Raw genomic sequence first — 57,671 nt, forward strand, 5'->3', positions numbered from 1 at the left:
CGCAGCCCCCAACAGCATCTCGCGCATCACCGTGGGGTAGATCACGCAGGTGTCGAGAACGGCTTTCATAAGCGATAGAACACTGCTTTGAGGTAACCGCTTTCCGCCAGTTGCGGCAGTTGCGGGTGATCTGGACCCGCAAATCCGGTGTGTATCAATTGCGCCTGCCGTCCGGCCCGACCAATCCCGCGGGATGAGGCATCGCGGAACCGCCCCAGATCCGCAGCGTGCGAACATGAGCACAGCCCCAGATAACCGCCGGGTTTGACCAGAGGTGCGGCCAGTCGAGCGATCCGTTCATAGGCGCGAAGACCGGCATCAAGTGCTTGTTTCGACGGTGCAAAAGCGGGTGGGTCGCAGATCACGACGTCGAACTGCGCGCCTTCTTCCCCCAATTGGGTCAACACGTCGAACGCGTCGCCTTGCCGGGTTTTGAACTTGTCAGCAAGGCCTGATGCCTCAGCGCCCTTTGCCGCCAACTCCAGTGCGGCGGCAGAGCCATCAACAGACAGCGCCAACCCTGCACCGCCTGCCAGCATGGCGAGACCAAAGCCGCCCACATGGCTGAAGACGTCCAACACGTGCGCTCCCGAATGTACCAGCCGCGCGGCAAAGGCATGATTGGGACGCTGGTCATAGAACAGGCCGGTTTTCTGCCCGCCGGTCAGATCGGCCATGTAGGTCGCACCATTCATCGGCACCGGCAGCGGTGCATCGGGTGTGGTGCCGCGCAGGGTTTGGTTGACGTCGTCCAGCCCCTCCAGCCCACGTGTGCGGCCTGAGGCGTTTTTCAGCACCGTGATCACGCCAGTCACCTTGACCAAAGCATCGGTCAGCAGGTCGAGATTCGCCTCGGCCCAGGCCGCGTTCGGCTGGATGACGCAGGCGTCACCAAAGCGGTCGATGATCACGCCGGGAAAGCCATCCGCCTCGGCATGGAGCAGGCGGTAGTACGGGGCGTCAAACAGGCGTTCGCGCATCTCGAGGGCGCGCCGCAGGCGGGTTTCGAACCAAGCGGCATCAAGCTGCGCGTCAATATCACGGTCCAGCACCCGGCACATGATCTTGGACTCGGGGTTGACCGCCACCAGCGCGACGGGCGCGCGTTTTTCATCCTCAAGCACGGCCAGTGCACCGGCAGGGATTTTACGGGTACGGCGGTCGGTTACGATGTCGTTGGCATAGACCCAGGGGAAGCCATGACGCAGGCCGCGCGCATTGGCTTTGGGTTTCAGACGGATACGGGGGCGGTCGGCAGATTGGGTCATGGCGCCCTCATAGTCATGAACGCTCCGATGGAAAAGCCCTAGCGGTTACGAGACCGCCATCCGCCTCGGCGCTTGGGGGTCTTTGCCGCCTGAAGACCCTCGCTCAGGACCTGTGTCATGGGATGATCGGGGTTTTGGCCCATGTAGCCTGCGTGCAATTCCGCCAGCGCTGTATTCTGATCGCGATCGGCAGGCAGGCTGAGCGCCCAGTCCAGAAAGATGCTGCGACATTCGGGCAAGGTAATGCCCTCAATGCGGTAAGCTTCGCGGATCAGACCCTTGTGGTCGTTGGGATCAGTGCTGCGCGCCATCTTCGCCCTCGTTGATCACGCCTCCGATCAGATCGGCTGCGGTCGTGTAACTTTCCTGCAATGCTGCCTGTAGGGCCTCGACATGTTCGAACCCGGTCGCGCGGCACAAAAACGCCGCGCCGCCCTCGCCGATTTTGTCGGCCTCGATGACCTTGCCCGACAGCAGTCGGGCGGCACATTGCACGGACCAGCATAAATCATAGCAGTCTTTCAGCGATTGCGCCTGCGCGACATTCAGCAATCCGGCTGCGACGGCCCCATCCAGACCCGATGATACATCGCGCTGCGCCGAGCCTGCCAGCAAAGCGCCGGTTTCGGCCATCAGTTCGATGTCCATCAGACGCCCCGGTCCGTTCTTGGCATCCCAGATGCCCGCAGGTGCCTTGGCGGCAGCAAGGCGCGCGCGCATTTCGGCGACTTCGCGAAGCACATTACTCTGTTCCCTTGGCCGCGACAGGAATTCGGCCCGGAAGGATTCAATATCTTCGGCAAGCCCAGCGTCACCCGCGACGACATGCGCGCGGGTCAGGGCCAAATGCTCCCAAACCCAGGCTTCGTTTTGCTGATAGTTGGTAAAGCTGGCCCAGCTTGTTGCCACCGGCCCCTGGTTACCTGAAGGGCGCAACCGCATATCGACCTCATACAAGCGCCCTTGTGACATGGGTGCCGAAAGTGCAGTGATCAGCGCCTGAGTAAAGCGCGCGTAATAGGTGCGCGTGGCCAATGGGCGCGGACCGTCTGACATCTCTTCGTCCTGCGGATCATAGATCACGATCATGTCCAGATCGGACTGCGAATTAATACGCCCCGCGCCAAGCGAACCCATACCCAAAATGGCGGCTCCACGACCGGGCGCGGGACCATGTTTGCGGGCAAAGTTCTCGGTGACATAGGGAAGTACGGCTGCAATCACCGACTGAGCAAGCTCTGCATATTGCTGACCGGCCTGCGCCCCGTGAATAAGGCCGCGCAGATGATGCACCCCAATGCGAAAATGCCATTCCTTGCACCAGCGCCGCGCCAGATCGAGTTGGGTTTCATAATCCGTTTCTTCCGAAAGGGCTTGTGCCAGTTCGCCCTGCAGCGCCTCTTGCCCCGGCCAATCGGTAAAGAAACTGCCGCCGATCACCGCGTCAAACACAGACGCATTACGTGACAGGTGCGAAGCAAGCGCATGAGATGTGCCAACAATATCGACCAAAAGATCGATCAGGTGCGGGTTTGCTTCGAACAAGGAAAACAACTGCACCCCGGCGGGAAGACCGGCCAGAAACCCGTCTAAAGCCATAAGCGCCTCGTCCGGTTTGGCTGTCTTGGCGAGGCGCGAAAGCAATTCGGGCCGCAGGCGTTCGAAAATCCGCGCGCCCCGCTGGCTTCGCAGCGCCGGGTATGTCGTCCAGCGCGCCAGTATATTCTTGTCAAACTCGACGTTCTGCACCGGCGTAGAGGCCGGTGATTGACCCGGCGCAAAGAACCCCTCGGTCAGCTCATGCACTTCGGTCAGGCGGCGCATGAGGTCTTGTGTCAACTCTGCATTGCTGATCCCCATAAGACAGGCAACGCGTTCGATCCCATCGGGTGAATTTGGCACCTTGTGGGTCTGCGCGTCGTGGATCATCTGAATACGATGCTCGACCTCGCGATGCGCCCGGTAGTGATCGGTCAGTTTCTCAGCCACGTCCTCTGGCACCCAGCCTTTTGACGCCAGCGCCGACAGCCCCGGAACAGTCCCTCGCACGCGCAGGTCCGCATCACGCCCACCAGCGATCAGTTGGCGGGTTTGCGTAAAAAACTCAATCTCTCGGATGCCGCCCTGACCCAGCTTCATGTCGTGGCCGGGGATGGACAAAGACCCACCAGTTCCTTTGTTTTCGCGGATACGCAGACGCATATCATGGGCGTCCTGAATGGCCGCAAAGTCCAGATGGCGGCGCCAGACAAAGGGGCGCAGGCTGTCCAGGAACCTTTGACCCGCCCCCAAATCCCCGGAACAGGGCCGCGCCTTGATATAGGCGGCCCGTTCCCAGGTACGACCAAGGCTTTCATAATATCGTTCAGCCGCCTCCATCGCCATGCAAACCGGGGTCACGGCGGGATCTGGGCGCAGCCTCAGATCGGTCCGAAACACATACCCGTCTGCTGTCTTGTCACTGAGCGTCGCGCAGAAATTCCGCGTTGCCCGGACCATGCCCTGACGGGCCTCGTAGAAATCGTCGGGGTCAAAACGCGTCTCGTCAAACAGAACAATCAGATCAACGTCCGAGCTGTAATTCAGCTCATGCGCGCCCATCTTGCCCATCGCAAGAATGACCAGCCCAGCTGCGTTTTCGACATCATCTTCAGTCATTCCGGGCAGTTTCTTGCGCCGGATCAACGCAGCGATCTCGGCCTTGGCCGCAACATCCGCGGCCAGTGCTCCGAAATCCGTCAGGGCCGCCGTGACCTTTTCCAGCGGCCACGCACCTGCAATATCAGCCAAGGCGGTAAGCAGCGCCAAACGTCGCTTGGCCTGACGCAAGCCGGGTTTCAACTGATCGGGCGGCAGATCACGCGCTGCAGTCATAACGTTCGCTAGGGCCTGATCCGGCTGCTCCAATGCCTCAGGCAACCAGCCTTTCTCACGCTCGATCAGACCTTTCAGATAAGGGCTGGACCCGGCAGTGCCCGCCACGAGCTCACCCATTTCCTGCGGCAAATCTGGCATCAGGGCCCGCGCTTCATCCCCCAGAGACGGATCAAAAGCACGCGGAAGCCGGGTAATGGAAAGAGCGTCAGTCATGCGCGCACCCTGCGCATCGTCATGCGCCATCGTCAATGGGGTATTCTGATCAGATATCCTGAACGGGTGTATCCTGACTGAAACTGTTGACCCAAGCGTCGTTGCGCCTTTCCCAGAGCGAGGAAATCAGCATTGCGTCGCCTCCGGTTGCACTCGGTCTCTGGTAATCGGCCCGACAGGACAACAATACAATGTCAGGTGTCAGCACACGCAACCGCGCATCACTGAGATCAAACTCTGCCATCGTCGGCGCATCCGCAAACTGACCGACGTGATCGGCTCGGTTGGCAAACCCGGTTGGGTAAACTCCCAGAAAATCCGCACTCAGCAAAGCGCGGTCTGCGCTTGCATTTCCTTCAACCAGCGCGGTCCAGACCTGCTTTTCCAGGTCAAGAATGTCATTCAGCGAAGGAGCCGTTTTGTTTTCAGTCATATTCATGGCCGCACCCTGCCGTCAGAGACATTCACCATCAACTGTATAGTGGAATGTAAATCTTTTTCACATTACCCCTTGTATCACCCGAAGGCGCCCCCATCTAGACAATGTGAAAACAGTTTACATCAACCCTGGAGAGCTTTCATGACTGCACTGTCCGACCCCGCCGTCCCCGCCAATCCGGGATGGCTTTACCGAATTGAGGCCTGGCTGGATGACAAAGGCAAAGGGGCCTGGATCGCCGCCATGGTCCTTGGTTTCATCTTCTTCTGGCCTGTTGGCCTTGCCCTTCTGGCCTACATGATCTGGAGCAAACGCATGTTCAGCAAGTCCTGCAGCCGCCGCAAATCCTGGCACAGCCACATGAGCGCAATGAAGCCTTCGGGTAACAGCGCTTTTGACGCCTACAAGGCTGACACTCTGGCCCGCCTGGAGCGCGAACAGCAGGATTTTGAAGCTTTCCTGCGCCGTCTTCGCGAAGCCAAAGACAAGGCTGAATTCGACCAGTTCATGGACGAACGCGCCCGCGAAAACCACGAAGAAAACGGCACAGGCGCACCTGCCTGATAGCCCTTGCCCTGCCCCGGTTATTCGGGTCAGGGTGCACCAACCCTATCTTTCGGACGTGACGAATGAACCACCTGCCCAACCCGGATACTCAACCAGAATTCTACAGCTCGGTTGCGACCAAGCGCTTTGTCGCGTGGCTGTTCGATATCGCCTTCATCTCGCTGCTGTGCATCGTGCCCGTCTTCCTGACCTTCGGTGCGGGGCTGTTTTTCCTTCCGCTGATTTACGCTGTGATCAGCTTTGCGTATCGGGTCATCACCATCTCGAACGGCTCAGCCACGCTGGGTATGCGCTTCATGGGCATCGAACTGCGTGACGCATTCGGCGAGCGGATGGATATGGGCAAAGCCATCGCCCATACTGCCGGTTATTTCGTCAGCATGGCGTTTTTCGTGATCCAAATCATTTCGGTCATCATGATGCTGACCAGCGCCCGCGGTCAGGGCCTGACCGACAGTTTCCTGGGGACTGTGATGATCAATCAAAGGGCGTGAAAACCAGTTGCGTGAATCACTTGGCGGTCTCGGGAACGGTTGTTATCATCTGTCCCGAGGCTAGATGGGAACTTCATGCGACACACGCTGCCAATTGCGCCACAATTCTATGTGACCGCTCCACAACCCTGCCCTTATCTCGACGGCAGGATGGAGCGTAAACTGTTCACAGCCCTTCAAGGTGAAGGCGCGGAACAGTTGAACAATTCCCTGTCTCAACAGGGGTTTCGTCGGTCGCAGAATGTGCTCTATCGCCCGTCGTGCACCGATTGCGCGGCCTGTCTGTCCGCTCGGATCGATGTGTCGGCCTTTCGCGCCACCAAAAGCCAGAAACGCGCAGCCAAGCGCAACGGCTATCTGGAACGCCGCGCAACATCACCCTGGGCCACGGACGAACAATACGAGTTGTTCCGCCGTTATCTTGACACACGGCACGCCGACGGGGGCATGGCCGACATGGATGTGTTCGAGTTTGCCGCAATGATTGAAGAAACCCCGATCCGCAGCCGCGTTGTGGAGTATGCCGACCCGGAAACCGGCAACCTCATCGCCGTTAGCCTGACCGATGTGCTCGATGACGGGCTGAGTATGGTCTATTCCTTCTACGATCCCAACCAACCTCAGAACTCTCTGGGCACCTACATGATCCTGGATCATATCGAAATCGCGCGAGAAGCCGGGCTTCCCTTTATCTATTTGGGCTACTGGGTCCCCGGCAGTCCCAAAATGGGCTACAAGGCCAAGTTCACAGGGCTTGAAGCCTATATTCAGGGGCAATGGCGAAAGATCAAAGACCCAGGCGCCTATTCCGATGCATCGCATCACCCGTTGTCATCTGCGCCCATAGCCGAACAAGTGGCGAATATTCAGCTGCCTGACCGCCACCCGACCAAAAGCTGACCAAATAATGAAGCAGTCCCTGCATGCGGTTGCCCTTGTGGTGCCCGACTATGATACCGCGATCTCATTCTACACCAAAACGCTCAAGTTCCAGCTCCTGCAAGACCTCGCGCTCGGCGACGGCAAACGCTGGGTACTGGTCGCCCCGCCCGGATCGACAGGCAGCGCCCTTCTTCTGGCAAAAGCCGACGGCCCCGACCAAAAAGCCGCTATTGGCAACCAAACCGGCGGTCGTGTGGGTTTCTTCCTGCAAACCGATGATTTCGACCGCAATCATGCTGACATGCTGGCACAAGGTGTCACATTCGAAGAGGCCCCACGTTCCGAACCCTATGGCCAGGTTGCCGTCTGGCGCGATCCCTTCGGCAATCGGTGGGACCTGATCCAGTTCAGCTGATTCGCAGCTTCATCTGGCCAAAAATACCTCGGGGATGAATTGGCCGCAGGCCAAGAAGGGGCTGGCCCCTTCTCCGGTACAAACAAGAAAAGGGGGCCATTAGGCCCCCTTTGCATTTTGCTAACCGGGATCAATTCGGGATCAGGTCCGGGACGATCGTGACGATCGAGGGGAAGAACCACAAGATCGCAATGCCGACCACCTGGATCAACACAAACGGTATGATCCCGCGATAGATATGACCCGTCGTGACCTCTTTTGGGGCAACCCCTCTCAGGTAGAACAAGGCGAACCCGAAGGGCGGCGTCAGGAACGAGGTCTGCAAGTTCACAGCCACCATGATCGTCACCCATTTCGGATCGAAAGATCCACCATAAATCACCGGCCCCACGATGGGGATCACGATGTATATGATTTCAAGGAAGTCCAGCACAAAGCCCAGAATGAACAGCACCAGCATCACGATCAGGAAGACCGTGAACTCGTTGTCAAAGCTCTTCAGGAACTGTTGAATATAGTGCTCACCTCCAAACGAGATCACCACAAGGTTCAGCAACTGTGACCCGATCAGAATGGTAAAGACCATCGAGGTCACTTTGGCTGTCTCGCGAACAACAGGCGTCAGAACACCGCTCGAGAACAGCACCCAACAGCCGTAAATCAAGCCGAACAGGGCAAAAAGGTAAGCGCCGTAAGCGACGATAAACGCAACCCAAGTTTCAAATGAAACACTACCCTGCGAAATGCGCAGATCAAAGTTAACCCCCATCAACAAGGCAATGATCACGGCAAAGGTTGCCCAGATGATCACCTTGCCCGACCGGCCCTGATCTTGAAGTTTGCGATACGCCGCCAGCATGATAGCACCGCCCGCGCCCAGCGCAGCTGCCGGTGTCGGGTTGGTCACGCCCCCCAAGATCGACCCCAGCACCGCGATGATCAGAACCAACGGAGGAAACACAACGCGGATCAGATCGTTGGTGGCGCATCGTGCGGCAGCTTCCTTGCAGCCGTAGATGGCGAGTGCAAATGGCAAAGCCAGCAGAAGGAAAGTGGCCCCCGAAGAGGTTGTCGGCGAAATCAAAAGGATATCGACCAAAGCCATAAGCAACAGGCCAATTGCCCCCAGGATCAGCGGCTGCGGTGAACGCGAAGGCGCGATCCCGCGGCCCAGAACCAGTGTCAGCCCCAAAAGAACAATGGTCACTGCCACGCCCGTTCCAATCGGGGCTGCCGCGGCAATCTTCTCTTGCTGTGCGACCGCCAGTTCCTCTTCACTCAGGCGTTGAGCATTCGCAACACCTCCTGCGGCATCGATTGCTTCCTGCTCGACAACAGCCTGATCCCAGGCTGACTGACCGTGCAGCTCGATCATCGAGGCTTTGCATTCTTCTGACACGTTCGTGCGCAGCGAGGCACTCTGTCCAACGTCCGAGAAGGCTGAGACCGCAATGTTCTGACTTCCAATCACGCCGACATTGCCCAGAAGAACTGCCCCGACAATCAGAGCAACCGGAGCGCCCAGCAGCCAGGTCAGTCCCTCGGACCGGGTGATTGTCTCGCCTGACCCGCCTGAAATTTCCACTGCCGGTGCTTTGTGCGGGTTCAGTAACGCATAGCCAAAGGCATAAAGCGCATAGAGCAAGGCCAGCATGATCCCCGGCAACAAGGCCGCTTGGAAGAGCGTCCCAACCGAAACAACAGCGGGCTCGCCCAGGAAGGTCAAAGCATCGGTACAACCTGCCTCAATGGCGCGCGTTTCCTGTGCTGTCGAATACAGATCCCCAGCCAGAGTGCCCAGCAGAACGATCACAATCGACGGCGGGATGATCTGCCCCAAGGTACCCGATGCAGCGATGACACCGGTTGCCAGTTCGGGAGCATAGTTGTTTCGCAGCATGGTCGGCAGTGCCAACAGGCCCATGGTCACAACCGTCGCGCCCACAATCCCGGTCGACGCGGCAAGGAAAGCACCCACAACCACGATCGATACGGCCAGACCGCCCGGCAGCGGGCCAAAGACACGCGCCATCGTGGTCAACAGGTCGTTGGCAATCTTTGAGCGTTCCAGCGTAATACCCATTAGAACGAACATTAGCACGGCCAACAGCGTCTCGATGGACTGACCCGCCAGAACGCGTTCGTTCATTCGGTTCACGATGAAGGAGACGTTGCGATCCAGCGCCGTTTCCCAGCCTTGCACAAAGACCGGTTCGGCGATCCTTGGCAAATCGGGGTATCGGAACACGGATATCGTGTCGGGTTTCACCCCCGAGTTCACGATATCCCGATAGGCTTGCGAGCCCGTGTCTATCGCCTGGTGGATCAACAGACCCGCACTGTCGAGCGCAGCGATGATCCCGAAAGAAATGACCCCGGCCCCACCGATGGCAAAAGCCACCGGAAACCCGGAAAGAATGCCTCCGAAGAGGCAGAAGAATACGATAATGAGGCCTATCTCGACGCCATCAAGTCCGAATAGCATTGTCTGGTTCTCCGTCCTTAATGCGCGCCTTCATAGGCTTCTTCACCCTCACCAAGGCTGTCCTTGTCGAGGTATTTTCCGGTGCTTTCCGGCCCTTCCACATACTCAAGATACGACCGGTACAGGAATGCGATGGCATGCAGGAACACCATGGCCGCAAAGGCAACCAGAAGGATCTTGAACAGGAAGTATGCGTTAAAGCCATTGGGGCTGAACCCGATGGTCTCCACATTCCAGCGCAGCGCGCGGGACTTGGCCACCAGACGATCCAGTGTGTCACTGGCCGAAGGTTTCGGCACGATCAGGTGCCGCCACATGAAGTACCAACCATACATCCAGGTCAGCACAGCCATGGGCATCATGAACAACACCGCGCCTAACATATCAACCACGCGCTTGGCGCGGTGGCTGATGCCGGCGTAGATCAGGTCAACGCGCACATGCCCGCCCTGCACAAATGTGTAGGTACAGCACAGACAAACCACCATGGCGTTGTAAAGTTTCAGTTCTTCCGCAAACCAGCTGATGTCCATCTGGAACGGGATCCCCAAGCCGAACGACATATCAGGGCGCGTAAACACCCGCTGCATGAAGACAATCACGATCTGCTGGATCACCATCAGCAGACCTGCCCACGCAAAGAAACGGCCGGTGGTGTTTGCAAACCCCTCCAGCCCGCGCACGATGGCCCACATAAAGTTCCGGTAGTAGAGCCCGATCGCGGTCAGAACCAGAAAGAAGGTGAAAACCACGAAGAAGAACTCGACCGAGCCTCCGTAGTAGACAAAGCGCATGATCGCCTCTTTGTCGGACCAGTTCAGCCAGAGCTGCGGATGCGTGATAGCGTATCCGAAATTATAGAAGGCTTCGGCAATGTTCTGAATGAACCAGATCAGTCCATTCCACAGGGCGCCGAAAAACGAAATACCGTTGTCGTCCTGCATGTTGTCCCCGGGTCTCGTCAGTTGCATTGCTGATTATAGCGGCGTGATGGGTCCGCGCATATGCAACAGGAAAGGCTTCCCCGCTGATGCGGGGAAACCGTTTGCTCATTTGGCTCGAATTTAGCCGCGAACGCGGTCGCGCTGAGCGGTGTAGGCACCCGACGACAGGTTGATCCAAGCAGACGAAGCCGCCATAGACGCCATTGCGCTGTCGTGGATTTTCTTAAACAGCTCGTCGCCCATGTTCTCGTCCAGAACCTCTTGCGACGCCTGGCCAAATGCATCCCAAACGCTGTCCGGGAACTCCATGACCTTCACGCCGCCCGACTGCAGACGCTGCAGGGCTGCACCGTTATTGGCCAGGAACTGCGCCAGATTCCACTGGTGCGCTTCGGCCGCTGCGATCTCGATGATCTTCTGCTGTGCAGGTGTCAGTTCGTCAAAGACGTCACGGTTTGTGGCCAGCGACAGACCCGCGCCTGGCTCATGGAAGCCCGCAGTATAGTAGGTCTTGGTGATTTCCTGGAAGCCTGCTTTTTCGTCAGCCCAGGGACCGATCCACTCGGTTCCGTCAATCGCACCCGAAGACAGCGCCTGATACACTTCCGAACCCGGAATGTTCTGAACCGACGCGCCCAGCTTACCCAGCGCCTGGCCACCCAGGCCCGGCATACGGAACTTCAGGCCCTGGAAATCTTCGGGGCTGTTGATCTCTTTCGAGTACCAGCCACCCGCCTGCGCGCCGGTGTTCCCGGCCAGGAAAGACTTGAGGCCAAAGATCGAACCCAGCTCGTCATGCAGCTCCATGCCGCCATCGTGGTAATACCAGTTCACCAGTTCCTGCGCGGTCATGCCGAACGGAACAGCAGTGAAGAAGGCATAGCCCGGGTGCTGACCCACAAAGTAATAGTCCGCCGCGTGGTACATATCGGCCTGACCGGACGACACCGCGTCAAAAACCTCAAACGCGCCAACCAGCTCACCAGCGGCCTTGATCTCAACATTCAGGCTTCCGTCCGACATCGCGTTGATGCTGTCGGCACAGCGCTGCGCGCTGTCAAACACGCCCGCCAGACCGCGACCCCACGAGGTCACCATGGTCAGGGTACGCTGGCCCTGAGCGTAGGCCGGTGCCGCCAGTGCGGTTGCTGCAGCTGCCGATCCGCCCAGCGCGGATTTTTTCAGAAATGAACGACGATCCATATGAGTGTTCCTCCCCTTCATAGTCATCATCCGGCACAGCCGGACCTGTCGCATTCAGTGCGCGTCAGACTAATGACAGAGTTTTGAATGGGAATACCTACTACTGCGTAGAAAGCCGGGTTTCTGACCATTTTTGGCGGGAAAACCTTGGATGAGTTCAAGTTCATCCGGGCTTTTGACGTCCTTTGGGTACGGAAATGTTCAATCTTTTTGCATTTTTGCTGCCACTTGCGTATCGATTCGACCATGCACAGACTTAGAAACCTGGTTTCGCTGACTTATGCGCAGAAATTGTCGTTGGTTGCGGCCATACCATTGGTCGTCGCTGTTGCGGCAATTGCCGTGTTGGTCGCCTATCAAGCGCGCGCCACCGCCGAGCGCGAGATCGAGGCCCTGGAACGCCGTCTGATCGAGGCCAAGAAGGAAGAGCTGCGCAACTACGTAACGCAGGCGCGCAACGGTTTTGCCTATATCTATGGTCGGGCTGAACCAAATGATGAAGTGGCCAAAAACCTCGTCACGCAGATCCTGTCGGCGATGATCTATGGTCAGGACGGATTCTTCTTTGTGTATGACTATGACGGCAACAACCTTGTCAGCCCCCGCCAGACGCAATTCATCAACCAGAACTGGGAAGGCCTGACGGATAGCGAAGGCACGCCAATCGTCGACGAGTTCATTCGCCTCGCTCGCCAAGGGGCAGGATGGCACAGTTTCATGTGGCAGAAGCCCTCAACCGGGCAAGAAGCGCAGATGATCGCCTATGTTGTTGGCCTTCAGGACTGGCGCTGGGTCGTCGGGACCGGGGTGTTCATCGATGACATCGTGGCCACCGTTGCCAACGCACGGGCCGAAGTCGAAGCCCGTGTGCAGAGCACATTCATGTATATCGGCGCGATTGTACTGGCCGCTGTCCTCATCGTTTTTGCGTCGGGCATGTTGCTGAACATTCGCGAGCGCAGGTTGGCCGATGCTAAGCTGAAGGAACTGACCCAGCGTGTGTTTGACGCACAGGAAGAAGAACGGGGCCGGGTCGCACGTGAATTACATGACGGGATCAGCCAAATTCTTGTCGGCGTTCGATATGCTTTGGACAACGCGCGGCGGCGTCTGACTCGGGGTGATGACGAAGGTGCGCTCGCTCCGCTGGAAAAAGGGATCGACAACCTGGGGGCCGCCATTACCGAGGTGCGGCGCATCAGCCGTGACCTGCGTCCGGGCGTGTTGGACGATCTGGGCCTTGGTCCCGCGTTGAAGGCCCTGACCGACGATTTCCGAGACCGTACCGGGATCGAGACCGAATTCTCCACCGTGGTCTTCCGAAACCGGCTGGATCAGGACAGCAAGATCGCCCTTTATAGAATTGCGCAAGAAGCGTTGACCAATATCGAACGCCATTCGGGGGCCACTCATGTTACCATAGACCTGCGCGGACATAAGAAAGGTGCAACTATGCGGATCACCGACAATGGCCGTGGGTTGCGCACTGAGCCCGGAACAGCAACCACAGGCATCGGGCTGCGTAACATGCAGGAACGTATCGAACAGCTTGACGGGTCCTTGCGGATTCTGTCATCACGCGGACCGCGTGGCGGGACGGTGATCGAAGCCAGCTTGCCGCTGAGCCACCTTCTGCCACCGCAGGAAGACGCAACTCCGAACCGAAAGGCTGGTACATGAGCTCTGACAGAACCCGGGTTCTTATCGTTGACGACCACCCGATGGTGGCCGAGGGCATCCAGTCGATTCTGGAAAGCTATGAAGATATCCAGGTCGTCGGCACGCTGGGCAGCGGTCAGGCGGCCGTGGATCTGGCCGTTGATCTGGCCCCTGATGTGATCCTGATGGATCTGAACATGCCTGGCCTGGGCGGTCTCAGCGCGACGGAAATCATCCTCGAACGTCTGCCCGAAACGCGCATCCTGATCCTGTCGATGCATGACAGTCCTGAATACATCACAACCGCGCTCAGCCACGGTGCCAAAGGCTATGTGCTCAAGGATGTACCTACGGAAGAGATCAGGCAGGCCATCGACGCTGTCATGCAGGGCAAGCAATATCTGTGCACCGGTGCCAGCGGATCCCTGAAACCCAAAGAGGATAGTGCGCGCGAGGCGCTCACCGGGCGCGAACAGACGATCCTATTGGAACTTGCCCAGGGCAAGTCCAACAAAGAGGTTGCCCAAAAGCTGGAGATTTCAGTGCGAACGGTCGAGACCCACCGGAAGAACATCAAGCGCAAGCTTGGCATTTCCTCGACAGCCGGTCTGACCCGCTATGCATTGGAACACGGCGTTCTGCAAGGCACTGGCGTCGGCTTTTGATCTGCATACTCCCGCAGCGCGGCACGCGCTGCCCTGCCCAACCAGAGAAGACGCGCCGCTGGCGTGTCGACGATGGGCGGGAGTGTTCACGCTCGGGGCCTAATGTCCTGACCAAAGAACACCAGTGTCCCGTCTTCATCCAGAACGTGAAACTCACGCTGCAAATAAGGCTGGTCAAACGGCGGTCGTACACGCCCCTTGGGCAAATCGGCTAACCCGGCGCGCCGGCTCTCATACAGGCCATCCACATCGTCCACATCAATGTAAAACGACTGGTCGTCGCCCAACGGCCTGCCATCCGGGCGCGGCGGGCATTCCAATAAGCGTATGGCCACCGGTCCCAGCGACAGAAAAGCATAGTTGTCTTGCCTGAACCCACATGTGAACCCCAATCGCTTGCAATAGAAATCGATCTGGTTCTGCAAGGACGAACACAGCACAAACGGGGTAAGCTGCAAAATCTCAGGCATCTGAATCTCCGAAAAGGAAGCACCTTCAGTTTACCGGTGGTGGTGTCTCAATCCAGTAATTGATCTTTGCGCAACCCAGCGCGTTCGTAATGGTGTGGCAGAACCCGTCCATACAGTTGCTCAGTCCGTTCGATACCGCCGCACATGCCTTCGGCTTCGACAAATGAAAAGATACCGACATACCGGCGGCGCGACCCCGTCACCGGCGCCACCCGATGAAGCGAATACCGCCCCTTGAAAATCTGTAAATCACCGGGCTGAAGCTCTAACTGATGGACGCACGTCATATCCCCGTTCAAAACTGCGGCGACCTCAGCAAAGTTTTCGTCTTCCGTTGTGCGAAGATTTGGCGCGTACTCGAACACGCCCCCTTCCTCACCGTTCTGAATGGCCACTGTCACCGTGTAATTGTTCGTATCGAAATGCCATGGAAAGCCCTGCCCTTCCTCGACCACGTTAATGATCACATCGGCCAGCGGGTCATCATAACGGAAAAAACGCTCTGCAGGCTCATTCAGGGCATCACGAACGAACGGCAGAAAGGGTTCAAACTCATATATACTCCGCAAAGGCCCCGATTGCGGAAAATTATCCGCTGGAACAAAGGCATTCGAACGATCATAGAACTGTCGGATAGGATGACCGATGCCAAACCGCGGGTCGTCCTTGGTAAAATACGGGTTCGTACGGCTGAAAGAGCGATGCGCATTGGGCGCAACGGCTTCGGCCTCTTCAGTCAAAAGAGCGATGCCCTTTTCATGGACAAAACCCGGCAGAACCGCGCATCCATCTTGATCTAGTTCCCGCCTCAAATCTTCGATCAATCGAACATACGCGGGCGAATCCGGGCGATCGATCGGATACCGTCCAAGGTCCAAAAGGTCTTGCAGCATTCTCCGCCTCCTTCATGCGCGGCCACAGGGTCAGCGTGACGCAGTCAAATAGGCAGATCATGCCAGTTTCAGACATCGACCTGACGCTTTTGGACCCTCACATGCGTCTAAAAAACCAGTGAAATGAACATCGTTTTCCCGGAAATTCCCAACATGCGGCAATCTGCGCAATAAAATGTCGCAAATAACCGCCGCCAAGATAGAAAATTGGTGCAATTGCCTGTTGACGCCCCTTCCCCCCGACCATAATGTCCCTGCACGCAAAGAAGGAGCCTCTGGCGATGAAAGCGCTAGTCGTAATCGTAGGAAAAACGCGCATGGGCCGGTAACGGAAAACCATAATCGAACCCATGCGCCTCCGAAAAATCGGGGGCTTTTTTTTGGCAAAACGCAAGACACATGTCGCGAACGGAGCAAAGCAGATGACACGTGAGATGACCGGCGCAAAGATGGTGGTTCAGGCCCTCAAGGATCAGGGCGTGGACACGGTATTCGGATACCCCGGTGGCGCCGTCCTACCGATCTATGATGAGATCTTTCTGCAAAACGACATTCGCCACATTCTGGTGCGTCACGAACAAGGTGCAATCCATGCCGCCGAAGGCTATGCCCGTTCGACCGGCAAACCCGGCGTTGCGCTTGTCACGTCCGGCCCCGGCGCAACCAACGCTGTCACCGGCCTGACCGACGCATTGTTGGATTCGATCCCGTTGGTTGTTCTGACGGGTCAGGTTCCGACCTTCATGATCGGTTCAGACGCGTTTCAAGAGGCTGACACTGTTGGCATCACCCGCCCCTGCACCAAGCATAACTGGTTGGTTAAAGACACGGATTCGCTGGCGGAAACGATGCACGAGGCGTTCCATGTCGCCACCTCGGGCCGTCCCGGTCCTGTGTTGATCGATATCCCCAAAGACGTGCAATTTGCCTCGGGCGACTACACCAGCCCCAAACCTTCGACGTCGCATTACCAACCGGTTTTGAAAGGCGACCTGGAAGAGATCACGGAACTGGTTGCCGCCATGGAAACCGCTAAGAAACCGGTCTTTTATACCGGTGGCGGTGTCATCAACTCTGGCCCTGCAGCCAGCCAGTTGCTGCGTGAACTGGTGGACGCGACTGGTTTCCCGATCACCTCGACCCTGATGGGTCTGGGCGCTTACCCAGCGTCGGGCGAGAACTGGCTTGGAATGTTGGGCATGCATGGTCTCTACGAGGCCAATTTGGCGATGCATGACTGCGATCTGATGATCAATATCGGCGCACGGTTCGACGACCGCATCACCGGCCGCATCGATGCGTTTTCGCCGAACTCGAAAAAGGCGCATATCGACATCGATCCGTCCTCGATCAACAAGGTAATCCGTGTGGACATACCCATTGTCGGTGACGTGGCGCATGTACTGGAAGACATTCTGAAGATCTGGAAGTCTCGCGGTCGCAAGACGGATGCTGCGAATGTGAAGCAGTGGCAAAACCAGATCGCGGAATGGCGCAAGATCAACTGCCTTGCATATTCCAACAGCGAAAAGACGATCAAACCGCAATACGCGCTGCAACGCCTTGAAGAGCTGACCAAAAAGCACGATCGCTACATCACCACCGAAGTGGGTCAGCACCAGATGTGGGCCGCCCAGTACCTTGGGTTCGAAGACCCCAACCGCTGGATGACCTCGGGTGGTCTGGGCACAATGGGTTATGGCTTCCCCGCCTCTATCGGCGTGCAGATGGCACACCCAGACGCATTGGTCATCAACGTGGCTGGTGAGGCGTCTTGGCTGATGAACATGCAGGAAATGGGCACCGCCGCGCAATACCGTCTGCCCGTGAAGCAGTTCATCCTGAACAATGAACGCCTTGGCATGGTCCGTCAGTGGCAGGAACTGCTGCATGGCGAACGCTATTCACACAGCTGGTCCGAAGCCCTGCCTGATTTCGTTAAACTCGCCGAAGCGTTCGGAGCAAAGGGCATCCTGTGTTCCGATCCTGCCGATCTGGACGACGCGATCATGGAGATGATCAACTATGACGGTCCGGTGATCTTCGACTGTCTGGTTGAAAAGCACGAAAACTGCTTCCCAATGATCCCATCGGGCAAGGCCCATAACGAGATGCTTCTGGGCGAAGCAGAAACGCAGGGCGTGATCGATTCCAAAGGTTCGGTTCTGGTTTAACAAAATTCGACGGATTTGGTCGGGCGCCTTGCCGCGCCCGATATATCAAGGATGATGAAAGGGACATAAATGTCTGCCCTACATATCAAAAAAGGTGCCACCCGCCATTCGGCCTATAACCTACGACCCACCTTTTCGGACGTGCAGGAACGTCACACGATAGCGGTGTTGGTCGAGAACGAACCTGGCGTTCTGGCACGTGTGATCGGATTGTTCTCGGGGCGCGGTTATAACATCGAGAGCCTGACCGTGGCCGAAGTTGATCACACAGGCCACCTCAGCCGCATCACCATCGTCACCACCGGGACCCCCCAGGTTATTGAGCAGATCAAGGCGCAGCTGGGCCGAATTGTAACCGTGCACGACGTGCATGACCTTACTGTCGAAGGCCCTTCGGTCGAGCGCGAACTGGCCATCATCAAGGTCGTGGGTGAGGGCGACAAGCGGGTCGAGGCCCTGCGGCTGGCCGATATTTTCCGCGCCAATGTGGTCGACAGTACTCTGAACTCGTTCATCTTCGAAATCACCGGTGCACCGGACAAGATCGATGCATTTGCGGACCTTATGCGTCCATTGGGTCTGGTCGAGATCGCCCGTACAGGTGTCGCAGCCTTGCTGCGCGGCGACTAAAATCTGTTCCCCGCCCGCTGACGTTTTAGCGTCTTTCCGGGCGGGGGCACACCTTTGGTTGGTCAGGCAGCACGCTCTCAACCTACACGAGCCTTTTGCGCCATAATTGCCATAGGGTTTGTTTTTCCAGATAAAGATCAGTCTTTTTCGTATAAAGCCTATTGCCATTGAGCTTTGCGGCGCTAGCGTCGAAGCTGCAACGCGGCGTGGGGATACGTTGCTTGGGGTTATTCTGTACGATTACTTTTTGTGCACCCGGTTTTTGCCTCGGTGTTCAATGGGTTTCATTCGAAGACACAGCAATACGTGGAAGGCCATGACTGACGATACCCGCAGCCCTGAAGTGTTACGTGCGATGTTCAGCGAGAACCTTCGGCGTTTGGCGCAGCAGCATCGCTCGGTCTCAGCCCTGTGCCGCAAGCTCGGGGTGAACCGCACGCAGTTTAACAGATATCTTTCTGGCGAAAGCGTTCCTCGCCCGGATGTTCTGGATCGGATTTGTCGCTTTTTCGACGTAGATGCCCGAATTCTTCTCCAGCCCTTGGACGAGATCGAGAAATCAGAAAACCACCCGGCCACCAAAACTCTGACTGAGTTTCTGGGTTCGGGTGCAGAGGCGATCGGGAAGTCCGCCTTTCCACTTGGGTTTTATGCCGTCATCGAAAGCCTTTCGGATACACACCGCATGACCTTGTTGCACGCACGACCGCTGGCCCAGTGCACTTTGATACGGGGCTATGTATCACGCACTGCCATGCCAGATGCCACACCGCAAGACCGTGAAATCCAAGGTATCGCCGCCTGTAGCGGCGATACCGTTTATATGCTGACATCCCAACGGGGCGGCCACAACAGCCGGGTCTACCTGATCTCACCCGATCAAAACGGAACTGCGGTTCATTGGCGCGGATCGGTGGTTAATTCCGCGGATACATCCAACCCGGAACCGGTCGTTCTCAAGTACCTGGGGTACGACTCTGCAGCTATTTTTGCCGCTGCGCGCCTGTCCACGAACAATCTTACACAGCAGTTCTAACCTGCCGCAGTTGTGGGTGTCTGCGCGGGATCGACCTGTGTAATCTGCCGATAAAGATGCCAGCTGGCGTGGCCAAGCACTGGCAAAACGATCAACAACCCCAAAAACCAGGGCACCATCGCGATGAATGTCAAAATCGCGACCAAGGCCCCCCAGCCAAGCATCACAAACAGATTTTCTTTCACGTAAGAAAAACTTGTGATCATGGCGGTCACGAAATCCAGCTCGCGATCCAGCAGCAATGGGATCGAAAGAACGGTGATCATGTACAAAATGGTGGCAAAGACCGCCCCGACGACCGTACCCACGGCCAGCATGGTCAGGCCGTTCAACGTCAGGAACACCTCGGTCGACGTCGATATGTTTGTCATCGTGGCCAGGCCCAGAAACAGAGCAAAGATCATGTGCCCGAGAAAGAACCAAAACAGGAAGACGACAACGATGATTGCACAGATCGAAGGCAACTGCCTGCGGCTTTGCTGCAGTACCACGCCAAAGATCGCACCAAAATCCAAGGACTCACCCTGCTCAAGCCGGTGCGAGACCTCATAAAGCCCGACCGCTGCGAAAGGTCCGATCAACGGAAACCCGATGGCCGCAAGAACCAGCCAAAAGGTTGTTCCGGTCTGCACAGTCACCCACGCCATGGCCCAGCCCGCCAGCACGTAAAAGCCAGCAAAGATCAGCCCGAATAGCGGTGCGCGGCGAAAATCAGTCCAAGCGCGCTGCAATGCCGTGCGCAGCATGGCGGTATCCACCGGTCTCATTTCCGGCACACCAAAAGGCTTATCCATGTTGTCTCCTCCTCCCGATCCGGCGTTATGGCCTCGCCGGTCTCTTGCTTGGCCAGTTGGTTTCGGCGTGATAGGCCGCCCCAACCGACAATAGTTTGTGATCCGCGCCCCGTGGACCGAACAGCTGAAACCCCATCGGCAGTCCGTTTGAACCGAAACCCGCAGGTGCGGCCAGACAAGGCAAACCGATCAGACTGACAGGCACCGTGACGTGCATCCATCGGTGATAGGTGTCCATTGTCCGGCCCGCGATACTGGTCGGGTACGGTATCTCGACCCCAAAGGGCCAGACCTGCGCGGATGGCAGAACCAATGCGTCAAACTGTTTGAACAGGTCTGCAGCGCGCCGGAACCAATCCGAGCGGATGACGCTGACGTGCTGCACCTCCATTGCACACATCGCCAGACCACGATCCAGTTCCCATTGAGCCGTATCTTTCAGATGATCCCTTTGCGAGGCCAAGGGCTCCAGCCCCGCCGCCACGCTGAACGACCGCAGCGTGATCCAACTGGTCCAAAGTTGTTCTGCATCGAAGGGCGGATCAACTTCTTGCACATCAGCGCCAAGGCTTTCAAACACGGTCAAAGCATCTTTGCACAGGTCGAGAATTCCAGGCTCGGTCGGGAACGCCCCGCCCCAATCCCCAAGCCAACCAATCCGCAGACCCTGCAAATCTGCAATTTCCACCGGTGACACCGGAACGCTATCAGAGGCCAAGGGCAGGCGCGGGTCTGGCCCCGAGATAACGTCAAGCAAGATGCCCAAATCCTCGGGGCTGCGGGCCATGGGGCCAAGTGTGGACAGTTGATGCAGAAAGCTGTCGCCGACAGGATCAGACGGCACCCTGCCCCAGCTTGGGCGAAAGCCGTAGACATTGTTCCAGGCCGCTGGGTTACGCAGACTGCCCATCATGTCGGACCCGTCTGCAAGCGCCACCATTCCCGTGGCCAGGGCCACCGCCGCCCCACCGGACGATCCTCCGCAGGTATGGTCGGCGTTATACGGATTGCGCGTCGCACCATAGACCGGGTTGAATGTGTGCGATCCCAATCCGAATTCCGGCGTGTTGGTTTTTCCGATAAGTATAGCCCCCGCATCCCGCATCCGGGCGGCAATCAAATCGTCGCTGTCCGGCACGACGTCCTTGAACAAAGGCGATCCATGAGACGAGACCACGCCTGCCACATTGACCAAATCCTTGACCGCAATTGGCAGACCGTGCAGCGGGCCAGTGATTGGACCGCTATCGCATCTCTGTGCCTCGGCCATCAACGCACTCTCTTCCCGTAACGCTACTATAGCGTTCACATCGCCATTCACCTTAGCGATGCGATCCAGGGTGGCACGCATTACATCGGTGGCTGAAACCTGTCGGGTTGCCAGTTGTTTCACAAGCTCTGCGGCCGATATCCGAGTCAGGTCCATTGCATGCCATTCTGTTGTTGGTCTTCAACAGCCTAGCGAGCGGTTCAGCTCATTTAAACCCACTGTCTAAATGTATCTTTTCTCGACCTCGCTACCGGTCAACAGGATTGAAACGGCATGGGCCAACTCATTCAGAAAAAGAATCAAAATCTTCAGCTGCCGCACAACAGTTGTGCTGCAAAGAAGAAAGACCAATCATGTAATCAGGATACGCCGCCAGTACCTTTTCAGCACGTTCAGAAAAGCGATCTGGCTATGCACCTTAGCTGTCGCCCTGCGCCTCGGACCGGCTTTTGCCTGCAACGTTCAGAGCCAGAGTCGCCGCCATGAACCCGTCCAGATCACCATCCAACACGCCCTTGGTATCCGAAGTTTCGTGGTTGGTGCGCAGATCCTTCACCATCTGGTACGGCTGCAAGACGTAGGACCGGATCTGGTTACCCCAGCCTGCATCGCCTTTGGCCTCATGCGCGGCGTTGATATCCGCGTTCCGACGGTCCAGTTCCTGTTGATACAAGCGCGATTTCAGGGCCTTCATGGCAATGTCACGGTTCTGGTGCTGCGACTTCTCGGATGAAGTCACCACAATCCCGGTTGGAATATGCGTGATCCGTACCGCCGAGTCCGTGGTGTTGACGTGCTGACCACCTGCGCCGGAGGACCGGTAGGTGTCGATGCGGATGTCGGCCGGGTTCACCTCGATCTCGATATTGTCGTCCACCACTGGATAGACCCAGACCGAGCTGAATGAGGTATGGCGCTTCGCCGCCGAGTCAAAAGGCGAAATCCGCACAAGCCGGTGTACACCGCTTTCCGATTTCAGCCAGCCATAGGCGTTGTGGCCCGAAATCTTGTAAGCGGCAGATTTAATGCCCGCCTCTTCGCCTGCGGTCTCGGATTGAAGCTCGACCGTATAGCCCTTTTTCTCGGCCCAGCGAACGTACATCCGCGCCAGCATCGAAGCCCAGTCACAACTTTCGGTTCCACCCGCGCCCGAGTTGATTTCAAGGAACGTGTCGTTGCTGTCGGCCTCACCGTCCAGCAGCGCTTCAAGCTCTTTCTTGGCGGCTTTGCCCTGTAGTGCTTTGATCGCAGCTTCGGCGTCCTGCACGACCTCTTCATCCTCTTCCATCTCACCCAATTCGATCAGCTCGATATTGTCGCTGAGATCGGTCTTGATGGTTTCATAGGTCTCGATGGCGTCGACCAGCATCTGCCGTTCGCGCATCAGCTTCTGCGCGTTCTCGGGGTTGTCCCACAGGTTCGGATCTTCGACACGCGCATTGAATTCCTCAAGGCGATGCGGTGCGGTTTCATAGTCCATACGCTGCGCCAGCAGCTCAAGCGACTTTTCGATTTCCGCCACGATGTTCTGGGTTTCGGCGCGCATGGTCTTGTCCCAACTTGCTCAATCAGGCTTGCGTGATAGCAAGAGGTGCGAGACACCACAAGACGGGCCGGCCGCGAATGCCAAGCACATGCGACGAGTTTCTGGACGAATGGAACCTGCAGCAGCCAGAGCTGGTTGCCGAGACCGGTCAGGTGCGGGTTTGGAAAGTGTTATCGAAACACGGACCCGCCGCATTGAAACTCTACCGCACACAGGATCGCGGCAACGAAGCACCCGGCAGCGCGCTGTTGAATGCGTGGCGAGACCGGGGTGCGGTTCGTATTTTCAACGAAGAGCGGAACGCTGTTCTGATGGAATGGCTGGATGGTCCGTCATTGGGTGACATTGCGCGTTCGGGACGCCCCGATGACGCCACTAGAATCCTTGCCGAAACTGCTGCGCATCTGCATGGAAAGCCCACCATCCGGGTTCAGGGTTTGAGACCCCTGGGCCAGGTTTTCACCCCGTTATTTAATTGCGCTTTTGCGCCAACATGCCCAGCCCTTCTGCGCAATGACATGCTGTCTGCCATGGACATGGGCCGGCATCTATTGAATAGCCAGCCAGCGTCCGTTCCCCTTCACGGGGATCTTCACCCTGACAACATCATCATGACCGATGCAGGCCCACGGGTTTTCGATGCCAAAGGGTATGTCGGAGACCCGGCGTTTGAGCTGGCAAATGCATTACGCCACCCAAAAGGAATGCCAGATTTGGTGCGTGATCCTCAGCAAATCGAAACCTGCCTGTCGCTCTACTCCAAGGCGCTGAGAGTACCAAAGGAACGGCTGGCCCAATGGGCCGCCGCCAAATGCGCCTTGTCCATTTACTGGCGATCGGACGGTGCAATCGATAACGATCCTGAATCAGACCTTTTGACTCTGCTTCTGCGTTTTTCTGGTCAGTAAAGCCCGCCAGTACTCAGGTCGCCCTGCGTGGCTTTGGGCCCGACAGTGACCGTCTGACCTGTCGAGGTCTGAACCTGCACGCCTGCGCGCTGCACTTCCTCGAACAAGGGCAGATCCGAACCGATCGCAAAGCCGCCGTCATAGACGCGGTCGATGAAGCCATCGACGCCATCACGGAAGAATTCAGCAACAACATAGTCACCGCTGGCATCGTCAGGCAGCCGTGCGCCGCTGAAACGGTCGATCTTGATGAAATGACCACCTTCCGGCACCTCGAACGGGCCGCCGCCGTATTTCTCGACAGCTTTTTCCATGAAGCTTTGGAACACAGGGCCACACATCGTGCCGCCGTAAGCCCCCCGCCCCATCGGACGCGGTCGGTCGTAGCCGATGTAACAGCCAGCAACGATGTTCGAGGTAAACCCAATAAACCACGCATCCTTGGATTCGTTGGTGGTGCCGGTTTTGCCCGCTGTCGGCACCGGCAAGTTTACATGGCGCGCGGCGGTACCGCGATCCACCACGCCTGTCATCATTGAGGTCAACTGATAGGCCGTGATCGCATCCATCACCTGTGCGCGGTCCGTCACAAGGGTCGGAGATTCGTCAGGGGCCATCCATGTGGAATCGCAATCCAGACACTGGCGGTCGTCGTGGCGATAGATGGTTTTGCCGAACCGGTCCTGAATACGGTCGACCAGAGTGGGTTCGACCCGCTGACCGCCATTGGCAAACATCGCATAGGCAGCCACCATCTTGTAAAGCGTCGTCTCTTCGGACCCCAGCGAGTTGGCAAGGAATGCCCCCATCCGGTCGTAGACGCCAAAGCGTTCCGCATAGCCTGCAACCACCGGCATCGTGACCTCTTGCGCCAGACGGATTGTCATCAGGTTCCGCGACTGCTCGATCCCGGTGCGCAGCGGCGTCGGTCCGTAGAACTTGTTCGACGAGTTCTTGGGACGCCACAGACCCTGTGGCGTGTTCACCTCAATCGGGGCGTCCACAACTATGGTTGCGGGGCTATAGCCACTGTCCAGTGCGGCGGCATAGACGAAAGGTTTGAAAGACGATCCGGGCTGACGCTGCGCCTGCGTGGCGCGGTTGAACACGGTGTCCTGATACGAGAACCCGCCCTGCATCGCCAAAACACGGCCCGAGTTCACATCCATCGCAACAAAGCCGCCCTGCACTTCGGGCACCTGGCGGGCAGACCATTGTCCCTCTTCCCCGGCCATCACAAGGATCACGTCGCCGCGTTTGAAGTTTGCTGCAAAATCGCCCTGCATCCATTTGATGTCCGAGCGTGGGATAATGCCATCGGCGGGTCCATTTTCGATCCCGACCGTGAGTTGCTGGTCAGAGACGCCCAAAACCACGGCAGGATACCACCGGGTCGGCAGCACCACATCGCGTGGAATTTCCATGATAGAAAGAGCTTCGCGCCACTGCGCCTCACCCGCCAGCGCTTCTTCCGGGATCACTTCGCCCGTACCGCGCCACCTGCCGCGCGATCGGTCGTATTTCTGCAGCGCCGTGCGCAGAGCTTTGGCAGCTTCGATCTGCATTTCTTCGTCCACAGACGCACGGACCGTAAAGCCGCCGGTAAAGAACTCGCCTTCGCCAAAATCCTCGCTCAACTGGCGGCGGATTTCGTCGGTGAAATAGTCCCGCGGCGGCAAAGCGGTGCGGAAGCTTTCAAAGTCACCGTTCTGCACCGAACGCAGCGGCATCTCGACTTCGGTCTCATAGGTCGCCTGATCGATGTAACCGTTCTGGTTCATCTCACGCAGCACATAGTTACGGCGGGCCAACAGCCGTTCTTTTTGACGAACCGGGTGGTAATCCGAAGGTGCCTTGGGCATCGCGGCCAGCATCGCGGCCTCATGCGGGGCCAACTCCTGCAAGGTCTTGTTGAAATAGGTCTGGGCAGCGGCAGTCACGCCATAGGAGTTCTGGCCAAGAAAGATCTCGTTCATGTAAAGTTCGAGGATCTGTTCCTTGTCCAAGGTATCCTCAAGCCTTGTGGCGAGGATGATTTCCTTGATCTTGCGTTCAGCTCGGCGGTCGCCTGACAGCAGAAAGTTCTTCATTACCTGCTGCGTGATCGTCGATGCCCCGCGCACGGTTTCGCCCTTGGTGCGCACTGCCTCAACACCGGCTGCAACAATACCGCGCGGATCGTACCCCTGATGGGTGTAAAAGTTTTTGTCTTCGGCCGAGATGAAAGCCTGTTTCACCAGATCGGGGATGTCCTCGGACGGGGTGAACAGGCGTCGTTCCTGCGCGAATTCATCAATCAGCTGCCCTTTGCCCGAATAAATCCGACTGATGGTGGGCGGCTTATACTGGGCCAGAGATTCATGGCTGGGCAGGTCGCGGCCATACATCCAGAACACCGCACCGATTACCAGTGCGACCATAAAGATACCCAAAGTGACGAGGCTGAAAATCGCCCCGAAAAACGAAAGAATGAACCGGATCACGTTACTGCCTTTTTCTCGCGGTGCCGTCTATATAGTGATGCACCGCCTGAGGGTCAAAACACCAAGCGCATTCTAGCCGGTTTGCGCCGCAAGGTCACTGGCCAATCAGGGATTTGCGGATCACATCCTGCTGTCGCCAATCCTCAAGCCCCTGATAAATCCCCAAAGCCATTTTCGACCGCCATTCCGGATCCTTGAGGTTTTTCAGATCTCTAGGACTGGAAAGAAACCCAAGCTCGACCAGAACCGAAGGAATATCTGCGGCTTTAAGCACCGAAAAAGACGCCGTGCGCAGGGGTTTACGGTTCATGGGACCGCCCTGCTGCGTCATACCGTTGGCAATCGATGTGGCGAGGGACAGCGTGCGCGGCTTGGTCTCCTGCCGTGCCAGGTCCAGCAAAACGTCAGCCACTTGATCATCCGAGCCACTGAGGTCGACGCCAGACAGCAGGTCGCCGCGATCATGCCGTTCCGCCAGTTTCGAACTCGCCACGTCCGAGGCATCATCAGACAAAGTATAGACCGCCGCACCATGGGCCTGCCCCTCGGACAGGGAATCGGCATGCAGTGAGATGAACAGGTCTGCACCCGCCCGGTGGGCCAAAGCAATCCGACGCTCAAGCGACACGAACTGATCCTCAACCCGCGTCAGGACCACTTCATATCCGCCTGAACGCAAAAGTACTTCACGCAGCTCGCGTGCGAAGGTCAGCATCAGGGTCTTCTCATCAACCCCACCAACCTCGGCCCCCGGATCTATGCCGCCATGGCCTGGGTCCAGCATGACGCGCAGGGGTCGATCAGAATTGCGGGGTGCTGTTTGCGGCAAGTTGGCAGGTTCTGGCAGATCCCAACCCGGATTGCGTGGCGCACCTGATGTAGCGTTGAATGTGTCGAAATCCGTGCCTTTAAGGTTCAGGGACAACAAAGCCGCGCCCGAGTCTTCTGCGATCGACAACTGCGCTGTCTCGACCGCCATCGGTGCACCCAGTTCCAGCACCAGACGCGACCAGCCCGGAACATAAGCCCCGAACTGAACACCGCTGATGCGATCAGATTGCAGGAAGTCCGAGGAATTCAACCCTGACCAGTCCACCTCGTTAAAATCCAAAACCATCCGATAAGGATCCTGCAAGGTGAAGATCCGGTACGGCACACCTTGGCTGAGGCCGATATCCACTCGCACGCCAGTGCGCCCGACATCTGTTATGCGGCTCTGGTCCGGCTGAATACGCGCCAGCGCGCTGAACTCCTGCGCAACTGCACCACTCGCCAGCGCCCAAATCAGGGCGATGCAAAAGAAGATCCTGCTCATAGCCTCAAGTTTTCCCGAGATCGTTTGAACTGCAGCCTATACCACTGGCTGCGTTTTGTGAACGGTTCAGGCCTGTTCCCTGATCGCGCCACGCGCGGCCATGAACAGGCGTAAACGCTCAAGACCATCTTCGATATCAGCCGTGGCCCTTGCGTAAGAGAAACGCAGGGTCGTGTGACCGCGCTGTGGATCGAAGTCGAGACCCGGAGTTACCGCAACGCCCGCCTTTTCAAGAACCTCGGCCGCGAAGGCACGGCTGTCATTGGTCAGGTCAGACACGTCGGCATACACGTAAAACGCGCCATCAGGCGGAGCGATGTTCGCGAACCCGGCCTTGGGCAGCCCGTCCAGCATCAGCGCCCGGTTTCGGCGATAGACGTCCAGATTGGCCTGCAACTCGTCTTCGCAATCCATCGCGGCCAGCGCTGCAACCTGGCTGGCATGGGGGGCGCAGATGAACATGTTCTGGGCAATCCGCTCAACCACACGCACCTGATCTTCTGGCACCACCATCCATCCGACGCGCCAGCCTGTCATCGAGAAATATTTGGAGAATGAGTTGATCACATAACACTCATCCGTCAGCTCCAGCGCGGTGACAGCTTTGGCTTCGTATTCCAGCCCGTGATAGATTTCGTCACTTATGAACGAAGCCCCCTGCCCCTGCGCCGCGTCTATCAGCGCGCCCATGGACGCATGATCCAACATAGTACCGGTTGGGTTCGCGGGCGAGGCCACCATCAGCCCCTTCAGGTCCATTCCCTGAATATCCTCGGCAACAGGCTGCAACCTGTTTTCAGGGGCAGTGGGCAGATCGACGGGCACCAGCCCCAACGCTTTAAGGATCTGTCGGTAGGACGGATAACCGGGCGCGCCGATACCAACCCGGTCCCCGCTGTCGAACAACGCCGTGAAGGTCAGCAGAAACCCGCCTGAGGATCCAGGGGTGATGACCACTCGATCCGGGTTCAAGTCAACATCATACCAATCGCCGTAAAGCCGCGCGATCCGCTGCCTGAGCGCGGGCAACCCCAAAGCCACCGTATAACCCAAAGGGCCTTGCTCCATTGCCTTTGCCAGCGCTTCGGTCGCGCCCTTGGGGGCCCCTGTCCCAGGCTGGCCGACTTCCATGTGGATGATATGGCGTCCGGCCTCTTCCGCTTTGCGCGCGGCCTCCATTACGTCCATCACAATAAACGGATCGACCCCGGACCGGGTTGAGTTTCTCATGCCCATCTCCCATGTTGCAGCCATGGCTTTTGAACGCGTATCCAGGCTGGCGTCAATCCCGGCTCTGATGCTTGCAGCTGTCGTCTGGCTTGCGGCAGTGGTTCAAGCCCATGCGCAAAGCCTGATCCGAGATCCCGACATCGAGCATGGGCTGCGTGAACTGGCATTTCCCATCCTGCGCGCGGCCGGTTTGAATACCAACCGCGTTCAAATCCTGGTCATCAACGACAACACGTTCAACGCCTTTGTCATCGACTACAACGCGATCTACGTGAACTACGGACTGATCCTGAGCGTCGAAAGCCCGGAAATGCTGCAGGCTGTAATCGCGCACGAAGCCGCCCATATCGCGAATGGCCATCTGGCACGGCGGGCCGAAAACCTGAAAGCAGCGCAGCGCAATGCCGGCTTTGGCACCGCTCTGGCCCTGCTGGCTGCTGCTGCGGGTGGTGGTGAAGCAGCCCTTGGTATTGCCGCCGGCACCCAGGGCGCCGCCCTTCGCAGCTTTCTGGGCCACACCCGCGCAGAAGAAGCCTCGGCTGACCGAAGCGCTACAAGTTATCTGCGATGGGCCCAGATTTCGCCCAGCGGCATGGTCGAACTGCATCGGAAATTCGCCGGTCAGGAGCTGCTGAGCGTTGCCAATCAGGACCCCTATATGCGCTCGCACCCGACAAGCCGCGACCGTCTGCGTGCCGCCGAGGCCTTTCTGGACGAGTTTGGTGACAAGGCGGTCCGAAACCCCAGCGCCGATTACTGGTTCGCCCGCGTCAAAGGTAAGCTTTCCGCCTTTCTGCGGTCTCCAAGCTGGACTTTGCGGCGCGCCAAAGAAGAGACCGACCGTGACATTCGCATGATGCGAGAGGCGTCGGCACATCATCAAAACCGCGATTTGTCCCGCGCTCGCGCCGCCATAGATGAGGCGCTGGCCATTCGCCCGAATGACCCTTACTATTACGAACTCAAGGGGCAAATTCTGTTGGAAAACAGGCAAATAAGCAAAGCAGTTCAAGCGTATCAGAGCGCGGTGGAAATGGCCCCGAACAATGCGCTGATCCTTGCAGGATATGGTCGTGCGCTGCTGGCGCAGGGTAACACCGATCAAGCCTTGACCGCGTTGGAAAAGGCCCGATCCCGCGATTTTCGCAATGCGCGCCTGATGCAGGATTTGGGCATTGCCTATGCCAAGGTTGGCAACAACGGAATGGCATCCACCGTGACGGCAGAGCGATATGCGCTGCAAGGACGGCTGGATGATGCCGGAATTCACGCAAAACGGGCTGTGGCCCGCTTGCCCGAAGGCTCGCCGGGTTGGCAAAGGGCACAAGACGTGCTGATTGCGTCAGAACGATTCAAGAAAAGCAAAAGGAAACGGAAATGATCCTCAGACATGCTGCACCTGCCCTTCTGGGGCTTTCCATGGCTGCGACTTCAGCGCAGGCGCTGGATTTGAACGCAATGAGCGATGCCGAAAAGGCCGAATTCGGCGCGCAGGTGCGAGAGTATCTGCTTGAAAACCCCGAAGTGATCATCGAAGCGATCAACATCCTTGAACAGCGAAATGCCGCAGCCGAAGCGCTGGCCGACAAGGAACTGATCGCCGCCAATGAAGAAGAACTGTTCAACGATGGCTACAGCTTTGTGGGCGGCAACCCGGACGGGGATATCACGCTGGTCGAATTCATGGATTACCGCTGTGGTTATTGCCGCCGTGCCGTACCCGAGGTGGCCAGCCTGTTGGCCGAAGACGGCAATATCCGCTTGGTGATCAAGGAGTTCCCCATTCTGGGCGATGCGTCTGTCCTGTCCTCGCGCTTTGCCGTCGCCACCAAGCACGTGGCGGGCAATGAAGCCTACAAACAGGTCCATGACGCCCTGCTGGAGTTCACCGGCGAGCCATCAGAAGTGTCTTTGCGCCGCATCTCGGATGGTCTGGGGCTGGACAGCGATGCGATCATCGCCGCAATGGACAGTGACCGCGTGACGGACGAAATCACCCGTACCCGTGCTCTGGCGCAGCGGATGCAGATTTCGGGCACGCCGTCCTTTGTACTGGGCACCGAAATGCTGCGTGGCTTCCTGCCTGCCGATCAGATGCAACAAATCGCGGATGGTGTGCGCGCCGAGCGCGGCTAAACACATGGTGGGGCGGCGTAGCCCGCCGCCTATTATTGCAGAGCTCTTCATTCTTTCAGATCACGAAGGCTCTGCACAGCATTCGCCCCCTCAAATTGCGTGTGGAACCTCTGATCTAACCGTCCCGACCGGGTTCGCTTGGATTACTGGAAAACAGCGCGATCTTGTTTCCTTGCGGATCGCGCAGGTAGCCAACATAGAAATCAGCCCCATAGGAGTCGCGAAAGCCCGGCTGGCCTTCGTTGGAACCACCTGCGGCAAGTGCCGCCGCGTGAAGATCACGAACCTGCTTTTGACTTTGCGCCTCGAATGCAACCATCGTGCCATTCCCTGCCGAGGCCGGATGCCCGTCGAACGGGGATTTCACATAGAATTCCGGCAAAGCTTGAGACTGACCTTGCTGAGATGGAAGAGCGTAGCTTAAGTCGCCGTGATACCATTCCAATTTATATCCAAGGGCTGGCAGGAAAGCAGAATAAAACTGTTCTGCAGCTGCAATGTCGTCCACACCAACGGTGATATAGGCGATCATTCCTTTGCCCTTTCGTGGACATGACATTTAAGACGCGCGGCAAGCGTTGACCGAATAAGCGCCTACTCGGCCGCTTCGGCCTGCGCGTCCAGTTCAGCTGCCTTTTTCTCGACCTGTTCGACAATGTGATCAATCATCTGATCGTTTGACATCTTGTGGCTGGCCTTGCCGGCCAGGTAAACCATGCCAGAGCCTGCGCCGCCGCCGGTAAAGCCCACATCGGTCATCAACGCCTCACCCGGGCCGTTCACGACACAGCCGATAATTGACAGGCTCATGGGTGTCTTGATGTGTTCCAGCCTATGCTCCAAAGCCTCAACGGTCTTGATGACGTCGAAGCCCTGACGGGCGCAGGATGGACACGAGATAATGTTCACGCCGCGATGTCGCAGGCCCAGTGACTTGAGGATTTCGAAACCGACCTTGACCTCTTCCACCGGATCAGCGGACAGGCTGACACGGATCGTGTCGCCTATCCCCATCCACAACAGGTTACCCAAACCGATGGCGGACTTGATGGTGCCGCTGACCAAACCTCCAGCTTCCGTAATGCCCAGATGAATGGGCGCGTCGGTGGCTTCGGCAATGCCCTGATAAGCAGCAGCAGACAGGAAAACGTCGCTGGCCTTCACGCTGATCTTAAACTCGTGAAAGTCGTTGTCCTGCAGGATGCGAATATGTTCCAGCCCGCTTTCAACCATCGCCTCGGGGCATGGCTCGCCGTATTTCTCAAGCAGATGTTTTTCCAATGACCCCGCGTTGACTCCGATACGGATCGAACAGTTGTGATCGCGTGCGGCCTGAATGACCTCTTTCACGCGGGTTTCATCGCCGATATTGCCCGGATTGATGCGCAGGCAGGCCGCGCCCGCCTCGGCGGCTTCGATGCCACGGCGGTAGTGAAAGTGAATATCTGCCACGATCGGCACAGGGCTTTCGCGGACGATCTCTTTCAGCGCCTTCGACGACGCCTCATCCGGAACCGAAACGCGCACTATATCCGCGCCAGCCTCGGCTGCGGCCTGAACCTGCGCCACGGTGGCCGCCACATCGGTGGTCAGCGTATTGGTCATGGTCTGTACCGCAATGGGTGCATCACCCCCAACAGGGACGTTGCCGACCATGATTTGACGGGATTTACGACGATAGATGTCGCGCCAGGGGCGTACGTGATTGAGGGACATAAGGACGGATCCGCGTCTGCCAGAGTTGGACCTTTAGATAGTCCGACAACCGGGGCGTCGCAATGGCTAGATCACTCCGCGGGCGTTTCAGTCGCCTCGGTCTGCAGTTCCGCCACCAGTTGCTTGAGAGCGCTGTTCTGCTCGGCCTCAAGATCGGCTACGGCATACGTCTCGGACACGGCGTCTTTCGACAAAACGACACCTTTGGCAACCGTACCCGGCGCACCCGCCGGACCGTAATGCTCGCCGTTCATAGAGAAGTAGACCGACCCCGAGGCCCCGGCCCGCAACTGCGGCGGCTCCTCGGTCAGAGGCACTTCAAAAACGCTGCCTTGTTCAACCGTGCCAAGGGTGCCTTCGAAAATGATACTGCCGTCTGCAGCCGTCACACGCATCCATGCCGGGTCAACAGCCACAATTTTAAGCGTCGTATCAATCTGTTCCACGACCTGCGGCAGCGCGGGTCGTTCGACCGTGTGAACCTTGGCCAGTTCAAGCTGCGGCAACTCGGGCGGACGGAAAGTTCCGACCTCACGTGGGTCAAGGGTCGAGATCGGGGCATCACGAGCAACCAGAACCGGCACGTCCAGCGCCTGTGGACGATAAAGACGATCCAACGCCTCGGTACTGGCCACTTCAACCGTATCGTCTGACGCGGCACCACGCACCGCATCCAGTGGATCAAGGTCGGACAGGACCACAGGGGCTTGCTCAACAGGGCTGACCTGCACCTGCTGGATTTTGTTCAAAACAGCCCAGCCGCCATAGCCGATGCCACCAATGACCGCCAGCAACACCAGCGAAGAGCCGATGGCGCGCGGTTCGATCTGACTGACCAGCGGCTCTTTGCCCGGAATATAGGGCGTATTGGGCGAGATGAACGGGTCGCGCCCCATAGGACCGCGCGACGGAAGACCGCCAGTGGATTTGCGGACCACAGATGCCTCGGCCGACATGCCATGGGCCACTTCAAAACCGCTTTCCTGGCAGAAGGTTGCAAAGGTCTCATCCGGGTTCATTCCCAAGTAGCGCGCATATGAGCGCACATACCCGGCTATGAAGCCGGGTGTATCAAACGCATCAGGGTCGGCGTTTTCGATTGCAGCAATGTAGTTGGCTTTGATCCTCAGTTCGCGCTGAACATCCAAAAGAGATTTGCCCATTGTCGCGCGCTCACCGCGCATCTTGTCACCAAGACGAATCTCGTAGTCATCAAACCCTTTTGGTCTGACGTCCTCTTCTTCTTCGGACTCGCGCTGTGATCTGCGCCCAATCATCCCTGCTGCCCCATTCTGCCTGTCGCGTATTTCGCGTTAGCGGCGAATCATCCCCACAATGATTCGTCTGCCAATTTTGTTAGCCTAAGCTTAACACGCGGCAATCACGTTGCACACTTTGGCGTGAGGTTAACCGGCAAGTTCGGCGCGATTTAGCGCACAATGTGACCAAAGTTCGTCCATCGCCTGCACCAAACGGTTCATTTCGTCGGGTCCATGCACCGGAGACGGGGTAAACCGAAGCCTTTCGGTTCCCCGCGGGACAGTCGGGAAATTGATCGGCTGCACGTAAATGCCATAATCATCCAGCAACATATCACTGAGCTTTTTGGTATGCACAGGGTTGCCGACGATCACGGGCACAATGTGACTGCCATGATCAATCAAGGGAAGACCCATCCCTTTAAGTCGCAGCTTGAGGATCTTGGCCTGAGTCTGATGCTGGTCACGCAGCTCCTGCGCGGTTTTCAGATGCGCAACCGAAGCGGCAGCCCCTGCGGCAACAGCTGGCGGCAACGAAGTTGTGAAAATGAAACCCGGCGCATAAGAGCGCACAGCGTCGCACATCTTGGCACTGGCGGCGATGTAGCCACCCATAACGCCATATGCTTTGGCGAGGGTTCCGTTGATGATGTCGATCCGATGGGCCAAACGGTCACGTTCAGTCACGCCGCCGCCACGCGGGCCGTACATGCCAACCGCGTGCACTTCGTCGATATAGGTCAGCGCGCCAAACTCATCGGCCAAATCACAGATCTCTTCGATCGGGCCAAAATCGCCGTCCATAGAATAGACTGACTCGAAGGCGATCAGTTTAGGCGCTTGCGGATCGTCAGCTTCAAGCAACTCACGCAGATGCGCCACGTCATTGTGCCGGAAAATCCGCTTAGAACCGCCGTTGCGGCGCACACCTTCGATCATCGAGGCATGGTTCAGCGCGTCGGAATAAATGATCAGGCCGGGGAACAGCTTGGGCAGAGTGCTGAGCGTTGCATCATTGGCGATATAGGCGCTGGTGAACAACAGCGCGGCTTCTTTGCCGTGCAGATCAGCCAACTCGGCCTCAAGCCTTTTGTGGTAAACCGTGGTGCCTGAGATGTTGCGCGTCCCGCCAGACCCTGCACCTGCTGCGTCCACAGCCTCATGCATGGCATTCAGAACAACAGGGTGCTGCCCCATGCCCAAGTAATCGTTGCCACACCACACGGTGATGTTCTGCTGCGACCCATCCGAACGCGTGCGCACTGCATGAGGGAAATGTCCGTTGCGACGTTCGATGTCAATGAAGGTCCGGTAGCGTCCTTCATCATGCAGCCTGGCAATCGCTGAATCGAGCTGAGCAGTATAGTCCAACGGACCCTCCTTGAGCGCCCAAATTGGTTTCCCTTGGGCAAATAGTTTGCCACCCTACACAGTGTAACGTGTTTCAGCGGCTTTGCGTTCCTTAGTTTAGCTGGTTACAGCCGAACAGGTGAACCCAACTTTGATTTGCATCAAATAAAAGGTTGTGCCCCCTACGACAAGTAAAGTTCCGGCTATCGAACGCGTGGAAACGACGCAGGTACAGTCGCATCACAATGCGTCGTACGATACTTTGGTTTTCGTCAAAACCGCTCTGGACGGCGCTGATCACGCTGTTAGGGTTCGCCCAACCTAGAAAAGCAGGAGCCCCCTATGTCGCTAGACACCGTGCTGAACCGGATTGACGATGATCTGCAAACCTCGATCGACCGCCTGATGGAATTATTGCGCATCCAATCCATTTCAACCGATCCCGCGTTCAAGGACGAGGTCAACCGCGCCGCAGATTGGTTGGTCAACGACCTTCGCAGTATCGGAATAGACGCGGAAAAGCGAGAAACGCCGGGCCACCCCATGGTTGTTGGCCATGTGGGAGAAGACGCAGACGCTCCGCATATCCTGTTCTACGGCCACTATGATGTGCAACCGGTTGATCCGCTGAACCTGTGGACACGCGACCCATTTGATCCTGCAATCGAAGATACCGAGCACGGCCCCGTTATCCGTGGACGTGGCGCATCGGACGACAAGGGGCAACTGATGACTTTTGTCGAAGCCTGCCGCGCTTGGAAGGCTGTGCATGGATCCCTGCCCTGTCGCATCACCTTCTTCTTTGAAGGCGAGGAAGAATCGGGGTCTCCATCACTCGTCCCGTTCCTTAAGGAAAACGCGGCCGAGCTCAAAGCCGACCTAGCACTGGTCTGCGACACCTCGATGGTCTCACGCGGGGTTCCCTCCATAGCTGCCCAACTGCGCGGTATGCTGAAGGATGAGTTCACCATCATCGGACCCCGTATCGATCTGCATTCCGGCCACTACGGTGGCCCAGGTCTAAACCCCTTGCGGGAACTGTCGAAAATCGTGGCCTCTTTCTACGATGACGAAACCGGCCGCGTAACCGTTGACGGATTTTACGAAGGCGTCCACGAAGTACCTGAGGATCAACTCCGCCAGTGGCAAAACTGCGGTTTCGACGAAGCAGACTACCTAAATTCGGTCGGCTACACCCAGCCGCACGGCGAAAAGGGGTATTCGACACTTGAACAGCAATGGGCGCGTCCAACGCTTGAGGTGAACGGGCTTTGGGGCGGTTACAACGGGGCTGGTTCGAAAACCGTGATCCCATCCGAGGCACATTGCAAAATCACCTGCCGTCTCGTCGGTGACATGAATCCCGACGCTCTGCGCGACAAAATTCGCAAACATGTCGAGGAGCGTCTGTCTCCGGACGCCAAAGTGATCTGGGACAATGACCTTGAAGGCTCACCAGCCTCTGTCATGAATTTGGACCGCCCAGAGTTCGAAGCCGCGCGCGACGCCTTGTCTGACGAATGGGATCGCGAGGCGGTCTTTACTGGCATGGGTGGCTCTATTCCGGTGGTCGGGTACTTCAACACCGTTCTCGGGCTCGATTCCATGCTGGTCGGTTATGCAAACGATGATGACGCAATTCACTCACCGAACGAGAAATATGATGTCAAAAGCTTTCACAAGGGCATCCGATCCTGGGCCCGCATTCTGGATGCTTTGAACAAGTAAAGTGTTTTTGCGAGGCTCTGCCTCGCGCTCCGAGGTATTTTCGGCCAGATGAAGTGCGGATCCCCTGCTTCATCTGGCTATAAATACCTCGGGGGAGTCGCGGCTTGCCGCGGCGGGGGCAGAGCCCCCTTCCCTTACATGTGGATCACGCGATCGTAAGCGTCCAGAACGCTTTCGTGCATCATCTCTGACAAGGTTGGGTGCGGGAAGACCGTGTTCATCAGATCTTCTTCGGTGGTCTCCAGCTGGCGTCCAACCACATAGCCCTGGATCAGTTCCGTCACTTCCGCGCCGATCATATGTGCGCCCAGAAGCTCTCCTGTCTTGGCGTCAAAGACGGTTTTGATCAGCCCCTCTGGTTCCCCCAGGGCAATAGCCTTGCCGTTGCCGATGAACGGGAAGCGCCCGACCTTGATGTCGTAACCCAGTTCTTTGGCTTTGGCTTCGGTGTAGCCAACGGACGCGACCTGAGGCTGGCAGTAGGTACATCCTGCAATGCTCTCGGGTTTGACCGGGTGTGCGTGTTTACCCGCGATAAGATCCGCGACCATGACGCCCTCGTGACTGGCCTTATGCGCCAGCCATGGTGCACCTGCGATATCACCGATTGCGTACAGCCCTTCGACACCGGTGCGGCAGAATTCATCCGTCACCACATGCGTGCGGTCGATCTTGACCCCCAGCGCTTCGAGGCCAAGGTTTTCGACATTACCGACGATGCCTACCGCCGAAATCACGGTGTCGAAATCATACTTTTCGACCTTGCCCTCAACCTCGATATGAGCGGTCACTTTACCTTTACCCCGGTCCAATTGCTTGACCATCGCCTTTTCCATGATGGTCATGCCTTGCTTGGTGAAGGCCTTTTTCGCCAATGCGCTGATCTCGGCATCCTCAACCGGCAGAACGCGATCCATCACTTCGACCACGGTCGTGTCCGCGCCAAGCGTGTTGTAGAAGCTGGCGAATTCGATGCCAATCGCGCCGGACCCAATGACCAGCAGTTTCTTCGGCATACGTGGCGGTTGCAGCGCATGTTTGTAGGTCCAGACCAGATCACCATCCGCCTCAAGCCCCGGCAATTCCCGCGCCCGCGCGCCGGTGGCCAAAATGATGTTCTTGGCGGTGAGTTCTTCGGTGCCCTTGTCGGTCTTGACGCTGACCTTGCCCTTGGCAGCGATCGTGGCCTCGCCCATCACAACAGCGACCTTGTTCTTCTTCAGAAGATGACCAATCCCGCCTGAAAGTTGTCCGGCCACACCCCGTGACCTTTTGACTACCGCATCCAGGTCGTAACCAATCTTGTCAGCTTTCAAGCCGAAATCCTTGGCGCGTTCCATCAGATGGAACACTTCGGATGAGCGAAGCAATGCCTTGGTGGGGATACAACCCCAGTTCAGGCAAATGCCTCCAAGATGTTCGCGTTCGACAACGACGGTTTTCAGACCCAACTGGGCGGCACGGATTGCAGCGACATAGCCGCCGGGGCCAGCCCCGATTACGATCAGATCATAAGATTGTGCAGCCATGTGTCCCTCTCGGCGCAGGTGTTGAAAAATTAGTTTACCATTAAACTACTTTTCAAAACACATCAACAGGCGCGCCCCGCGACAAAAGCGACGCGAGGTAAGCCACACCTGAAGACGTGGATTTCAGCCTATACCCAAGCCCGATCCATGGCTAGAACTGAACTGTCGACACCGTTCGGGCATTTCTTAACAAAGGACATTCAAGAGGCTGACTATGGCGAAAACACTCAAAGACCTGCTGCTTGCTTTGCTCAACGCCACGTTGATCCTTGTGGCCTTGTGCCTGTTTCTGGGCTGGCAGTTGGCGTCAAAGGTGGAGAGCATCACGGCGGAGTTTTCTGAAACAGTGCAAGTCGTTGCTCCGCTCCGAGAGGAGACAACGAACATTCGAACAGAGCTTGCGGCATTACGAGACGACTTAGCCGCGTTGCCGAAAAAGGCAATTGGTTTAGACAGTCAAACAACCAAGGATATCCAATCGACCTTAGCCCGACTAAATTCCTTGGAACAAAAGTTGCAGACAGCACAGGATAGGTTGATCAGTCTGGCAGACGAGCCTCAGGTTTTGATAGCCCAGACCATCAATAGCGGCGCGGACGTCGTGTCCAAGCGCATTTTGGATTTCAAAGGGTGTGAACCAGGCTCATAAGGTTATGCCGCGCGAACAAGGCGCGGCATGCCAGCATTTTCAAACGGTCAAACGGTTGCCTGAAGCTCGCGTACGGTGGTCCCATAACCACCCATGTCGACATAGGCAACTTCATGTGGTGTGGAATGGCGCGACAGTGCTTCGTTCCGATAGGGGAACCGACCGAACTTGCGGATCACTTCGCGATGCGCCCGTGCGTGCAATAGATTGCTTGTGTCACCGCTCAGGTTTTCGCAGATCAAACGCACACAACGTTCCTGATCACACAGATTTTCCGAGTGCATCATCGGCAGATAAAAGAACTGCCGCGCGGGTTCGTCGATCTTTTTGTCCCACCCCTTGTCGACCGCGCATTTGGCAGCTGCCAAAGCCGCTCGGTCAGTCGCAAATGCACGGGCCTGACCCCGGAACATGTTGCGTGGAAACTGATCTGTCAGAATAATATACGCCAGCGATCCGCTGGGATATGTCAGCCAGAGCGAAAATCCGCCTTCTGTCGCTGCTTCCCAAGTTGACAAGAAACGGTCTCGGATTTCCGCATCCAATGCGTCATCCTGCAGATACCACCCCTTGGGACCAACTTCATCTAACCAAAAACTCAATACTTCTTCAGGACCTACCATTGCCCTAAACTCCGTAATTTGCCCTCCCCAGGGACGTAAGGTCATTTAAGAATGTTTTACAGAATTGTGACAGTAACATATTGCAACATTTGCGACATATTTTCGTTTCTTAAGCGACTTCTTGCGTATCTTGCTCATCTTGTGCTGCTTCGATCACAACTTCCTGCGCAACTTCCAAAGCCACTGGCGACGATGTCGGCATAATCGGTGCAATTGTTCCGGTTTCGTCAACAGGTACATAAGCACGCTGGGTCATTCGGTAGAGCGCGTAGAACGCCATCGCAAACATCAGCGTCGCAATAAACAGGAAGAAACCTGCAGGGCCCATGATGCCGTTGCCCATCAGCCAACCGGTTATCAGCGGACCGGCAATTGCGCCCAGGCCGTTGATGAAGATCAGCCCGCCCGAAGCAGCAGACATGTCGTCATATTCCAAATAGTCGTTGGTGTAGGCGATCAGCAGGGAATAAAGCGGGCTGGTCATGCCTCCAATAACAAATGCACCGGTCAGCAGGATTGAGAAGGTCGCCCCGAAAAACATTCCCACCAGTGCGCCGCAGCCGCCGACGACGGAAACCGTCAGAATCAGAATCCGGCGATCCATACGGTCCGAGAACCAACCAATCGGGTATTGCAACAGAACCGAGCCAACATAAAACGCGGCCACAAAGGTTGAAATCTCGACCAGCGACAATCCGGCTTGCGCGCCGTAGACCGAGCTCATCCCGAACTGAGCCGAAAATATTCCACCCAGCAGGAACATGCCGACGCAGCCCAATGGTGATGTCTCCATCAGTTTGCGCAGTGTCATAGGCTTTGTTGTATCAAAGGCTGGTGTTGGTGAAATCGACAACAGGATCGGCGCGAAGGAAACCGAAACAAGGATCGAGGCGATCACAAATGTCTCGTACCCTGCCGGATCGCCCACCAGCAACAGGGCCTGCGCCGTGACGATTCCGGTCATCTGAACGATCATGTACAAAGACAAGGCCTGGCCTCGGTTTTCGTTGCTGGCCGCGTTGTTCAACCAGCTTTCTGCGGTGACATACACACCCGAGAAACAAAAGCCGATCACCACCCGCCCAAGTGCCCAGGCGATTGGGTTCGTGAGCATGGGGTACATGATCATGACGGCCGAGATGAAAGACGCAAGCGCTGCAAAGACCCGCACATGGCCGACGCGCCGGATCATTTCAGGGGCAAGTCGTGAGCCGCCCAGAAAGCCGACGAAATAGGCGGACATCACAATAGACATATGCAGAGTCGAAAACCCTTCGATCTCGCCGCGAACACCCAAAAGAGTGCCCTGAAGGCCATTTCCGACCATCAGCAACCCCATGCCGAGCAGCAACGCCCACGCGCTGGAAAGAACCTGAATCATTGGGGTCTCCGAGTGATGCCAAACTAAGTTGCGCTGTGTACTGCGATCAAAGACCGCTTCTGTCGCGCTTGTCTACGACATTGAACTGTTTTGATACTTCATGCGCGCCCCTCATGGGATCAAAAGCGACGCGTCGCCGTAGGAAAAGAAACGATATTTCTGTGTTATTGCATGATGATACAAATCAAACATTCGATCTTGCCCCATCAACGCGGACACCAGCATCAACAGCGTTGATTTCGGCAGGTGGAAATTGGTCATCAACGCGTCCGTGACATGGAACTGGAAGCCCGGATAGATGAAAATATCCGTATCCCCTTCCCAGGGTTGGATGCGGCCGGACCGGGCCGCACTTTCGATCAGACGCAGGGCTGTGGTGCCCACTGGAATCACCCGTCCACCTGCGTCTTTGGTGGCCTGAATCTCGGCTGCCGCCTCGGGGCTGACCTGCCCCCATTCCGCGTGCATCTTGTGGGTTGTCACGTCTTCAACTTTGACCGGCAGGAACGTGCCTGCCCCCACGTGCAGGGTTACATGAGTGAAATTCACGCCGCGCTCGGCCAAAGCCAACAAAAGGGCATCATCGAAATGCAGCGAAGCGGTCGGCGCGGCTACGGCACCCGAATTACGCGCCCAGATGGTTTGATAGTCGGTTTTGTCCTGTTCATCCGCCGGACGTTTGGCCGCAATATACGGCGGCAACGGCATCGCCCCGGCTTGCTCCAGTGCTTTATCAAAATCTTCGCCACTCAGGTTAAACCGCAGATAGGCCTGCCCATCCTCAACCCGGTCCAGCGTGGCGCTCAGGTCATCCGAGAAGACAATCTCTTCCCCAACCTTCACTTTTTTCAAGGGCTTGATCAGAGCTGACCAAGTTGCATCGGCCTGAGGATCCAGCAATGTCGCCTCGATCCCGGCTGACACTGGACCTTGGGCACTGTCCCGATGGCGGCGACCATTAAGCCGTGCCGGGATGACGCGCGTGTCATTCAGCACTAGCCTGTCACCGGGTTGCAAAAAATCGGGCAGATGAAGGACGTGGCTGTCCGTTGTCTGATCCCCCTGCGCCACCAGCAGACGCGCAGAGGATCGCGGGCTAGCAGGCCGCGTGGCAATCAGGTCGTCAGGCAGGTGGAAGTCAAAATCGCTGAGTTTCATGCGCGCGCCTTACATCCCCGCAAAAGATTCGGCCATATGTCGTCAGCGATCGCTGGGCTGTGACCCGAATGTCTGCTTGGGCTCATCTGGTTTTTGCGGTGTCGCGTTTGGGCCATCCGATACCTTTGGTGCAGGTTGACGCATCAAATCGCGCAAAAACAAAGGGGCCAGTCCAGAAAGCGGATTCACCGAAACTTTCGGAGAAGCCAGCGGCCCGGTGAGGGTGTAGTTGAATCCGAACACACCCTCGCCCTTGCGCGTGAAAACGCTGCCCACGGCGTTGAGCAGATAGATTGGCGAAATCGCACCGCGCAGGTTCAGCATCTCGTTGACCGTGTCGATGGTGCCGTCAAACGAAAGTCCCATGGATGGTCCAACTGCGCTGCCGCTGAGCACTTTGATATCCGTCGGCGTAATCCGCATGCGACTGTCGATCGCCGAGAAGAAAATGCCTTGCCCGGCCATCTCGTCCAACAATCCAACAAGACTGATTGCGTTCAAGAGGGCCGCCATGGCCGGGGCATCGGTGATACGCGTGTTGATGATTTTCAGGACCACGTCATAGTTTCCCGGTGCTGCCACCGGTTCGAGGCTTAAGTTCAATGTGCCCTCGCGCGCTTGGGTCAGCACGCCAGCAGAACGCAACGCCGCCCCGGCGTCCTGCGATGTCAGGGTCACGGCACTGCGGTTTCCGCGCGGGGTCACCTGCCCGGAGACCGCCGCCCCCCCATTCACCCGTGCCGTAAACCCTCCGTTTACGCCACCAGTCGTCTGAAACGTTCCCTGAAATCCCGTAAGCGCAACCGCTTCGGTCACTTGTAAGCGATCCAAGGCAACGTCCAGCTTCGGACCTGCCCCGCCGCCGCCGCTTTCGCCGAACGTCGCTTTCCCCATGTCCAGTACACCGCCAAGAACTCGGATATCTGGTACGGCATCCCCGCGCCCGATCATCTCAGCCGGGACCGCAAGCCAATTCCCCAGATCGAATGAGCTGAATCGTATGCGGTCAAAATCTCCGTTTTCGCGAAAGGTAATCGATGCGCTTGTTCGCAGACCAGCGCCCTCGATGTTCAAACTGTCCACCTTCAACCCTTTGCCCAATGTCGCTTCGGCTGTCAGTGAGCCCGGTGCGGTTGCCGCCTTACGCCACCCAAGTTCCGGGATCGCCAGCGCCACACCCTGTAGGTCCGACGCAACGGACAGTTTCGGCGGGGTATCTGCTCCAAGACCCAGGGTAATGTCCGCAACACCCGACTCGGTCAGCATCCCAGGGGGTAGCCCGGCCCCGATCTCATCCATCAAGCGCGGGGACAGTTCGATCTGGCCTGTTAGCGTACTGCGCTGCGCCGTTTTTCCATCAATCGGCTGCCGCCACAGCGCCTCAAGAGGAACATCTCCGAATTGCCCTTGCCCTTGTATTTGAACGCCCGACTGATTGCCGGACAGATCCAGCAAAGCGGCGCTGACCGTGAACCCCGGCACCAGACGATCGCTGGAAAGGTTTGCCAGATTGCCGTCGAAATGGAATTCGGTTTCCTGAAACTTCAGCTCCTTTTTCAGCGGCAATGACAGCGTGCCAGTCAGCGAAGCGGTGCCGTTGGCAAGCTCGACAGGCAATCCTGCTTTGCTCAGCAATGAAAGTGGGGGGCGGTCCAGCAGCGACAGTGCAGCGGTCACACTGCCCTTGGCCCGTATACGCGCAATTCCAGGCGCGGATTTCTTTATGTCCGTATCGGGTATGATAAAGGACGTGCCCGCGGCATCCACTGCACCACCTTCGTCCGCGATCACCACCCCCTTTTGCGCGGTGACAGTAAATCGTTGATTGATCAGGCTGGCCTGCCCTTGGGCGTCCTCGATCGGTGGAAGGGTTTTGACGAACTGAATCTTGGCCTTTTCGAATCCGAAATCCAAATAGATATCGGGCTTGGATCCGGGCTCAAGCCGCAGGGCAAAATCCATGTCCGACAGAACGCCTTCGTAAAGGTTCTTGGTAACCCACTCGCGCGGTTTCGGTGCCAAAAGTTCGGGCCAGTAACTGAGAACCTTGTCCGAGGTCATCTGATCCAGATGTGCATCCAATTCCACTGCCCAGCCGTCGGGCCGGCCGCTCAGAACTCCAAAGGCGCGTATGATGTGACCTGGGTCTTCAACAGTGACCTGTCCCAAACGCAACTCGAAAGGGTCCAACACCATTTTGAAATCCACGCTGGCGCGGGACAATTGGATTGGCTCTGGAAACAGGTTGGCGGGGTTCACATTGAGGCCCGACAAACGCAATTGCGCGGTCAGGCTGTCCAGGACACCATCTTCCACCCCCTGCAGGAACGCCGTACCGTCTGCTTGCACTTCGCCCCAAGCCGATACCACTGACACTTCGTTGAAATCCAGCGCATGCGTTTTAGGATCATAGGTGAAATAGGTGCGGGCAGATTCAAAAGGCACCGGGCGCGTTTCACGGTTGGGCTGCACGACCCCTGCCCCAAGGTTGAGCGTTGCAAAGCCCGTTCCGATGGCACCGCTATCGTCGATACTACCGCGCAAGGCACCCGATATGGGGGCCCGCAAGACCTGCAGCCACGCCAAAACAGGGCTTTGACCGGCGATATCCTCGGCAGGCAGGTCCGAGACCGAGATGCCGAACTGAGCGGCAGGGGTGCCAAGGATGCTGGTATAGTTGGCCTCGATGGCACTGACGTAATCCCGCCCCGAAAGAACCGAAAACCCGGTAGCGAGTCGTACTTCGTTGTCACTGCGGTTGGCCTGAATATGACCACCATCCAGCACCCAGGACCGACCCTGCCGCAAATCGCTGTAATCCAGCGTGATTGCATCAAGCTCGACCGAGGTGAGAGCAGACAGAGCCGGAGACAGGAATACCTGATCGGACGCCTCGATCAGCTCTGCCAGGTTCGGTGCCTCTTGTACCGGAGCGCTGCCAGACCCCACGGTCAGGGTCAACGCCCCATCCATGCCTCGGGTCAGGGCGATTTGAGCTCCGCTCAGGATGATGCGTTTTGGGCGAACATGCCCGCGCAACAAAGGGCGCATGGCAAGGCTGGCACGCATGTCCGAGACCTGCGCAATCTGCTGGCCCGCCGCGTCGCTGATGGCAACGTCGGTCAGACGCAGACGGGGCCGCCAGCCTTCGTGAATGATGAAGCTGACATCGCCAAAGCGGATTTGCAGACCACCCAGCGCCTGTTCAAGCCGCGTTTCGACCCTGTCCCGCAACCAGGCAGGCGCGTGCATCCTTTGCCCCACCACCATGAAACCGGCGAACAGCGCAAGAAGCGCCAGCATGAAAGCACCGCGCATGGCCCAAAGACCAGCGGCCCTCCGACGCGACCGTCGACGCACCGGTTGTACCGGTTCGTCTTGTTCGTCGTCATGCTGCTTCAATTTACTGTCCACGCCTTCCAACCCGCACGTGTTGCCCTATGATATCAGGCAGCCTTTAAAAACCTTTAGCGGAGTTTCCAATGCCCGGTATTTCAGACATGGCCCCCGACTTCACCCTGCCACGCGACGGCGGCGGCGAGGTGACGCTTTCGGCGTTGCGCGGTGGCACCGTGGTTTTGTTCTTCTATCCCCGTGATGATACGCCGGGCTGTACAAAGGAATCCATTGGTTTTTCAGAACAGCTTCAGGCCTTTGCGGATGCAGGTGCTCAAGTTTTCGGTATCTCGCGCGACAGTGTCGCCAAGCATGACAAATTTGTTGCCAAGCATGGTCTGACCACACCGCTTTTATCGGACGAAAACTCGACCGTTTGCGAGGACTATGGCGTGTGGGTGGAAAAGAACATGTATGGGCGCAAGTCGATGGGCATCGAACGTTCGACCTTTGTCATAGATGCCGAAGGTCGCATTGCTAAGGTCTGGCGCAAAGTCAAAGTGCCCGGTCATGTGGACGAGGTGCTTGAGGCGGTGAAGGCGCTGTAAGCGCACTCTCGACCTGCCATGCCATCCGGTTTATGACCCGCCTCGACACGACAGAGTCGGAGTGATCCCGTGCCCAAGACACTGACACAGATGGCGACAGAGGTTCTGACAACTGCGGACGGGCGGGCCAAGACCGCCCTGTCCAAAGCGCACGCCGCCGCATGGTTCGCTGCTCGCAAGGGCGAAGCTGACCCAATCGAAATTGGCGCGGCAACGCCCCCCTTGAACCCCGCCCGCCCGGACAAGCCCGAGCTTCTTTCGCCTCGTGAAGTGCCAAAGCGGAAACCCGGGACCGAGGCCGGGCGTATCGCCCTGTTGCACGCTGTGGCGCATATTGAGTTGAATGCCGTCGATCTGCACTGGGACATCATCGCGCGGTTTGGTCATGTGCCGATGCCGATCGGCTTTTACGATGACTGGGTGAAATGCGCCGAAGAGGAATCGCGGCATTTCGAGCTGGTGTGCGACTGCCTAGAGCAGATGGGCAGCCACTATGGCGCCCTGCCCGCCCACGCCGGAATGTGGCGCGCCGCCGAAGATACTGCCGAAGACTTGATGGGACGGCTGGCTGTTGTTCCCATGGTGCTTGAGGCACGCGGTCTGGATGTCACCCCCGGCATGATCGAAATCTTCCGAAAGGCCAAAGCGGACCAAGCCATTGCCGCGTTGGAGGTGATCTATGCGGAAGAAGTCGGCCATGTCGCCTATGGCTCTAAGTGGTTTCATTTCCTGTGCGGTCGGGAAAACGCCGACCCGAAGGACGTGTTCCACGCCCTGGTCCGGCGGTATTTCCACGGCGTCCTGAAACCGCCCTTTAACGAGGAGAAGCGGGCCGAAGCTGGCCTGCCCCCCGATTTCTATTGGCCTCTGACAGAAGACCTGCCCGCGCCGGGTGAAGTCACGAACTGACACTTATATGTGAATTTCGGCGAATTCCCGCCGATCTTCGGGGGATTTTTGCGCTGTTTGCCGCAAAGAGGTCAACAAACTTGCCCGATCGTAGCGAGCCGTTTATGCACTCGGCCCAAGGGACGGCTACTGCACCACGACCGGTCCCGAATTTGGGGACGAGAGGTAAGGCGCGTGCGAACACGTCTGGCAATAAAGCTACACTCACTGCTTGAGCGGTATTTCCCGGAACGCCGGGTCTTTCTGAAATCTGACAAGGACACGCGGTTCATTCGGCTGAGTTCGGAAACGCAGGTGATCGCAGTCACCGGTGTCGCGGTGATGGTTGGGTGGACAGCGGTTGCAACGGCCATACTGCTGATGGACAGCATCGGGTCGGGCAACTTCAGAGAACAAGCCAAGCGCGATCAGGCGACATATCAAGAGCGCCTGAATATCCTGTCAGCCGAACGGGACGCACGCGCGCAAGAAGCACTGGCCGCACAAGATCGCTTTAATGCCGCATTGGAACAGATTTCCGCAATGCAGTCCGAGTTGCTGGCGTCGGAAAACCGCCGCCGCGAGCTTGAGACCGGTATCGAGGTCATCCAGACGACGCTGCGCAGCACGATGAAGCAACGGGAAGAAGCCCGCACGGAGCTGGCTGTTCTGAAGCAGGAAACCAATGATGCCGACATGTACGTGACGGCCTCGAGCACCCCGGTGCAGATGGCCTTCATGACAAATGCCCTTTCCCGCACCGCGGAAGAACGCGATCAAATCGCCTCGGACGCGCGTCAGGCTTTGGACCAACGGGATGAGCTGGAACTGGAAATCCGTCTGATGCAGGAACGCAGCGACGAGATTTTCCGCCAGTTGGAAGAAGCCATGGTGATCTCGGTCGAACCTTTGGACAAGATGTTCCGTAAGGCCGGCATGCCGACCGATCGCATTATCGAAGAGGTCCGGCGCGGATATAGCGGTATGGGCGGTCCGCTGACCCCTTTATCCCTTAGCACGCGTGGTGAGGAGGACGAGCTGTCCGCTGAAGAAGCCCGTGCAAACATTCTACTTGAGCAGATGGACCAACTAAACCTGTACCGGATTGCTGCGGAAAAGGCCCCCTTCGCCAGCCCGGTCAACAGTGCTGTGCGCTATACCAGCGGATTTGGCACACGTCGCGACCCCAAAACCGGTGGTCGCCGTATGCATAATGGCGCGGACTTTGCTGGTGCGCACGGCACTGACATCTTTGCAACTGCGGATGGTGTGGTCACTCATGCAGGCTGGCAGTCGGGTTTCGGACGGCTTGTTAAAATCAAGCACGCGTTCGGAATTGAGACACTTTACGCTCATAACACCAAGATCAACGTGAAGGTTGGCCAAAGGGTCTCGCGCGGGGATCATATTGCTGATATGGGTAGCACCGGACGGTCCACCGGCACGCATTTGCACTATGAGGTGCGCGTGAACGGAAAGCCCGTGAACCCAATGACTTACATCAAGGCTGCGAGAAATGTTTTCTAAAAGCAAAATCAACGAGCCCGCATCCAAGGCACCTGAGGCGGCCAAACCTGCCGCTCCGGCGACCCCAGCGGCCCCTGCACCGACCGAGACGAAACCTGCCACTGCGCCCAAGCCAAAGCCGCCGGCGTCGGTTCTGTCCTCGGATCTGCACATCACCGGCAACATCAAGACCTCCGGTGACATTCAGGTGGAAGGCACCGTGGAGGGCGATATTCGTGCTCACCTGCTGACCATTGGTGAATCGGCAACAATCAAGGGTGAAGTCACCGCAGATGACGTGGTGATCAACGGTCGTATCGTGGGCCGTGTGCGTGGCCTGAAGGTGCGCCTGACTTCGACTGCGCGTGTTGAAGGCGACATCATCCACAAAACCATCGCCATCGAAAGCGGCGCGCATTTTGAAGGTTCAGTGCAGCGTCAGGACGACCCGCTGAACCCTGGCCGCAGTAGCAAATCGGGATCGAACCCAGCGGCTGACGTCAAACAATAACGCGACCTTTCTGGTCAAACCCGAGACGCCGCTGGGAAACCCGCGGCGTCTTTTCTTTTGGGGCATTGTTCAGTTCGGGAAACGGGTTTTGATCGTGCGGGGATCGCGTTAGGGTCGGGTCATGTTGATATTCCTGACACTTGTTGCGCTGATTGCTTGTGGTGCGGCCTATTACTTTTGGTCAAAACAACAGGCGCGCCGGGCCCTGTTGGCCGCGCCGTTGACGGATCAGGAACGGCACCTTATCGACGCTCAGGTCCCGATCCTGCGGAAATTGCCGCAAGGCTTGCGCGCTAAGCTGGAAGGTAAGATCAACCTGTTTCTCGATCAGGTTGAGTTCATCGGCTGCGACGGTCTGGACGTTACCAAAGACATGCAAATGTCTATCGCCGCGCAAGCCTGTCTGTTGGTTGTGAACACCGAGCTTTGGTACGACAACCTCACCACCATCCTGATCTATCCCAGCGCCTTCAAATCCAGACAGAGCCGCCACAGCGGTTATGTTGTCACCGAAAAGGAAATTGTACGCACCGGAGAAAGCTGGAATCGCGGCCCGGTGATCCTGTCATGGGCGCACAGCCGGCGCGGCGCGATGAACGACCACGACGGGCAAAATGTTGTCTTCCACGAGTTCGCACATCAGATCGACGATCTGACAGGCTCGGCCAATGGTGTGCCCGTTCTCAGCGCCAACCAGAGCTTTTCCGAGTGGGAGGCCGCGTTTCTGACGGCTTACGACGCCCATGTACAGGCCGTTGAAATGGGGCGCGCAACTGTGATTGATCCCTACGGTGCGGAAGGGCACGAAGAGTTTTTCGCCGTTTCGGTTGAAGTGTTTTTTGAACGGCCCAGGGCGCTGCGAAACTCTGATCCGGAGGTCTATGAACAGCTGTCAAAACTGTTTCATCTGGACCCCGTACAGTGGCGCTGATCGCTTTTACCCAAGGTGACAGGTCATTCGACAAATTCCCCGTTCGTCATAATTTAACAAAAGCTAATTTTTGAATTACACTTAACCTCATAACATTGCGGAGGATTTTTCATGTCATCGAAATTACTTGCCGAGTTCTTCGGCACATTCTGGCTGGTCCTTGGGGGATGCGGCAGTGCCGTATTAGCAGCCGGTGTCGCGGATGTCGGCATCGGATGGCTTGGCGTGTCTTTCGCCTTTGGCCTGACAGTTCTGACTATGGCTTACACGGTTGGTCACATCTCGGGTGGGCATTTCAACCCGGCCGTCAGTTTGGGGTTGATGATCGGCGGGCGGTTTCCGGCCAAAGATCTGTTGCCCTATTGGGGCGCTCAGGTCATCGGCGCGATTGCAGCTGCCATCGTGTTGTATCTGATCGTAAGCGGCGCACCCGGCTTCGAAGGCGTCGGAGGGTTTGCATCAAACGGATACGGAGACGCCTCGCCCGAGGGCTATTCGATGATGTCCGTATTGGTGATCGAAATTGTGATGACCGCCTTCTTCATCATCATCATCCTGGGTGCAACGTCAGATAAGGCACCCGCCGGGTTCGCGCCGATTGCAATTGGTCTGGCGCTGACGCTGATTCATCTGGTGTCGATCCCGGTCAGCAACACATCGGTGAATCCGGCGCGGTCTACCGGAGTGGCGCTGTTCGCGGATGGCCCGGCCTTGGCGCAGCTCTGGCTGTTCTGGGTGGCCCCATTGATCGGTGGAGCGATCGGCGCGGTGATCTGGAAGATGATGTCACCCGACGATTGATTCCGGTTCGTGCAACCCACAATATGGAAAAGCCCGATGCGGTAACGCGCGTCGGGCTTTTTCGTTCATTCGATGACTGTGACTTTCTTCATCACGTCCGGTGCGCCAATGATCGCACCGTTTTGACCGGCACCGCGCTTGATTGCGTCCACCACATCCATGCCGTCAGTCACCTGACCGACTACAGTGTACTGCCCGTCTAGGAACGGGCCGGGTTCGAACATGATGAAAAACTGCGAATTGGCTGAATCCGGGTCATTCGAACGGGCCATGCCGACCACGCCCCGGTCAAAGGTGACATCGGAAAACTCAGCCGGCAGGTCAGGACGGTCAGATCCGCCACGTCCTGCATTGCGCATGTCGAAACCGGCCGCGCCGGAGTTACCATATTCCACATCGCCAGTTTGCGCCATAAAGCCGTCAATCACGCGGTGAAACACGACGCCATCATACTGACCGTCGGCGGCCAAGGCGGTGATCTGTTCCACATGCTTGGGTGCGACATCCTCGAACAGGTCGATCGAGATGGTGCCGTTGGCTCCCTCCCCTTCGACGTCGATCTGCAAACCGCTGGCCAACGCGGGACTGGCCAGAAGTGCAAAGGCTGCAGCCAGCTTATGCATCGGCGGCCACCTTGACGCTGATCATGCGATCCGGGTTCGCAGGCGGCTCGCCCCGAACGATCGCATCCACATGCTCCATGCCATCGATCACGCGACCATAGACGGTATACTGACCGTTCAGGAAGTGGTTGTCCTTGAAGTTGATGAAGAACTGCGAGTTGGCCGAATCCGGATTTTGCGACCGGGCCGCGCCCAGCGTGCCCCGATCATGCGGCAGTTTGGAAAATTCTGCCGGAACGTTCGGCAACGAGGACCCGCCGGTGCCCGCCATGCGCAGGTTGAAGCCGTCTTCCATATCGCCGTGCTGAACGTCACCGGTTTGCGCCATGAAGCCGTCGATTACACGGTGAAAGGCCACGTTGTCATATTCTCCGCCACGGGCCAGTTCCTTCATCCGCGCGCTGTGCAACGGTGCTACATCCGGCAGCAGCTCGATGACGACATTGCCGCCCTTCAGCTCGATGATGATTGTGTTTTCGGGATCTTTGATCTCGGCCATGTGGCCCTCCTGTCGTTTGTCTTGCGCAAATACCTATGCCGCACGCGCGTGAATGCCAAGTGACGCATTGACCTGAGGGTAAAATGCAGGAAAAGAACCGCCTAAATCGGTTGCCAATGACGAGGATCGCAAGATGAGCTGGAAAACACTGGACGATATGGACTTGGGTGGCAAACGCGTCTTGGTGCGTGTGGACATTAACGTACCGGTCGTGGACGGCACTGTCACCGACGCAACGCGTATTGAACGGATCGTGCCCACAGTGCGCCACATCCTTGCTGCGGGCGGAAAGCCGATCTTGCTGGCGCATTTTGGACGTCCGGGCGGCGAGCGACGCGAGAATCTTTCGCTCAAGCAGTTGGTGCCAACACTGGAAAGCGCGTTCGGCGCGCCGGTCTTGTTTGCCGCTGATTGCGTCGGAACCGAGGCGGAGTTGGCGACCGAAGCGCTTCAACCAGGTCAGGTATTGCTGCTGGAAAACACCCGTTTTCACGCTGCCGAGACCAAGAACGACGCCGATCTGGCCGCAGGCATGGCCAAGCTTGGTGATGTCTATTGCAATGACGCGTTCTCGGCCGCACACCGGGCCCACAGTTCAACCGAAGCACTGGCGCGGCTTCTGCCTGCATGTGCAGGCCGTCTAATGCAGGCCGAACTTGAGGCACTGGAAGGCTCTTTGGGCGCTCCGAAACGGCCTGTAACGGCAGTTGTCGGGGGCGCCAAAGTTTCGACCAAGCTGGAGCTGCTTGGCAACCTTATCAACAAGGTGGACTATCTGGTTATCGGTGGCGGAATGGCCAACACGTTTCTGGTTGCCCAAGGGATCAACGTCGGAAAATCATTGGCGGAGCGCGACATGCAGAGGACCGCAGCTGAGATTCTGGCCAAAGCCGAAAACTCCGGTTGCACTATCGTTCTGCCAAAGGACATCGTGGTCGCACAGAAGTTTGAAGCCCATGCAACACATCAAACGCTGCCCACAGATCAATGCCCCGAAGACGGCATGATCCTGGACGCAGGCCCCGAAAGTGTTGCTGTCATCACAGACATCTTTTCAAAAAGCCAAACCCTGATCTGGAACGGCCCGCTGGGCGCGTTCGAGCTGGAACCTTTCGATGCAGCCACCAATGCAGCGGCTCTGAAGGCAGCCGCCTTGACGCGTTCGGGACAATTGGTTTCGGTCGCAGGCGGCGGCGACACTGTTGCAGCCCTGAACGCATCGGGTGCAGCGCATGATTTCTCATACATTTCCACCGCGGGTGGCGCGTTTTTGGAGTGGATGGAAGGTAAGACCCTTCCTGGCGTTGCAGCGTTGGAGCAGTAAGGTTTTACTGCGCGTGCCGAGACATTCTGACTCATCCCCTGATTTTTCCGCGTCAGGGGATTCACAAGCCGAATCACCTGTGACATAGTGCTGAAAGAGGTCCAAAAAGGACCCGTTATTGAGGCAAGTTTTCATACGGCGGTAAACAGAGTGTCCCGTTCCCATCGGCCCGGTTTGGGCGCAGTTGCTTTCTTCTCGGTGGCTTTCATGCTGGGTGTCTACTTCACCTTCGCTGCCGTGCAAGGAGACTATGGCCTGTTTCGGCGGGTCGAGATTGCAGCGGAACGGGACGCTCTGTCGCGCGACTTGGCGAACCTGAACGCCGAGATCACCGAGATGGAAAACCTGACCCTAAGGCTGTCCGATACCTACCTTGATCTAGATCTTCTGGACCAACAGGCACGTTCGGTTCTGGGTATGATCCGCGCAGACGAGATTGTCATTCGCTGACCTGATTTGGATTTTTCGTCGAAAAATCTGGCACATCCAAAATTTTACCCTGCTTCGACAAGCGTGGCTCAGCGCAATCCGACGCTGCGTCACATTTACCCTCGCCAGATAGCATCAAATGCTTTATGAGATAGTTTAACGCTAAACTATCTGTCCGAAAGGGGGAGATCGCCACAATGGCTGCGCGAAAAACCACAAAGAAACCAAACGTTTCTGCGGAAGAACTCAAGACCTACTACCGCGAGATGCTTTTGATCCGCCGATTCGAGGAAAAAGCAGGCCAGCTTTATGGTATGGGTCTGATTGGCGGCTTCTGCCACCTTTATATCGGACAGGAAGCCGTTGTTGTCGGCCTCGAAGTGGCAGCTCAGGAAGGGGACAAACGCATCACCTCGTATCGCGATCACGGCCACATGTTGGCCTGCGGTATGGATCCGGGCGGCGTTATGGCCGAACTGACCGGGCGCGAAGGCGGCCTTTCCAAAGGCAAGGGCGGCTCGATGCACATGTTCTCGAAAGAGAAGCATTTCTATGGCGGCCACGGCATCGTTGGCGCACAAGTTCCGCTGGGTGCAGGTCTGGCCTTTGCTGACAAATACAAAGAGAACGGTGGCGTGACATTCACCTATTTCGGTGATGGCGCGGCCAACCAGGGGCAAGTCTATGAGACGTTCAACATGGCCGCTCTCTGGGATCTTCCTGTGGTCTTTGTGATCGAAAACAACCAATACGCCATGGGTACAGCGCAGGCGCGCTCGACATCGTCGCCGGACATCTACGTGCGCGGCGAAGCGTTTGGCATCCCCGGCGAGATCGTCAACGGTATGGATGTGTTGGCGGTTAAGGCCGCAGGTGAAAAAGCTGTTGCCCACTGCCGTGCGGGCAAAGGCCCTTACATTCTTGAGGTCAAAACCTACCGGTATCGCGGCCACTCGATGTCTGATCCGGCCAAGTACCGCACCCGCGAAGAGGTTCAGAAGGTCCGCGAGCAGAGCGATCCGATCGAACATGTGCGCGAGCTGCTGCTGACCGGCAAACACGCAACCGAGGATGATCTGAAGGCGATCGATAAAGAGATCAAAGAGATCGTCAATCAAGCCGCCGAATTCTCGAAAGAAAGCCCCGAGCCTTCCGTCGAAGAGCTCTGGACCGACATTTACGCCTGAGAGGACGAATAAGACATGGCAACCGAAATTCTCATGCCCGCCCTTTCGCCCACAATGGAAGAGGGCACGCTGGCCAAGTGGCTGGTTAAGGAAGGCGACACTGTATCTTCGGGCGATATTATGGCCGAGATCGAAACCGACAAGGCGACGATGGAATTCGAAGCGGTCGATGAAGGGATCGTTGGAAAAATCCTGATCGCTGAAGGGACCGAAGGGGTCAAGGTGAACACCCCTATCGCAGTTTTGGTGGAAGACGGCGAAGACGCCTCTGCCCTGCCCGCAGCGGCTCCTGCAGCAGAAGCGGCAGCCGAGGCTAGCCCCGCAGCGGCCCCTGCCCCCGCTGCTGCACCTGCCGCACCGGTGGTCGATCTGTCGCCTGACTGGCCTGCGGATGCCCAAATGAAATCCGAAACCGTCCGCGAGGCACTGCGCGACGCGATGGCCGAGGAAATGCGCAGCGACGAAGACGTCTACCTGATGGGTGAAGAAGTCGCCGAATATCAGGGAGCGTATAAGATCAGCCAAGGTCTGCTGGACGAGTTCGGCAGCAAACGCGTGATCGACACCCCGATCACCGAACATGGGTTTGCAGGTATCGCTGTTGGTTCGGCGTTCGGTGGTCTGAAACCGATTGTCGAGTTCATGACCTTCAACTTCGCCATGCAGGCGATTGACCAGATCATCAACTCTGCCGCCAAGACGCTTTACATGTCAGGCGGCCAGATGGGGTGCCCAATCGTATTCCGTGGCCCCAACGGTGCTGCTGCGCGCGTGGCTGCCCAGCATTCTCAGGATTACGCTGCCTGGTACATGCAGGTACCTGGACTGAAAGTTGTAATGCCCTATTCGGCCGCGGATGCCAAAGGTCTTCTAAAGTCGGCAATCCGTGATCCCAACCCCGTAGTTTTCCTGGAAAACGAAATCCTCTACGGGCGCTCTTTTGAAGTACCGCAAGTGGATGACCTGGCCATCCCGCTGGGCAAGGCGCGCATTTGGCGCGAAGGGTCCGACGTGACCATCGTCAGCTTCGGTATCGGCATGCAATACGCGCTTGAAGCCGCCGACAAGCTGGCCGAAGAAGGCATCAGCGCCGAAGTGATCGACCTGCGCACCATCCGCCCGATGGATACCGGCGCGATCATCAACTCGGTTATGAAAACCAACCGTCTGGTAACCGTGGAAGAAGGCTGGCCGCAGGGTTCCGTTGGCAGCTACATCAGCTCGGTGGTGATGCAGGAAGCGTTCGACTATCTCGACGCCCCGGTCATCAACTGCACCGGCAAGGATGTGCCAATGCCCTATGCCGCGAACTTGGAAAAGCTAGCGCTGATCACCACCGATGAGGTGATCGCCGCCGTCAAACAAGTGACCTACCGATAGGCGATGACCCCCGGGAACGTACATAATCCTGCGGGCGTGGACTGGCTGTTTGAAAGCCTCGTCTCCGCGCGCAAGGATAACAACCGCAACCTGCTTTATGTCTGTGCGGCGTTCCTGGTGGTTTCCTTTGTCAGTATTGCGTTCAATCTTGAGGCCCTCGACCAGATCTCTTTCGATCTGCTATCGGTCGAGGGCAACCTGACCAGCGCTTGGCCGATCCGAGCCATGCTGTCTGTTGCCTGTGTCGTGTCTTATGCCTCGGTCATTTACATCGTACTCGAGCAACAGCGCCTGCAACTGGGTATGGACTATCTGGCAACCATTGAACACAGCGACGCCGCAGCGCTTGGTCTGTTCACCGAGTGGCTCGAAAAGAACCATCCACGCGTCTCGAAGGCGCGCTCTGTGGTCGTGGGGGTGTTCGTCACCTTCTGCGCGGCCATTCTCCTGATCGACATCGCAACGCTGATATACTCATTTTCGAAGTAAGAGGACATGAAGACATGCCCACCGAAATTCTGATGCCCGCCCTATCCCCAACTATGGAGGAAGGCACGCTTGCAAAATGGCTCGTCAAAGAGGGCGACGCAGTTTCGTCCGGCGACCTGCTGGCCGAGATCGAAACCGACAAGGCCACGATGGAGTTCGAAGCCGTTGACGAAGGCACCATCGGCAAGATCCTGATCCCCGAGGGGTCTGAAGGGGTCAAGGTAAACACCGCCATCGCGGTTCTGCTGGAAGACGGCGAAAGCGCGGATGACATCGCTGCAACGCCTGCCGCAGCGCTTGTGGCTGCACCAGCGGTCGCTGCGGGCACAGAGGCTTCTACGGCAGCGACAACTGAGGCGCCTGCACCTGCCCCAGCGGCTTCGGTCACGGCAGATGGCGGTCGCATCTTTGCGTCACCTCTGGCCCGTCGGATCGCGGCACAAAAAGGTCTGGATCTTTCGCAGATCAGCGGCTCGGGGCCGCATGGCCGCATCGTCAAGGCAGATGTTGAAAGCACCACGGCGACCGCTGCTACGACTGCTGCGGCACCGGCCCCAACTGCGGCTGCTTCGGCTCCTGCTGCGGCACCTGCCGGCCCCTCGGCAGATATGGTCGCACGCATGTACGAAGGTCGCGAGTACGAAGAAATTCAGCTAGACGGTATGCGCAAGACCATTGCCGCGCGTTTGGGCGAAGCCAAGCAGACCATCCCGCATTTCTACCTGCGTCGCGACATCAAACTGGATGCGCTGCTCAAGTTCCGCAGCCAA

53 protein-coding genes (2 of these 53 running past the window's edge) are annotated in these 57,671 nt (G+C 57.4%); 26 read left to right on the plus strand and 27 right to left on the minus strand.

Annotated elements, in window-relative coordinates:
• The 5 genes in view from GS632_RS06425 to GS632_RS06445 are tightly spaced (at most 49 nt apart) and all read right to left on the minus strand, a layout consistent with a single transcriptional unit that may run on beyond the window.
• Positions 1-69, minus strand: the start of a protein-coding gene (locus GS632_RS06425) for an RSP_2648 family PIN domain-containing protein (protein ID WP_171179758.1). Its footprint begins 474 nt before the window's first position; 69 of the gene's 543 nt are visible here — the first part of the coding sequence; it begins with the start codon at positions 67-69; its stop codon lies beyond the left edge, outside the window.
• A complete protein-coding gene (locus GS632_RS06430) occupies positions 66-1,268 on the minus strand; it encodes an RSP_2647 family RNA methyltransferase (RefSeq protein WP_171237744.1) in 1,203 nt (400 codons plus the stop codon). The genes GS632_RS06425 and GS632_RS06430 overlap by 4 nt, the downstream gene beginning before the upstream one ends.
• A 38-nt stretch (positions 1,269-1,306) precedes the next feature.
• A complete protein-coding gene (locus tag GS632_RS06435; protein WP_171237745.1) occupies positions 1,307-1,579 on the minus strand; it encodes a hypothetical protein in 273 nt (90 codons plus the stop codon).
• Positions 1,563-4,358, minus strand: a complete 2,796-nt coding sequence (locus tag GS632_RS06440) for a glutamine-synthetase adenylyltransferase (RefSeq protein ID WP_171237746.1) — start codon at positions 4,356-4,358, stop codon at positions 1,563-1,565. Before GS632_RS06440 ends, GS632_RS06435 begins: the two co-directional genes overlap by 17 nt.
• Before the next feature lie 49 nt (positions 4,359-4,407).
• A complete protein-coding gene (locus GS632_RS06445) occupies positions 4,408-4,797 on the minus strand; it encodes a nuclear transport factor 2 family protein (RefSeq protein ID WP_171237747.1) in 390 nt (129 codons plus the stop codon).
• Positions 4,798-4,938: 141 nt separating this feature from the next.
• On the opposite strand from GS632_RS06445, the gene GS632_RS06450 reads away from it, so the two are divergent.
• From GS632_RS06450 to GS632_RS06465, 4 genes are all read left to right on the plus strand, one after another.
• The gene (locus GS632_RS06450) at positions 4,939-5,361 is read left to right on the plus strand and encodes a DUF2852 domain-containing protein (RefSeq protein ID WP_171179748.1); all 423 of its coding nucleotides are present in this window, start codon (positions 4,939-4,941) and stop codon (positions 5,359-5,361) included.
• Positions 5,362-5,426: 65 nt separating this feature from the next.
• Positions 5,427-5,858, plus strand: a complete 432-nt coding sequence (locus GS632_RS06455) for an RDD family protein (protein WP_171234463.1) — start codon at positions 5,427-5,429, stop codon at positions 5,856-5,858.
• 75 nt (positions 5,859-5,933) lie between these two features.
• Positions 5,934-6,758, plus strand: a complete 825-nt coding sequence (locus GS632_RS06460; RefSeq protein WP_171237748.1) for an arginyltransferase — start codon at positions 5,934-5,936, stop codon at positions 6,756-6,758.
• Between the two features lie 7 nt (positions 6,759-6,765).
• Positions 6,766-7,155, plus strand: a complete 390-nt coding sequence (locus tag GS632_RS06465) for a VOC family protein (protein WP_171237749.1) — start codon at positions 6,766-6,768, stop codon at positions 7,153-7,155.
• 130 nt (positions 7,156-7,285) lie between these two features.
• On the opposite strand, the gene GS632_RS06470 is transcribed toward GS632_RS06465, so the two are convergent.
• From GS632_RS06470 to GS632_RS06480, 3 genes are all read right to left on the minus strand, one after another.
• Positions 7,286-9,640, minus strand: coding sequence for a TRAP transporter large permease subunit (locus GS632_RS06470; protein WP_171237750.1), 2,355 nt, complete (start codon positions 9,638-9,640; stop codon positions 7,286-7,288).
• Positions 9,641-9,657: 17 nt separating this feature from the next.
• Positions 9,658-10,584, minus strand: a complete 927-nt coding sequence (locus GS632_RS06475; RefSeq protein WP_171179739.1) for a TRAP transporter small permease subunit — start codon at positions 10,582-10,584, stop codon at positions 9,658-9,660.
• A gap of 120 nt (positions 10,585-10,704) precedes the next feature.
• The gene (locus GS632_RS06480; RefSeq protein ID WP_171179737.1) at positions 10,705-11,787 is read right to left on the minus strand and encodes a TRAP transporter substrate-binding protein; all 1,083 of its coding nucleotides are present in this window, start codon (positions 11,785-11,787) and stop codon (positions 10,705-10,707) included.
• 246 nt (positions 11,788-12,033) lie between these two features.
• On the opposite strand from GS632_RS06480, the gene GS632_RS06485 reads away from it, so the two are divergent.
• Complete coding sequence (locus tag GS632_RS06485; protein ID WP_171237751.1) at positions 12,034-13,467, plus strand: cache domain-containing protein; 1,434 nt, start codon at positions 12,034-12,036, stop codon at positions 13,465-13,467.
• Positions 13,464-14,111, plus strand: a complete 648-nt coding sequence (locus tag GS632_RS06490; protein WP_171179732.1) for a response regulator transcription factor — start codon at positions 13,464-13,466, stop codon at positions 14,109-14,111. The genes GS632_RS06485 and GS632_RS06490 overlap by 4 nt, the downstream gene beginning before the upstream one ends.
• An 86-nt stretch (positions 14,112-14,197) precedes the next feature.
• On the opposite strand, the gene GS632_RS06495 is transcribed toward GS632_RS06490, so the two are convergent.
• Together GS632_RS06495 and GS632_RS06500 are read right to left on the minus strand one after the other, a co-directional pair.
• Positions 14,198-14,581 (minus strand): VOC family protein, encoded by a 384-nt coding sequence (locus GS632_RS06495; RefSeq protein WP_171234468.1) that lies wholly within the window; start codon positions 14,579-14,581, stop codon positions 14,198-14,200.
• 47 nt (positions 14,582-14,628) lie between these two features.
• Positions 14,629-15,474, minus strand: a complete 846-nt coding sequence (locus GS632_RS06500) for a hypothetical protein (protein WP_171234469.1) — start codon at positions 15,472-15,474, stop codon at positions 14,629-14,631.
• Positions 15,475-15,896: 422 nt separating this feature from the next.
• Here GS632_RS06500 and GS632_RS06505 point away from each other — a divergent pair, with 422 nt between their 5' ends.
• The 3 genes from GS632_RS06505 (at position 15,897) to GS632_RS06515 (ending at position 19,314) form a co-directional block, all read left to right on the plus strand.
• The gene (locus tag GS632_RS06505; RefSeq protein WP_171237753.1) at positions 15,897-17,648 is read left to right on the plus strand and encodes an acetolactate synthase 3 large subunit; all 1,752 of its coding nucleotides are present in this window, start codon (positions 15,897-15,899) and stop codon (positions 17,646-17,648) included.
• 69 nt (positions 17,649-17,717) lie between these two features.
• Positions 17,718-18,278 (plus strand): acetolactate synthase small subunit, encoded by a 561-nt coding sequence (ilvN, locus tag GS632_RS06510; protein WP_171179724.1) that lies wholly within the window; start codon positions 17,718-17,720, stop codon positions 18,276-18,278.
• A 316-nt stretch (positions 18,279-18,594) separates the two neighbouring features.
• Positions 18,595-19,314 (plus strand): helix-turn-helix domain-containing protein, encoded by a 720-nt coding sequence (locus tag GS632_RS06515; protein ID WP_171237754.1) that lies wholly within the window; start codon positions 18,595-18,597, stop codon positions 19,312-19,314.
• On the opposite strand, the gene GS632_RS06520 is transcribed toward GS632_RS06515, so the two are convergent.
• The 3 genes from GS632_RS06520 to prfB form a co-directional block, all read right to left on the minus strand.
• The gene (locus tag GS632_RS06520; RefSeq protein WP_171237755.1) at positions 19,311-20,108 is read right to left on the minus strand and encodes a DUF2189 domain-containing protein; all 798 of its coding nucleotides are present in this window, start codon (positions 20,106-20,108) and stop codon (positions 19,311-19,313) included. The genes GS632_RS06515 and GS632_RS06520 overlap by 4 nt on opposite strands.
• Positions 20,109-20,133: 25 nt before the next feature.
• A complete protein-coding gene (locus GS632_RS06525) occupies positions 20,134-21,534 on the minus strand; it encodes an amidase (RefSeq protein WP_171237756.1) in 1,401 nt (466 codons plus the stop codon).
• Between the two features lie 262 nt (positions 21,535-21,796).
• On the minus strand, positions 21,797-22,924 hold the full coding sequence (gene prfB / locus GS632_RS06530) for a peptide chain release factor 2 (RefSeq protein WP_171090621.1): 1,128 nt from the start codon (positions 22,922-22,924) through the stop codon (positions 21,797-21,799).
• 77 nt (positions 22,925-23,001) lie between these two features.
• Here prfB and GS632_RS06535 point away from each other — a divergent pair, with 77 nt between their 5' ends.
• Complete coding sequence (locus GS632_RS06535) at positions 23,002-23,832, plus strand: aminoglycoside phosphotransferase family protein (protein ID WP_171237757.1); 831 nt, start codon at positions 23,002-23,004, stop codon at positions 23,830-23,832.
• Here the strand turns inward: GS632_RS06535 and GS632_RS06540 are convergent.
• The 3 genes from GS632_RS06540 to GS632_RS06550 all read right to left on the minus strand — a co-directional run bounded on the left by GS632_RS06540 (position 23,826) and on the right by GS632_RS06550 (position 28,860).
• Positions 23,826-26,315 carry a PBP1A family penicillin-binding protein gene (locus GS632_RS06540; protein ID WP_171234475.1) on the minus strand — a complete coding sequence of 830 codons (2,490 nt, stop codon included), beginning with the start codon at positions 26,313-26,315 and terminating at the stop codon, positions 23,826-23,828. The genes GS632_RS06535 and GS632_RS06540 overlap by 7 nt on opposite strands.
• A gap of 94 nt (positions 26,316-26,409) precedes the next feature.
• Positions 26,410-27,630, minus strand: coding sequence for an N-acetylmuramoyl-L-alanine amidase (locus GS632_RS06545; protein WP_171237758.1), 1,221 nt, complete (start codon positions 27,628-27,630; stop codon positions 26,410-26,412).
• A gap of 66 nt (positions 27,631-27,696) precedes the next feature.
• Positions 27,697-28,860, minus strand: coding sequence for a pyridoxal phosphate-dependent aminotransferase (locus tag GS632_RS06550; RefSeq protein WP_171237759.1), 1,164 nt, complete (start codon positions 28,858-28,860; stop codon positions 27,697-27,699).
• Between GS632_RS06550 and GS632_RS06555 the strand changes: the two genes are divergently transcribed.
• Entirely contained in the window at positions 28,859-30,241 is a 1,383-nt protein-coding gene (locus GS632_RS06555; protein ID WP_171237760.1) for a M48 family metalloprotease, read from the plus strand. The two genes, GS632_RS06550 and GS632_RS06555, sit on opposite strands and share 2 nt — an antisense overlap.
• Complete coding sequence (locus GS632_RS06560; protein ID WP_171179700.1) at positions 30,238-30,996, plus strand: DsbA family protein; 759 nt, start codon at positions 30,238-30,240, stop codon at positions 30,994-30,996. The genes GS632_RS06555 and GS632_RS06560 overlap by 4 nt, the downstream gene beginning before the upstream one ends.
• Positions 30,997-31,111: 115 nt before the next feature.
• Here the strand turns inward: GS632_RS06560 and GS632_RS06565 are convergent, their stop codons facing one another.
• From GS632_RS06565 to hemA, 4 genes are all read right to left on the minus strand, one after another.
• A complete protein-coding gene (locus GS632_RS06565) occupies positions 31,112-31,528 on the minus strand; it encodes a VOC family protein (RefSeq protein WP_171234479.1) in 417 nt (138 codons plus the stop codon).
• A 62-nt stretch (positions 31,529-31,590) separates the two neighbouring features.
• Positions 31,591-32,712, minus strand: a complete 1,122-nt coding sequence (gene ispG / locus GS632_RS06570) for a flavodoxin-dependent (E)-4-hydroxy-3-methylbut-2-enyl-diphosphate synthase (protein ID WP_171234480.1) — start codon at positions 32,710-32,712, stop codon at positions 31,591-31,593.
• A 71-nt stretch (positions 32,713-32,783) separates the two neighbouring features.
• Positions 32,784-33,989, minus strand: coding sequence for a helix-turn-helix domain-containing protein (locus tag GS632_RS06575; RefSeq protein WP_171721478.1), 1,206 nt, complete (start codon positions 33,987-33,989; stop codon positions 32,784-32,786).
• Between the two features lie 129 nt (positions 33,990-34,118).
• Entirely contained in the window at positions 34,119-35,342 is a 1,224-nt protein-coding gene (gene hemA / locus GS632_RS06580; RefSeq protein WP_171721479.1) for a 5-aminolevulinate synthase, read from the minus strand.
• A gap of 321 nt (positions 35,343-35,663) precedes the next feature.
• Between hemA and GS632_RS06585 the strand changes: the two genes are divergently transcribed.
• Positions 35,664-37,049, plus strand: a complete 1,386-nt coding sequence (locus GS632_RS06585) for a dipeptidase (protein ID WP_171237761.1) — start codon at positions 35,664-35,666, stop codon at positions 37,047-37,049.
• Between the two features lie 134 nt (positions 37,050-37,183).
• On the opposite strand, the gene lpdA is transcribed toward GS632_RS06585, so the two are convergent.
• Positions 37,184-38,578: a dihydrolipoyl dehydrogenase gene (gene lpdA / locus GS632_RS06590; RefSeq protein ID WP_171179688.1), complete on the minus strand. Its 1,395-nt coding sequence runs from the start codon at positions 38,576-38,578 to the stop codon at positions 37,184-37,186.
• Positions 38,579-38,792: 214 nt separating this feature from the next.
• Between lpdA and GS632_RS06595 the strand changes: the two genes are divergently transcribed.
• On the plus strand, positions 38,793-39,227 hold the full coding sequence (locus tag GS632_RS06595; RefSeq protein WP_171179686.1) for a hypothetical protein: 435 nt from the start codon (positions 38,793-38,795) through the stop codon (positions 39,225-39,227).
• Between the two features lie 47 nt (positions 39,228-39,274).
• On the opposite strand, the gene GS632_RS06600 is transcribed toward GS632_RS06595, so the two are convergent.
• The 4 genes from GS632_RS06600 to GS632_RS06615 form a co-directional block, all read right to left on the minus strand.
• The gene (locus tag GS632_RS06600; RefSeq protein ID WP_171237762.1) at positions 39,275-39,850 is read right to left on the minus strand and encodes a DUF924 family protein; all 576 of its coding nucleotides are present in this window, start codon (positions 39,848-39,850) and stop codon (positions 39,275-39,277) included.
• 109 nt (positions 39,851-39,959) lie between these two features.
• Positions 39,960-41,231, minus strand: coding sequence for an MFS transporter (locus GS632_RS06605; RefSeq protein WP_171179682.1), 1,272 nt, complete (start codon positions 41,229-41,231; stop codon positions 39,960-39,962).
• 111 nt (positions 41,232-41,342) lie between these two features.
• Entirely contained in the window at positions 41,343-42,389 is a 1,047-nt protein-coding gene (gene queA / locus GS632_RS06610; protein WP_171234486.1) for a tRNA preQ1(34) S-adenosylmethionine ribosyltransferase-isomerase QueA, read from the minus strand.
• Between the two features lie 42 nt (positions 42,390-42,431).
• Positions 42,432-45,803: a DUF3971 domain-containing protein gene (locus GS632_RS06615; RefSeq protein ID WP_371809965.1), complete on the minus strand. Its 3,372-nt coding sequence runs from the start codon at positions 45,801-45,803 to the stop codon at positions 42,432-42,434.
• 68 nt (positions 45,804-45,871) lie between these two features.
• Between GS632_RS06615 and GS632_RS06620 the strand changes: the two genes are divergently transcribed.
• The 6 genes from GS632_RS06620 to aqpZ all read left to right on the plus strand — a co-directional run bounded on the left by GS632_RS06620 (position 45,872) and on the right by aqpZ (position 50,970).
• A complete protein-coding gene (locus tag GS632_RS06620; protein WP_171237764.1) occupies positions 45,872-46,333 on the plus strand; it encodes a peroxiredoxin in 462 nt (153 codons plus the stop codon).
• Between the two features lie 90 nt (positions 46,334-46,423).
• The gene (locus tag GS632_RS06625) at positions 46,424-47,242 is read left to right on the plus strand and encodes a ferritin-like domain-containing protein (protein WP_171180055.1); all 819 of its coding nucleotides are present in this window, start codon (positions 46,424-46,426) and stop codon (positions 47,240-47,242) included.
• A 174-nt stretch (positions 47,243-47,416) separates the two neighbouring features.
• Positions 47,417-48,748, plus strand: coding sequence for a M23 family metallopeptidase (locus GS632_RS06630; protein ID WP_171234489.1), 1,332 nt, complete (start codon positions 47,417-47,419; stop codon positions 48,746-48,748).
• On the plus strand, positions 48,738-49,238 hold the full coding sequence (locus GS632_RS06635; RefSeq protein WP_171179672.1) for a polymer-forming cytoskeletal protein: 501 nt from the start codon (positions 48,738-48,740) through the stop codon (positions 49,236-49,238). Before GS632_RS06630 ends, GS632_RS06635 begins: the two co-directional genes overlap by 11 nt.
• 121 nt (positions 49,239-49,359) lie before the next feature.
• Positions 49,360-50,169, plus strand: coding sequence for a zinc-dependent peptidase (locus tag GS632_RS06640; RefSeq protein ID WP_171237766.1), 810 nt, complete (start codon positions 49,360-49,362; stop codon positions 50,167-50,169).
• Positions 50,170-50,280: 111 nt separating this feature from the next.
• Positions 50,281-50,970, plus strand: a complete 690-nt coding sequence (gene aqpZ / locus GS632_RS06645; protein ID WP_171237767.1) for an aquaporin Z — start codon at positions 50,281-50,283, stop codon at positions 50,968-50,970.
• A gap of 65 nt (positions 50,971-51,035) precedes the next feature.
• Here aqpZ and GS632_RS06650 read toward each other — a convergent pair whose 3' ends face one another.
• Positions 51,036-51,593, minus strand: a complete 558-nt coding sequence (locus GS632_RS06650) for a peptidylprolyl isomerase (protein ID WP_171179666.1) — start codon at positions 51,591-51,593, stop codon at positions 51,036-51,038.
• Positions 51,586-52,092 carry a peptidylprolyl isomerase gene (locus tag GS632_RS06655; protein ID WP_171179664.1) on the minus strand — a complete coding sequence of 169 codons (507 nt, stop codon included), beginning with the start codon at positions 52,090-52,092 and terminating at the stop codon, positions 51,586-51,588. Before GS632_RS06655 ends, GS632_RS06650 begins: the two co-directional genes overlap by 8 nt.
• A 133-nt stretch (positions 52,093-52,225) precedes the next feature.
• Here GS632_RS06655 and pgk point away from each other — a divergent pair, with 133 nt between their 5' ends.
• The 6 genes from pgk to GS632_RS06685 all read left to right on the plus strand — a co-directional run.
• Positions 52,226-53,416 (plus strand): phosphoglycerate kinase, encoded by a 1,191-nt coding sequence (pgk, locus tag GS632_RS06660; RefSeq protein WP_171721480.1) that lies wholly within the window; start codon positions 52,226-52,228, stop codon positions 53,414-53,416.
• A gap of 150 nt (positions 53,417-53,566) precedes the next feature.
• A complete protein-coding gene (locus tag GS632_RS06665; protein ID WP_171237769.1) occupies positions 53,567-53,866 on the plus strand; it encodes a septum formation initiator family protein in 300 nt (99 codons plus the stop codon).
• 176 nt (positions 53,867-54,042) lie between these two features.
• Positions 54,043-55,032: a pyruvate dehydrogenase (acetyl-transferring) E1 component subunit alpha gene (pdhA, locus tag GS632_RS06670; RefSeq protein WP_171721481.1), complete on the plus strand. Its 990-nt coding sequence runs from the start codon at positions 54,043-54,045 to the stop codon at positions 55,030-55,032.
• 15 nt (positions 55,033-55,047) lie between these two features.
• Positions 55,048-56,412, plus strand: coding sequence for a pyruvate dehydrogenase complex E1 component subunit beta (locus GS632_RS06675; protein WP_171721482.1), 1,365 nt, complete (start codon positions 55,048-55,050; stop codon positions 56,410-56,412).
• Positions 56,413-56,415: 3 nt separating this feature from the next.
• Entirely contained in the window at positions 56,416-56,901 is a 486-nt protein-coding gene (locus GS632_RS06680) for a hypothetical protein (RefSeq protein WP_171234497.1), read from the plus strand.
• A 14-nt stretch (positions 56,902-56,915) separates the two neighbouring features.
• A protein-coding gene (locus GS632_RS06685) for a pyruvate dehydrogenase complex dihydrolipoamide acetyltransferase (RefSeq protein ID WP_171721483.1) crosses the window boundary here: on the plus strand, positions 56,916-57,671 show its 5' portion. 555 nt of this gene lie beyond the right edge of the window; the window shows 756 of its 1,311 coding nt (coding positions 1-756); the start codon lies at positions 56,916-56,918; the stop codon falls past the right edge of the window.

Source organism: Ruegeria sp. HKCCD7296 (assembly GCF_013110775.1).
In the GTDB taxonomy this organism is placed as follows: domain Bacteria; phylum Pseudomonadota; class Alphaproteobacteria; order Rhodobacterales; family Rhodobacteraceae; genus Ruegeria.

What these genes read in the sequence shown, in the direction of transcription:
- GS632_RS06635 (WP_171179672.1), top strand. Translation starts at nt 48,738, where the DNA reads ATGTTTTCTAAAAGCAAAATCAACGAGCCCGCATCCAAGGCACCTGAG.
- GS632_RS06515 (WP_171237754.1), top strand. Translation starts at nt 18,595, where the DNA reads ATGACTGACGATACCCGCAGCCCTGAAGTGTTACGTGCGATGTTCAGC.
- GS632_RS06640 (WP_171237766.1), top strand. Translation starts at nt 49,360, where the DNA reads ATGTTGATATTCCTGACACTTGTTGCGCTGATTGCTTGTGGTGCGGCC.
- queA (WP_171234486.1), bottom strand. Translation starts at nt 42,389, where the DNA reads ATGAAACTCAGCGATTTTGACTTCCACCTGCCTGACGACCTGATTGCC.
- GS632_RS06485 (WP_171237751.1), top strand. Translation starts at nt 12,034, where the DNA reads ATGCACAGACTTAGAAACCTGGTTTCGCTGACTTATGCGCAGAAATTG.
- GS632_RS06460 (WP_171237748.1), top strand. Translation starts at nt 5,934, where the DNA reads ATGCGACACACGCTGCCAATTGCGCCACAATTCTATGTGACCGCTCCA.
- GS632_RS06625 (WP_171180055.1), top strand. Translation starts at nt 46,424, where the DNA reads ATGGCGACAGAGGTTCTGACAACTGCGGACGGGCGGGCCAAGACCGCC.
- GS632_RS06605 (WP_171179682.1), bottom strand. Translation starts at nt 41,231, where the DNA reads ATGATTCAGGTTCTTTCCAGCGCGTGGGCGTTGCTGCTCGGCATGGGG.
- GS632_RS06675 (WP_171721482.1), top strand. Translation starts at nt 55,048, where the DNA reads ATGGCAACCGAAATTCTCATGCCCGCCCTTTCGCCCACAATGGAAGAG.
- GS632_RS06495 (WP_171234468.1), bottom strand. Translation starts at nt 14,581, where the DNA reads ATGCCTGAGATTTTGCAGCTTACCCCGTTTGTGCTGTGTTCGTCCTTG.
- GS632_RS06465 (WP_171237749.1), top strand. Translation starts at nt 6,766, where the DNA reads ATGAAGCAGTCCCTGCATGCGGTTGCCCTTGTGGTGCCCGACTATGAT.
- GS632_RS06650 (WP_171179666.1), bottom strand. Translation starts at nt 51,593, where the DNA reads ATGCATAAGCTGGCTGCAGCCTTTGCACTTCTGGCCAGTCCCGCGTTG.
- GS632_RS06575 (WP_171721478.1), bottom strand. Translation starts at nt 33,989, where the DNA reads ATGATTGGGCGCAGATCACAGCGCGAGTCCGAAGAAGAAGAGGACGTC.
- GS632_RS06595 (WP_171179686.1), top strand. Translation starts at nt 38,793, where the DNA reads ATGGCGAAAACACTCAAAGACCTGCTGCTTGCTTTGCTCAACGCCACG.
- ilvN (WP_171179724.1), top strand. Translation starts at nt 17,718, where the DNA reads ATGTCTGCCCTACATATCAAAAAAGGTGCCACCCGCCATTCGGCCTAT.
- ispG (WP_171234480.1), bottom strand. Translation starts at nt 32,712, where the DNA reads ATGTCCCTCAATCACGTACGCCCCTGGCGCGACATCTATCGTCGTAAA.
- GS632_RS06585 (WP_171237761.1), top strand. Translation starts at nt 35,664, where the DNA reads ATGTCGCTAGACACCGTGCTGAACCGGATTGACGATGATCTGCAAACC.
- prfB (WP_171090621.1), bottom strand. Translation starts at nt 22,924, where the DNA reads ATGCGCGCCGAAACCCAGAACATCGTGGCGGAAATCGAAAAGTCGCTT.
- GS632_RS06440 (WP_171237746.1), bottom strand. Translation starts at nt 4,358, where the DNA reads ATGACTGACGCTCTTTCCATTACCCGGCTTCCGCGTGCTTTTGATCCG.
- GS632_RS06435 (WP_171237745.1), bottom strand. Translation starts at nt 1,579, where the DNA reads ATGGCGCGCAGCACTGATCCCAACGACCACAAGGGTCTGATCCGCGAA.
- GS632_RS06550 (WP_171237759.1), bottom strand. Translation starts at nt 28,860, where the DNA reads ATGAGAAACTCAACCCGGTCCGGGGTCGATCCGTTTATTGTGATGGAC.
- GS632_RS06680 (WP_171234497.1), top strand. Translation starts at nt 56,416, where the DNA reads ATGACCCCCGGGAACGTACATAATCCTGCGGGCGTGGACTGGCTGTTT.
- lpdA (WP_171179688.1), bottom strand. Translation starts at nt 38,578, where the DNA reads ATGGCTGCACAATCTTATGATCTGATCGTAATCGGGGCTGGCCCCGGC.
- GS632_RS06445 (WP_171237747.1), bottom strand. Translation starts at nt 4,797, where the DNA reads ATGAATATGACTGAAAACAAAACGGCTCCTTCGCTGAATGACATTCTT.
- GS632_RS06455 (WP_171234463.1), top strand. Translation starts at nt 5,427, where the DNA reads ATGAACCACCTGCCCAACCCGGATACTCAACCAGAATTCTACAGCTCG.
- GS632_RS06450 (WP_171179748.1), top strand. Translation starts at nt 4,939, where the DNA reads ATGACTGCACTGTCCGACCCCGCCGTCCCCGCCAATCCGGGATGGCTT.
- GS632_RS06565 (WP_171234479.1), bottom strand. Translation starts at nt 31,528, where the DNA reads ATGATCGCCTATATCACCGTTGGTGTGGACGACATTGCAGCTGCAGAA.
- GS632_RS06545 (WP_171237758.1), bottom strand. Translation starts at nt 27,630, where the DNA reads ATGAGCAGGATCTTCTTTTGCATCGCCCTGATTTGGGCGCTGGCGAGT.
- pdhA (WP_171721481.1), top strand. Translation starts at nt 54,043, where the DNA reads ATGGCTGCGCGAAAAACCACAAAGAAACCAAACGTTTCTGCGGAAGAA.
- GS632_RS06620 (WP_171237764.1), top strand. Translation starts at nt 45,872, where the DNA reads ATGCCCGGTATTTCAGACATGGCCCCCGACTTCACCCTGCCACGCGAC.
- GS632_RS06430 (WP_171237744.1), bottom strand. Translation starts at nt 1,268, where the DNA reads ATGACCCAATCTGCCGACCGCCCCCGTATCCGTCTGAAACCCAAAGCC.
- GS632_RS06655 (WP_171179664.1), bottom strand. Translation starts at nt 52,092, where the DNA reads ATGGCCGAGATCAAAGATCCCGAAAACACAATCATCATCGAGCTGAAG.
- GS632_RS06600 (WP_171237762.1), bottom strand. Translation starts at nt 39,850, where the DNA reads ATGGTAGGTCCTGAAGAAGTATTGAGTTTTTGGTTAGATGAAGTTGGT.
- GS632_RS06505 (WP_171237753.1), top strand. Translation starts at nt 15,897, where the DNA reads ATGACACGTGAGATGACCGGCGCAAAGATGGTGGTTCAGGCCCTCAAG.
- GS632_RS06560 (WP_171179700.1), top strand. Translation starts at nt 30,238, where the DNA reads ATGATCCTCAGACATGCTGCACCTGCCCTTCTGGGGCTTTCCATGGCT.
- GS632_RS06520 (WP_171237755.1), bottom strand. Translation starts at nt 20,108, where the DNA reads ATGGATAAGCCTTTTGGTGTGCCGGAAATGAGACCGGTGGATACCGCC.
- aqpZ (WP_171237767.1), top strand. Translation starts at nt 50,281, where the DNA reads ATGTCATCGAAATTACTTGCCGAGTTCTTCGGCACATTCTGGCTGGTC.
- GS632_RS06475 (WP_171179739.1), bottom strand. Translation starts at nt 10,584, where the DNA reads ATGCAGGACGACAACGGTATTTCGTTTTTCGGCGCCCTGTGGAATGGA.
- GS632_RS06490 (WP_171179732.1), top strand. Translation starts at nt 13,464, where the DNA reads ATGAGCTCTGACAGAACCCGGGTTCTTATCGTTGACGACCACCCGATG.
- pgk (WP_171721480.1), top strand. Translation starts at nt 52,226, where the DNA reads ATGAGCTGGAAAACACTGGACGATATGGACTTGGGTGGCAAACGCGTC.
- GS632_RS06480 (WP_171179737.1), bottom strand. Translation starts at nt 11,787, where the DNA reads ATGGATCGTCGTTCATTTCTGAAAAAATCCGCGCTGGGCGGATCGGCA.
- GS632_RS06535 (WP_171237757.1), top strand. Translation starts at nt 23,002, where the DNA reads ATGCCAAGCACATGCGACGAGTTTCTGGACGAATGGAACCTGCAGCAG.
- GS632_RS06555 (WP_171237760.1), top strand. Translation starts at nt 28,859, where the DNA reads ATGCCCATCTCCCATGTTGCAGCCATGGCTTTTGAACGCGTATCCAGG.
- GS632_RS06500 (WP_171234469.1), bottom strand. Translation starts at nt 15,474, where the DNA reads ATGCTGCAAGACCTTTTGGACCTTGGACGGTATCCGATCGATCGCCCG.
- GS632_RS06525 (WP_171237756.1), bottom strand. Translation starts at nt 21,534, where the DNA reads ATGGACCTGACTCGGATATCGGCCGCAGAGCTTGTGAAACAACTGGCA.
- GS632_RS06470 (WP_171237750.1), bottom strand. Translation starts at nt 9,640, where the DNA reads ATGCTATTCGGACTTGATGGCGTCGAGATAGGCCTCATTATCGTATTC.